Genomic DNA, 53,497 nt, shown 5'->3' with positions numbered 1-53,497 from the left:
ACCCCGATCCTTATCCGGCACCGGATACATCGGGTGGCATGGCGATGTCCGAGGCAATTACCTATATGTTTGTGGTCTGGACTTTGTTGATCCTGGCCAGCCTGGCCTTTGGAGGCGCGGTGCGCCGCTGGGCCGAAAACTGGAGCGACGGCACCGATCAACCGGGCGAGGAGGCTCCTTAATGGCCTCTCTGAATGTGCTTGTCGTCATCTGCATGGCCTATGTCGCACTGCTTTTTCTGGTGGCTTTTGTGGCGGACCGCAGTGCCAGCCGAGGCCACCGGGCAGGCTGGTTGCAATCGCCGCTGATCTATACGCTGTCCCTTTCAATCTATTGTACTGCTTGGACTTTTTACGGCGCGGTTGGTTATGCGGCGCGCTCCGGACTGGAGTTTATTACCATCTATCTGGGGCCGACATTGGTGATGATCGGATGGTGGTGGGGCTTGCGCAAACTGGTGCGGATTGGCCGCAGCCAGCGGGTTACCTCGATCGCGGATCTCATCTCGGCCCGATATGGCAAGTCCAACACGCTGGCGATCTGTGTGACCATTCTGGCGGTGATCGGGGTGACCCCCTATATTGCGCTGCAGCTGCAATCGATCACCCTGTCGTTCTCGACCTTTGCCGAGGCCGACCCGGCGCGCCAGTTGAACGAGACCTCGACGGTGTTTTGGGTGGCCGCCGGGCTGGCGGTGTTTGCCATCCTGTTCGGCACCCGCAATCTGAACGCCAATGAGCGCCACCACGGGGTGGTGACGGCGGTGGCGGTTGAGGCGGTGGTCAAGCTGCTGGCCCTGCTGGCGGTGGGTATTTTTGTGGTTTGGGGGCTGTCGGACGGGGTCAGTGAAACCATGGCCCGCATTGATGCCTCGCCGATTGGTCAATGGCGGGTGCAGGGGGATCGCTGGGCCACGATAACATTTCTGGCGGCGGCCGCCTTTGTCTGCCTGCCGCGCATGTTTCAGGTGATGGTGGTCGAAAACGAGGACGAAAGGCACCTGCGCACCGCGGCCTGGGCCTTTCCGCTGTATCTGCTGCTGATGAGCCTGTTTGTGGTGCCGATTGCGGCCATCGGGCTGGAACTGCTGCCGGTGGGATCAAATCCCGACCTGTTTGTGCTCACCCTGCCGCTGAGCCAGGGCCGCGACGGGCTGGCGGTGCTGGCCTTCCTGGGCGGTTTTTCCTCCGCCACCTCGATGGTGATTGTCGCCGCCATGGCGCTGTCGACGATGGTGTCGAACCATATCGTGATGCCTATCTGGCTGCGGATGCAGGGGGATGGGGCCTCGGTCTCGGGCGATGTCCGCAATGTGGTGCTGCTGTCGCGTCGGCTGTCGATCGCCGCCATCATGGCGCTGGGGTATTTCTATTTTCGGGTCTCTGGCCAGGGCGCGGCGCTGGCCTCAATTGGGTTGATTTCCTTTGCCGGCATTGCCCAAATCCTGCCCGCCCTAGTTGGCGGTCTGTTCTGGCGCGGCGCCACCCGTTCGGGGGCGCTGTCCGGGTTGACGGTGGGGTTTGTGCTGTGGTTGTTCACCATGCTTTTGCCCGCCCTCGGGGGGGGCTTGCTGCCGGACTCGGTTCTGAGTGACGGGTTGTTTGGTCTGTCCTGGCTGCGGCCGCAGGCGCTGTTTGGCATTGAGGGGCTGGACCCGATTGTCCATGCGGTGATGTGGTCAATGACGCTGAACACGGCAGCGTTTTGCTTTGTCTCACTGGCGACATTTCCCAGCCCGATGGAACGGCTGCAAGGCGCCCAGTTTGTCAATGTGTTCGAGCACTCGGTTGGCCCGCGTGGCTGGACCGGTCAGGTGGCCCAGAGCGAAGATCTGATGGTGATGTCGCAGCGGATTCTTGGGGCTGACGAGGCGCAGGCGTTCTTCCAAAAAGAAGCGCTGCGCCAGGGGGCACATAATGATTTCCCCGAGCCAACCCCGGCGTTTTTGGAACGGTTGGAGCGCGAGCTTAGCGGCTCGGTTGGAACCGCGGCGGCACATGCTATGGTTGGGCAAATCGCGGGCGGGTCGTCGGTGTCGGTCGAGGATCTATTGGCTGTGGCAGATGAAACGGCGCAAATGCTGGAGTATTCGAGTCAGCTGGAATCACAATCGGCGGAACTGGCGCGCACCGCCCGTAAGTTACGGGAAACCAATGAAAAACTTACTCAAATATCACAACAAAAAGATGCATTTTTGAGCCAGGTGAGCCATGAGTTGCGCACCCCTATGACCTCCATCCGGGCCTTTTCGGAAATTCTGCGCGACACGGGCGGGCGCAGCGAGACAGACAATATCCGCTACGCCAGTATCATTCACGATGAGGCCCTGCGGTTGACTAGATTGTTGAATGACCTGCTGGACCTCAGCGTGCTGGAAAGCGGTCAGGTGAGCCTGAACATGACGGTTGGCAATTTGGCAGAGGTTCTGGATCACGCGGTGTCGACCGCATTGGCCGGATCGGCGCAACCGCTGACGGTTGTTCGTCACGGGCCAAGCGAAACTGTGCGCATATCGTCAGATCTGGACCGGTTGGCACAGGTCTTTATCAATCTGATCGCCAATGCGCAAAAATACTGTGATGCAGAGGCCCCGGAGATTCGCATCGAGGTGTCCACCAAGCGGGGACGGTTGCGGATTGATTTTGTCGACAACGGCAGCGGGATTCCCACGGCCTCTCAACAATTGATTTTCGAGAAGTTCTCTAGGGTTAACCCGGAAAAAGCGGGCGGCGCGGGGCTTGGCTTGGCCATTTGCCGCGAGATCATGCAGCGCCTGGGGGGCGACGTGCGATACCTGCCCGGGCACCCAGGCGGCGCCTTTCGGGTTTCTTTGCCTTTGAGTTCGGAAATGGCTGCGTAAATGGGCGTTTATAAAGACTATGGTAACCAACTTCGGGCTAAAAGATATCTAAAGGGGAGCAGAAGGTGCAGGTTGGGAGCCTATGTCAGAGACAGTAACAGAAAATAAGGTGAATGGCGGTGCAGGCGCTCTTGCGCGTAAGCTTTCTGCCGCGCGCGAAGGCGCCGGTGGTATCGCCAATTCGGCCACTCTCAAGGTTCTGCGCCGTTCGCTGGCGCGGGCTGCTGCTGACCTGTGCGAGCTGCCACTTGCGGTGATCGCTGCCCGGCAGTTGAACTGTAGCCCCGAAGATCTGGGCCGCTACCTGTCGGACGACAAATTGCTGGTGGTGCTGGACGGCCCCAACGGCCGTATCGGTGCTGCAACCTTGGATGCGCCGACGGTTACCGCGCTGATCCAGCAGCAAACAATGGGGCAGGTGATGGGCAAGGCCCCCACCGAACGCCACTATACCTCGACCGATGCGGCGATGACGGCTGATTTTATCGACCGGGCCTTTGCCAAGGCGGTGTCGATGCTGGAGGGTCAGGCCGACCTGAAGCTGTTTGAAGGGTTCCAGTTCGGCGCCCGGATCGAGGATGTGCGCAGTCTGTTGCTGGGGCTGGAAGCCGATGATTATCGGGTCATTGAATTGACCCTGGACCTGTCCTGTGGCGCCATGCAGGGGACAATCACTCTGATCCTTCCCGAGCCCACAGCCGCTGAACTGGGTCAGGATGGCAGTGGCGGTCTGGAGTCCGGGCCCTCTCTGGGGAACAGCATGGGCGCGATGAGGGTCGAATTGACCGCCGTTCTGTGCCGGATGAAGGTGCCGGTCAGTACCTTTTCATCACTTCGGATAGGCGATGTTCTGCCGCTGGATCAGGCTTTTCTGTACGAAACCGACCTGGTCTCGATCAATGGGCAAAGCATCTCTGGTGGTCGTTTGGGGCAGATCAACGGTGCCCGCGCTGTTCGTCTTAGTGACGCAGGCTCTCATGCCACTGGCGGTGCCGCCGATAGCATGGCCTTTACCGCAGAAACTGGGGCGGAAACGGCGATTGAATACAGCCCTGAGCCACCGGGTATGGGCTTGGGGATCGCGGCACAAACGTTGCAGGACCCAATGGACGGGCTGCCGATGGCGGATATGGGCGAGTTGCCGATGGCTGGCCTGGGAGATCTGCCGATGGCAGGCCTGGGAGGTCTGCCGATGGCAGGCCTGGACGCGGGTCTTGGCGACCTGACCGATGATATGCCCGCCTTATTGGGCGCCGGCCCAATGGCGGACCTGGGCGATTTCGACCAAAATGATGCCCTAGCTGAAATTTCGGAACTGGCAGGACTGCCGAATATGGCCTGAGTTTTGCCTTTGACATGGAAGGCAGGGCAAAAACGCCCGCTTTGAGGGCGGGCGCGTTGTAATAGCTGCTGCGCGCAGTCAGCGTTTGCCGGTAAGCTGTTCCAGCGCCGGGCGGAGATTGTCCAGCTGATAGCCCGCAGCTGCCGTCTTGCTCAGGATAGAGTCAGCAGACATTTCATCCACCTGCCCCAGGGCCCAGATGACAGAACAACGGGTGCCTGATGCGCAATAGGCCAGCACCGGTCCGTCGCAGACCTCTGCCAGCGCACGTTGCCTGGCCACATTCTCGGCCGTCATGGTCTGATGTGTCAGCGGCAGTTCCTCGAACCGCAGTCCCGCAGCCTCGGCGGCGACACGAATGGCATTGGCCTGATGGCTTGGCGGCACTTCGGCGTCGGGGCGATTGCAGATCACCGCCTTGAAGCCAGCCTCGGCCAGAGCTTGCAGGTCCTCAGCCGCAATTTGCGGTGAGACGAAGTAGCGGGGGGTGATACAGCGTGGATCCATAACCGTCTCCTTACGCCTTTGTCATCAGTCGGTCCAGTTGTATGCCAAATTTAGGCGCCGCCGCCATGCCCGCGAGCATTGCCGCCAGGAACCAGACACCGCCCCAGCCGTTGTATGAGATCGAGGCGATCACCGGTCCCGGGCATAGCCCAACCAGCCCCCAGCCGATGCCAAACATTGCCGATCCGACAATAAGCCGCCGGTCCAGTTCTTGGTTTGATGGGGTCGGAAATTTGCCGCCTGCCAGCGGTTTGCGCCCCTCGGTCAGGCGCCAGGCAAAGAACATGGGAAGGATGGCACCCCCCATCACAAAGGCCAGGGTTGGATCCCAGTCACCAAATACATCCAGCCAGCCCTGCACCTTGGTGGTGTCGGTCATACCGGAGAGAAAAAGCCCGGTGCCAAAGAGGCCTCCAGCCAGAAAGGACAAAAATAGACGCATCAGATAAGCCCCAGTCCGTGACGGAAAATGGCCAGTGTCAGGCCGCCTGCAAGGATGTAGAAAACAGTGGCTATGAGGCCGCGCAGGGACAGCCTTGAGATGCCGCAGACCCCGTGACCTGAGGTGCAGCCATTGGCAATGCGGGTTCCTATACCGACCAACAGACCGGCCGATACGATGAGGATGACATTGTCGGTCATATGGGTGCTGGCCTGCGTCGAAGAGAAGCGTTGCAGCAGCAGAGGCAGCAGCACGACGCCCGCAAGGAACATTAGTCTTTCCAGAGCTATCTTGCGGTCACTGCCGTCGGCCAGCCCGTCGACCAAGCCGCCGACAATGCCGCTGGCGCCCATAATGCGGCCATTTCCCAGCAGATAGACGGCGCCGCCCAAGCCAATAATGCCGCCGCCGATGAGGCCCCAGAGCCAATCCGTTTCCATATTGAAATCCTTTGTTCAAAGCCCGCTGCAGGCGCTGCGGGTCACATCTGTTTGGTAAATGGCCGGGATCCGATTGCGGATCAGAGCTTGTTCAGCGGTATCTTCAGGAAAACGTCGCCCTGGTCGTCCGGCTCGGGCATTTGGCCGGCCCGCATGTTGACCTGCAGCGAGGGCAGGATAAGGCGGGGCACGCCCAAGGTCGCATCGCGGGCATCGCGCAAGCCAGTGAAATCTTCGATACTGCGGCCCTGACCAATGTGCACATTCAGCGCTTTTTGGTCACCGACAGTGGTTTCCCAGGCGTATTGATCGCGGCCCGGGGCCTTGTAGTCGTGGCCGACAAAAATCCGGGTTTCATCTGGCAGCGACAGAATTTTCTGAATTGACTCATATAGCATGTGGGAGGAGCCGCCGGGGAAGTCGCAGCGCGCGGTGCCAAAATCAGGCATGAACAGCGTGTCGCCGACAAAGGCCGCACCGCCCATCACATAGGTCATACAGGCCGGAGTGTGGCCCGGAGTATGCATCACATCAATGCGCATCTGGCCGATGTGAAAGGCATCGCCGTGGTTGAAGAGGGCGTCGAACTGGCTGCCGTCACGCTGAAACTCGGTGCCTTCGTTGAAGACCTTGCCAAAGGTATCCTGCACCACGGTGATATTGGCGCCGATGCCGATTTTTCCGCCCAACTCACCCTGCAGGTAGGGGGCTGCCGACAGGTGATCGGCATGGACGTGGCTTTCGAGTATCCAGTCTACGCTCAGCCCCTGATCCGTGATCCAGGTGATGATGCCGTCAGCCGATGTGGTGCTCGTCCTGCCCGAGGCCTGATCAAAGTCCAGCACCGAATCGATGATGGCGCAGGCTTTGCCCTGGGGTTCAGTTACAACGTAGGACACCGTATTGGTGGTCTCGTCAAAAAAGGCCTTTATGTTTGGCTGCATGGTTGGATCTCCAGTCATGTCTTTAATCATATGACGAAATATGAATGTGTATCAAGGGAAATGACCGCGGAGTGTCAGCCTTTGCGGTGTCATGAGGCGGTGGCCTTGCCACTCATGGTGCTCTCCCATGGTGATTGACGCAGCGGAGAGGCGCCGCCAGCGGCTCGGCGCAATGCCAGCGCAAATAAGCAACGCCATTGCGGAGCAAGGGCAGGTTTTCCATTTTCTGAAGCCCTGGGTCTGTCAGTCTGGAGCTGTCAGATAGGGGACTTCAAAATGAAAACCACTGAACTGTTACAGACAGCAAAGCGGCTGGAAGGAAAACTTGCAGGCGCCAACTATGCCGCCCGGCGGTCGCTGCAGCCTGAATTTAATCTCGTATTGAGCCGATTGCGGGCTCGCGGAGTCCCTGTGCCATCGCATCTGTTAAAGTTGGACCGGGCGCTTGGTGAGGAGGCGATCGAAGCCTATTTTGACAATTTTCCGGTCTGACAGGTTTATCCCAGAATAACCCCAACCACCACCAGCATCAGCCCCAGCATAGAGAGCAGCAAGGCGCCAAGATTATAGGGCAATACCGACTGCACCACAGCCCGCAAGGCTTCGTCATCCAATTGCTGTTTGCGGGCGCGCAGGACCCGGAAAATACACCAGATCAGCCCCCCCAGACCAGCGATGGACGTGATGGCTCCGATCCAGACAAGGATTTCAAACATGGCTGGGCTCCTGTGTGATTGCGGTGTCGCGCCTAATGGATCTGTGAGCTGCGCGCAAGGGCCAGCTCGGCAATCGCGGCTTGCGGTGGCGGGTGAGGGATTGTATCCCGAGCCCTAAATCCAACGCGACGGAGCCAAAAATGGACGTGACCGAACAAGAAAAAAGTGACAGCTACCGGGTGACCGCAGGGGAGCTGCGTCAGTTTATCGAACGGCTGGAACGCCTGGATACGGAAAAGAAAGATCTGGCTGACCAGATGAAGGAAGTCATGGCTGAGGCCAAGGGTCGTGGCTACGACACCAAGGTGATCCGCAAATTGGTCGCCCTGCGCAAGCGTGACAAGGACGACATCGCCGAGGAAGAAGCGGTGTTGGAAATGTACAAGGAAGCTTTGGGCATGTGACGCCTGGCCGGTGACTTGGGGCGCTGCCCCAAACCCCGGAGTATTTTTGAAAAGATGAAGCAGGGGCGGACCGTTGGGGGCGCCCCTGCTGCGTTGTGGCGGCCATTCGGGGAGGCCGGTTTAGATTTGAGAGACCTCGGGTTTGAGGGGCGGGTGCGGTGTTTCAGGCTTGTTGCCGATGCCCATTTTGGCGGGAAATCAACCAGATTTTGAGTGGGCTTGCCACATTCCGTCCATTGATCGGGGTGCAGAGCCTGATTGATATCGACGTAATTACAAAGTCTTAAGCCGGGAACTCGCCACGTTTTGCAAAGAAAACCATCTTTTCAAAATTTTACCAGTTGATAAAAAAATGAAATGTGGCACTCTGGATGTAACAAAAACACATCCAGGGAGACACCCAATGGCGAGTAGCCATCAGGCATCCGGCATTCAGGCAGGGCGATTGCCCAGCCAGGAGATCGCCGACAATTTTGGCGATCTGCATCCTGCATATGATGCGCATGAAGCGGCGGTGGCAGCGGATCGCTGTTATTTCTGTTATGATGCGCCCTGCATGACCGCATGCCCAACCAGCATCGATATCCCTCAGTTCATCCGGGAGATTCAGACCGGCAATCCGGAAGCCGCGGCGCGCAGTATTCTGAAGCAGAATATTCTGGGCGGTATGTGTGCCCGGGTCTGTCCGACTGAGACCCTGTGTGAAGAGGTCTGCGTTCGGGAAACCGCCGAGGGCAAGCCGGTGGAGATTGGCCGCCTGCAGCGTTATGCGACCGATGTGATGATGGCCAAGGGCAGCCACCCGTTCAGCCGTGCCGCGAGCACCGGCAAGCGGATTGCGGTTGTTGGCGCTGGCCCTGCCGGGCTGGCGGCGGCGCACCGGTTGGCCATGCTGGGTCACGAGGTGGTGATCCACGAGATGAAGGGTAAATCGGGTGGATTGAACGAATTTGGCATTGCCGCCTACAAGAGCCCCAATGATTTTGCCGCGCGTGAGGTCAATTGGCTGATGCAGATTGGTGGCATCAGCGTTGTCTATGGTCAGGGTCTGGGCGGTGGATTGTCGCTGGAGGCGCTGAGGGCTGACTTTGACGCGGTGTTCCTGTCGATTGGTCTGGCTGGGGTCAATGCCCTGCGGGCACCCGGCGAGAACAAGGATGGGACGCGCGACGCGGTTGAGTTTATCGCGGAGCTGCGCCAGGCGGATGATCTGTCGAAGCTGGCAGTGGGCCGCAATGTGGTGGTGATTGGCGGCGGTATGACCGCGGTGGATGCTGCGGTGCAGTCCAAGCTGCTGGGGGCTGAGAATGTCACCATTGCCTATCGGCGCGGCCAGGAGGCCATGGGGGCCAGCCGCTTTGAGCAGGATCTGGCGACCTCCAAAGGCGTCAAGCTGATGTTCAACGTGATGCCGGTTGCTGTGCATGGTAACGGCGCTGCCAGCGAGATCGAGCTGGAATACACCACCGTTGAAGAGGGCAAAGTGTCGGGTACCGGCGAGAGGTTCCGTCTGGCGGCAGAGCAGGTGTTCAAGGCCATTGGCCAAACCCTGGAAGGTCAACCCGAGGGGTTGGTGCTGGAAGGACGCAAGATCAAAGTTGATGACGCGGGCCGCACCTCGGTCAAAGGCGTCTGGGCTGGGGGCGACTGTGCCTCGGGCGGCGAAGATCTGACGGTGACAGCCGTGGCCGAAGGCCGTGATGGCGCGATTGACATTCATTCCAGCCTGATGGGCTGAGCCAATCTTGGGATCGCTACGGCGGTTCCAGGCTTGCACTTCAAGGAGCAGACAAATGGCTGATCTGACAACAGAATTTTTGGGGATTAAATCTCCTAACCCGTTTTGGCTGGCCTCGGCGCCGCCAACGGACAAGGAATATAACGTCCGCCGCGCCTTTGAGGCCGGATGGGGCGGCGTGGTGTGGAAAACTCTGGGCGAGGAAGGCCCGCCTGTGGTCAACGTCAATGGGCCGCGCTATGGCGCGATCTTTGGTGCCGACCGTCGCTTGCTGGGGTTGAACAATATTGAGCTGATCACCGATCGCCCCCTGGAGGTTAACCTAGAGGAGATCACCCGGGTCAAAAAGGATTACCCGGGTCACGCGATCATCGTGTCGCTGATGGTGCCCTGTGTGGAACAGGCTTGGAAGGACATCCTGCCCCGGGTTGAGGCGACTGGAGCGGATGGTATCGAGCTGAACTTTGGCTGCCCCCATGGCATGGCCGAACGGGGTATGGGCTCGGCTGTTGGGCAGGTGCCCGAGTATATTCAGATGGTTACCGAATGGTGCAAAAAATACTATTCCAAGCCGGTCATTGTCAAACTGACGCCGAATATTTCGGATATCCGTCTGCCAGCGCGGGCTGCCAAAAAGGGTGGCGCTGATGCGGTCAGCCTGATCAATACGATCAATTCGATCATCTCGGTGGATCTGGATATCATGGCGCCCAACCCCACCATTGGCGACAAGGGCACCCATGGTGGCTATTGTGGGCCGGCAGTCAAGCCGATTGCGCTGAACATGGTGGCGGAAATCGCCCGCGATCCTGAGACCCATGGATTGCCGATCTCGGCCATTGGCGGGATAACCACCTGGCGCGATGCGGCGGAGTTCATTTCGCTAGGCGCCGGCAATGTTCAGGTCTGCACCGCGGCGATGACCTATGGGTTCAAAGTGGTTGAAGAAATGATTTCCGGTCTGTCTCAATGGATGGACGAGAAGGGGCATGCCTCGATTGCGGATTTCATGGGGCAGGCGGTTCCGAATGTTACGGACTGGCAGTATCTGAACCTGAATTATGTCGCCAAGGCGGTGATCAATCAGGATGATTGCATCAAGTGTGGGCGCTGTTTCGCGGCCTGTGAAGATACCTCGCATCAGGCGATTGAAATGTCCGAGGACCGGGTGTTCACGGTGAAGAATGACGAATGTGTCGCCTGCAACCTTTGCGTCAATGTCTGCCCGGTTGAAAATTGCATCACTCTGGAGCAGGTAGCTCCGGGGCAATTGGATGAGCGGACTGGCGATCTGGTGTCAGAGGATTATGCCAACTGGACTACACATCCCAACAATCCGTCCGCTACGGCGGCTGAATAAAGGGGCGCCTGACGGCAGCTAACGAAAGAGGCACCTGACGGCGCCGGCCTCCGGCGGAGGTATTTTCGACAAGAAGAAAGAGGGCGGCTCGAAAGGGCCGCCTTTGTCGTGTTCGGGTCAGTCGCGGGGCGTCAACAGGCGACGATACAGGGTTTCCAAGTATTCGGGGGCCGCGTCATAAGGGGCTTCACTGCCCATCAGGGTGCGGACCTGCACGTCGAAATCGGCATAGTGCTGAGTGAGCGACCAGATTGAAAACAACAGGTGTTTGGGGTGGGTCCGGTTGATCTTGCCCGCCGCCATCCAAGTGTCCAGCAGAGCGGATTTTTCCTCGACCAGTGGTTTTAGATCGCTGGCAATCGTGTCCAGCAGACGCGGGGCGCCCTGGACGATTTCATTGGCGTAAAGACGGCTTTCACGGGGGAAATCACGGCTCATCTGCAGTTTGCGTTGGACGTAGGAGAGGATTTCCTGCAGCGGGTCGCCGTTGGGATCGAGAGACCGCAGAGGGTCCAGCCAGGTGTCCAGTAATCCGGCCATCAATTCATTGAAGATGGCCTCTTTCGAGGGGAAATAATACAGCAGATTGGGTTTGCTCAACCCCGCTTCGGTGGCGATTTGGTCGACCGTTGCGCCGCGAAATCCATGGGTGGAGAAGATCTCGAGGGCGGCGTCCAGAATGGCGGCGCGATTCTTTTTCTGAATACGGGTCGGATTGGGGGCTTTGCTCATTACTGTGTCTATGGTCCTGACTTGGGTCGTATTCCGTTGGTGCCTGAATGTTCAGTAAAATTCCATGTTTTTCAGGGTTTTTGAGCTTGTTGCTCCGCAATTTCTTGACTGGTGCCTGACCCGTGATAGCGTGAGTTTTACCAGTTGGTCAAATCAATGTCCTGCGGCAGGGTGCGACCAGCAAAACAATATCGCCTTAAGGCGGACAGACGGGGAAGGATCACACCATGGTTGCGCTTGGACAGAATCTGACAATCAATGGCGAAAGACTGTGGGACAGTCTGATGGATATGGCCAAGATTGGCCCCGGTGTGGCCGGTGGCAATAATCGCCAGACCCTGACAGATGAGGATGGCGAAGGCCGCGCCCTGTTCCAGAGTTGGTGCGAGGCGGCTGGCTGTAGCATGGGGTTGGATCAGATGGGCAATATGTTTGCCCGCCGCGAGGGCACCGATCCGGAGGCCTTGCCGGTCTATGTTGGCTCGCACCTGGATACCCAGCCGACCGGTGGCAAATATGATGGCGTGTTGGGGGTGCTTGGCGGGTTGGAAATCCTGCGCTCGCTCAACGATATGAATATCAAGACAAAACACCCCATCGTGGTGACCAATTTCACCAATGAAGAGGGCACGCGATATGCGCCGGCGATGCTGTCGTCGGGGGTGTTTGCCGGCATTCATACGCAGGATTGGGCCTATGGGCGTGAGGATGCCGAGGGCAAGACCTTTGGCGATGAGCTCTCCCGGATTGGCTGGCGTGGCGATGAAGAGGTCGGCGCCCGCAAGATGCATGCGTTCTTTGAATTGCATATTGAACAGGGGCCGATCCTGGAAGCTGATGCGAAGGACATTGGTATTGTGACCCATGGTCAGGGGCTGAGCTGGACCCAGGTGACCATCACCGGCAAGGATGCTCATACCGGATCGACTCCGATGCCGATGCGGCGCAACGCCGGGCTGGCAATGGCGCGGGTTCTGGAGGCGGTGGACGAGATTGCCTGGAGCCATGCACCCCATGCGGTGGGGGCGGCGGGGCATATCGATGTCTTTCCTAACTCGCGCAATGTGATCCCCGGAAAGGTGGTGCTCACCGTTGATTTCCGCTCGCCCGATCTGGAGGTGATCGAGGATATGGAGCTGCGTCTGCGCGAGGATGCTCAGGACATCGCTGAAGCCATGGGGGTGCAGATCGAGTTTGAAAAGGTCGGTGGATTTGATCCGGTGACCTTTGACGAGGGCTGTGTCGCGGCGGTGCGCAATGCGGCAGAACGGTTGGGGTATTCCCATATGGATCTGATCTCGGGTGCCGGGCATGACGCCTGCTGGATCAACCGTGTGGCTCCAACCGCGATGGTGATGTGCCCCTGTGTGGATGGGTTGAGCCACAATGAGGCCGAGGAGATCAGCCCGGAGTGGGCGGCTGCCGGGACAAATGTTCTGTTCCACGCAGTTGTTGAAACCGCCGTAATCGTGGAGTGATTTGGGGCGCTGCCCCCGCGGCCCCTTGGGGCCGCTCCCCCGGGATATTTATGGCCAGATGAAGGACGGATCGCCGATGGCGTCTGCAGGGAGTAATAATCATGAGTAAAGTCATCAAGAACGGGACCATTGTCACCGCTGACTTGACCTACAAGGCGGACGTCTTGATTGAGAATGGGGTTATCGCGCAGATCGGGCCCAATTTGAAGGGGGACGAGGAGCTGGACGCCACCGGCTGTTACGTGATGCCGGGTGGCATTGATCCGCATACCCATCTTGAGATGCCGTTCATGGGCACTTATAGCACCGATGATTTTGAATCGGGCACACGGGCTGGATTGGCCGGCGGGACAACGATGGTCGTGGATTTTGCGCTGCCAAGCCCGGGCGAAAGCCTGTTGGATGCGCTGAAGCGTTGGGACAATAAATCGACCCGCGCCAATTGTGATTATTCGTTCCATATGGCGGTGACCTGGTGGGGCGAGCAGGTGTTTGACGACATCAAGACCGTCATTCAGGAACGCGGTATCAACACGTTCAAGCATTTCATGGCCTATAAGGGCGCGTTGATGGTCAATGATGACGAGCTCTATTCGTCATTCCAGCGCCTGGCTGAGCTGGGCGGTATTGCCATGGTGCATGCCGAGAACGGCGATGTGGTGGCGGAACTGTCGGCCAAGCTGCTGGCGGCTGGCAACACTGGCCCCGAGGCGCATGCCTATTCACGGCCGCCGCAGGTCGAGGGTGAGGCCACCAACCGGGCGATCATGATTGCCGATATGGCGGGGGTGCCGCTCTATGTGGTGCATACCTCCTGCGAGGACAGTCACGAGGCCATTCGCCGCGCCCGGATGCAGGGCAAACGGGTCTGGGGTGAGCCGCTGATCCAGCATCTGACGCTGGACGAATCTGAGTACTTCAATCCCGATTGGGACCATGCGGCGCGGCGGGTTATGTCGCCTCCGTTCCGCAATAAAAAGCATCAGGACAGCCTCTGGGCTGGGCTGCAATCGGGATCACTGTCGGTTGTCGCTACCGATCACTGTGCCTTTACCACCGAGCAGAAACGCAACGGTATTGGCGATTTCACCCAAATCCCCAATGGCACTGGCGGCTTGGAAGACCGGATGCCGATGTTGTGGACGCATGGGGTGGCCACCGGCCGGTTGACGCCAAATGAATTTGTCGCGGTGACCTCGACCAATATTGCCAAGATCCTGAATTGCTATCCCAAGAAGGGCGCGGTTCTGGTTGGGGCGGATGCCGACCTGGTGGTCTGGGATCCTGAAAAAATCAAGACTATTCAGGCCTCTACCCAGCAAAGCTCAATTGATTACAACGTGTTTGAGGGACATGAGGTCAAGGGCCTGCCGCGCTTTACCCTGACCCGTGGGCATGTGGCGGTTCATGATGGCGAGATCCGCTGTCAGGAGGGGCACGGCGAGTTTGTGGCACGTGAGGCCAATACCCCGGTGAACACCGCGCTGAGCACCTGGAAAGAGCTGACTTCACCCAGACCGGTTGAGCGGTCGGGCATTCCGGTAACTGGCGTTTAACTCAGGCAGGGGTGCTGCAAGCGGCGCCCCAAAAACCTGTCTTATCAAGGCATTATGATGACTACTGAAACAACTACCCAGGCTGTCATAGAGGCCCGGAACTTGGATCTGGTATTCCAGACCAATGACGGTCCTGTACAGGCGCTCAGGGATGTGAACCTGACCATCAACAAGGGTGACTTTGTCAGCTTTATCGGCCCGTCGGGCTGTGGCAAGACGACGTTCCTGCGGGTGATGGCGGCGCTGGAGCAACCCACCGGCGGCGAGATCACCGTCAATGGTATGACCCCGGACGAGGCCCGCCGACAGCGCGCCTATGGCTATGTATTCCAGGCCTCGGGGCTGTACCCCTGGCGCAATATTGCGCGCAATATCAAGCTGCCGCTTGAGATCATGGGATATACCAAGGCCGAGCGGGAAAAGCGCCTTAACGAAGTGTTGGAACTTGTTGAATTGTCAGGGTTTGAGGGCAAATACCCCTGGCAGTTATCGGGCGGAATGCAGCAGCGGGCCTCAATTGCGCGGGCCTTGGCGTTTGATGCGGATATCCTGTTGATGGATGAGCCGTTTGGGGCGCTGGACGAGATCGTGCGCGACCATTTGAACGAGCAGCTGCTGAAGCTTTGGGCGCGCACCAACAAGACGATTGGTTTTGTCACCCACTCGATCCCGGAGGCGGTCTATCTGTCGACCAAGATCGTGGTGATGAGCCCGCGACCGGGACGGATCACCGATGTGATTGAGAGCCCACTGCCGAAAGAGCGGCCGCTGGATATTCGTGATAGTCCTGAATTTATCGAGATCGCGCACCGGGTGCGGGAAGGTCTGCGGGCGGGGCATGGCGATGACTAAGCTGCGCCGGGCAGAACTTCGGGACGTGCCCGGAATGGCTGATATCGTGAACGGCTGGATAGACGGCACCAAATGGATGCTGCGCGTTGTACCGGTAGAAGAGATTGCTGAAATGCTGACCGAGGGGCTTGATCACCGGGAGATCTGGGTGGCTGGCGATCCGGTGCAGGGGTATCTTTCGCTAGACAGCGAAGCCGCCCATATCTGGGGATTTTATTGTGCCCAACCTGGGAACGGAATTGGCAAACTGTTGTTGGACCGCGCCAAACAGGGGCGCAGTTTCCTGTCTTTGAATACCCATGTTCCAAATAAGGGCGCCCAACTGTTTTACCTGCGGGAGGGTTTTGCGCCTGTTGGGGAAATGGAAGAGGGGGTGCCTAGTACCTTAGGCGTGCATGAGAAGCGCAAAGCGACTGGAATTCGAGAACTTAGAATGGAGTGGCACGCATGAAGACGTTGATTGCTGTCCTAACCGTACTCGCGGTGATCATCGCCTTTTGGTATGCAGCCTGTCTGCCGATGAATATCAAGGGTGTTTTGACACAGGCGGAACGGGCCGGGGCCGAGGTTGTGCCCGTGGGCGCGAAAGAGCGACGGGATCTGGGTGAGATTGGCCTGGTGCTGGGCAATCAGTTCGCCATTGCAGCCACCTGGTCGCAGGACCGGCCACGGTTGCCGGCACCGCATCAGGTGGCGGTGGAGTTGTGGAAAACCACCGGCGCGATGGTGCTGAAGGGTAAACCAATGTCCAAGCGCAGCCTTATTTTTCACGGCTGGGTGACGCTGAGTGCGACGCTGTTGGGCTTTGCCATGGGCACCGGGCTGGGCATCCTGCTGGCGGTGGGCATTGTGCATTCCAAGGTGATGGATATGTCGGTGATGCCCTGGGCGATTGTCAGTCAGACCATTCCGATCATTGCCCTGGCGCCGATGATCATTGTGGTGCTGTATTCTGTTGGCGTGCAGGGGATCCTGCCCAAGGCCATTATCTCGGCCTATCTGAGCTTTTTCCCGGTTGTGGTGGGCATGGTCAAAGGTCTGCGCAGTCCCGACGCGATGCAACTGGATCTGTTGCGGACCTATAATGCCAGCGCCAATCAGGGGTTCTGGGCGCTGCGGCTGCCAGCCTCGATGCCCTATCTGTTCACCTCGTTGAAAATTGGTATTGCGGCATCATTGGTTGGCGCCATCGTTGGCGAGTTGCCAACCGGGGCAGTGGCTGGACTGGGGGCGCGCTTGCTGGGCGGCAGTTATTATGGCCAGACGGTGCAGATCTGGTCGGCGCTGTTTGCGGCGGCGATCCTTGCGGCCTGTCTGGTGGCCCTGTTGGGGGTGATCGAGCGGGTTGTTCTGAAACGAATGGGGATGAGTGCATGATGGGTTGTAGAACTGGGGGCTCTGCCCCCGCCGCTGCGCGGCTCCCCGGGGATATTTTTGGCCAGATGAACGAGGGGAGCGCATCATGATGTTGGTTATTCTTGCCGCGCTGGTCTGGTGTGGCGGTTGGTGGGTGAATGCCCGGTTGGCCAATGGGCCGCAGTCTGACAGCCGGGGGGTGCAGTTGCTGGTGCCGGTGATTTTTGGTGTCACCCTGTTGCTGGTTTGGCAATTGTTGGTGAAGGGGTTGCAGATCCCTATGGTGATCTTGCCCTCGCCTGTCGATATTGCGGTGGCTTTTGGCGCCAATCTGTCGAAGCTTTGGCAGGATTTCCTGCAGACCTTTGTCAAGGGGGCTTTGAGTGGCTATGTGATGGGCTGTTCGGCAGCGTTCCTGATGGCGATTGTGATGGATCGCAGTGATTTCCTGCGGCGGGGATTGCTGCCGGTGGGCAATTTTGTTGCCGCCCTGCCGATTGTCGGCACCGCGCCGATCCTGGTGATGTGGTTTGGCTTTGACTGGCACTCCAAGGCTGCGGTGGTGGTGGTAATGGTGTTCTTCCCGGTGCTGGTGAACACGGTTGCGGGCTTGCGCGAGACCAGCGCCATGCAGCGAGATCTGATGCAGACCTATGCTGCCAGCTATTGGCAGAGCTTTTTCAAGCTGCGCCTGCCGGCGGCCTTGCCCTTTGTATTCAACGGCTTGAAGATCTCCACCACCCTGGCGCTGGTGGGGGCTATTGTGGCCGAGTTCTTTGGCTCGCCCACCGTAGGTATGGGGTTTCGGATTTCCACCAGCGTCGGAAAATTGTCGCTCGATATGGTATGGGCCGAGATTGTTGTCGCGGCGCTGGCCGGGTCGATGTTTTATGGCGCAGTGGCGATGGTGGAGAAAATACTGACCTTCTGGCATCCATCGCAACGGGGGTGAGGTTTGAAATGCCGCGGCCTTGTGAGTTTGCACAGGGCTGCGCCAGCGGTTGGGCGCACCGGGGTCATATTTTCTGTGACCGAGAGGGCTCAAAACCTGTGCAGAGCCATTAACGCTTTGCCGCAGGGATAATAAAAACTTTGAACGGATGGTCAAATTCGCGCAAGCTTTGGCCATAACCACAGGGAGAAACGACCAATGAAACACATTTTGACAGCCGCCGCTCTGGCGCTGGGTGCTGCGGGCACCGCTCAGGCCGCCGACGAGGTTCGTCTGCAGTTGCAATGGGTGACACAGGCACAATTCGCTGGCTATTATGTCGCGCTGGACAAGGGATTTTATGGCGAAGAAGACCTGGATGTCTCCATCCTGCCGGGGGGGCCGGATATTGCGCCGCCACAGGTTCTGGCCGGCGGTGGCGCTGATGTGATGCTGAACTGGATGCCGTCGGCGCTGGCGGCCCGTGAAAAAGGTCTGCCCTTGGTCAATATCGCGCAGCCGTTCAAAAGCTCGGGGCTGATGCTGACCTGCTGGAAAGACACCGGCATCACCAGCCCGGCTGATTTCAAAGGCAAGACCATTGGTGTCTGGTTCTTTGGCAATGAATACCCGTTCCTGAGCTGGATGAGCAAAGAAGGCATCAGCACCGACGGCGGCCCTGATGGCGTCACTGTGTTGAAACAGGGTTTCAACGTCGACCCCCTGCTGCAGCGTCAGGCGGATTGTATTTCGACGATGACTTACAACGAATATGGTCAGGTGCTGGATTCCGGTGTGTCCGAGGACGAACTGGTGACCTTCAAGTATGAAGACATGGGTGTTGCGACGCTGGAAGACGGTATCTATGCGCTGGAAGACAAACTTGAAGATCCGAAATTCCAGGACAAAATGGTCCGCTTTGTTCGGGCCTCCATGAAGGGCTGGAAATACGCCGAGGCCAATCCAGGCGAGGCTGCTGATATCGTTCTGGAAAATGATGCCTCCGGGGCTCAGACCGAAGCGCACCAGCAGCGGATGATGGTTGAGATTGCCAAGCTGACCGCTGGCAGCAATGGCACACTAGACCCGGCCGATTTCGACCGCACAGTGGCGACATTGCTGGGTGGAGGTTCGGATCCGGTGATCACAAAGACCCCCGAAGGGGCCTGGACACACATCATCACCGATGCGGCGCTGAAGTAAGTTTTGGCTAATCTTATAGCTGAATAGAAAATACATGATTCGCTCGTAGTTGAAATTACTGCGGGCGAATTTTTTGAAAAACAAGGCAGGTTTACATTAGCTGAAATTGCCTTGAATTGACTCCAGCCGGTCCTAACTCCCGTATAAGTATTGCTGGCTTGTTCTTGAACATTGTTCGAAAATGTAGCCAGCCCGGAGGAGTGAGAATGTCCGATTGGCAGCGATCCGGTCTTTGTCTGTGCCGCAGTGACGAACTGGCTGGCGCGGGGTTTTGTCAGCGTAGCGAAGCCCGGCAGTGGAGCTGGGGTGTTGGGGCAAATCGCAGGGCGAGCGGTGGGGCTGATGTTCTTATCCTTGAGACCTGCCGGCAGGCATTGAAGCAGCGTTTAAAGGCGGCGCGGGCGCAGGTCTTGATACTATATGATGAATCGGGAGCCGGCGATGTCACCACGGCAGAAGCCTGCGCAGGAGAGATCTGGACGCAGGCGGTCGAGGTCTGTGCGCTGGAGCATATTGGTCACGTGGAGGTTCTGCTGGCGCTGGCGATGGGATTTGACCGTGTGTTGCTCCAGCAATCGTCGGCTTTGGACACTGCTGCTGTGCAAGCTCAGGAAATCGAGTTGGCGCGGGCGATGGGGGGCGGCAGTCGGCTGGATATCTTCGCTTCGGCCAAACAGCTTTGTAGTGGCTTGGCAGCGGCCTCCAAGATGGCTGGTCGCTGGAGAACGTCACCGCCTGCTATAGTGGCCAGCCGTCAGGGCACCGCGCGGGCCTGTGCCGCGGTTTTGATGACTGAGGGTTATGGGGCGACCCCATTGCCGGTGGATGCGCCCTATGGAACACTGCAGCTGGATGTTTCTGCCTGCACCAAGTGTCAGAGCTGCGTGTGGCTATGCCCCACCGATGCCCTGTCTCTCGGCGACCGCACCAGTGATCTGTTGTTTGTGGAAAGCCACTGCATCCAGTGTGGCATGTGCCGGTCCATTTGCCCCGAAAATGCGCTGCAGCTGGAACCCAGGATACTGTCGTCACCCGATGCGGATACGCGAAAATCCCTGCATCAGGCTGCGCCTTTATATTGCCTGTCTTGTGGCGATCCCGTTACTGGTTCGCGGGTGATGGATCGACTTCTGACGCGGTTTTTAGGGAGCGGGCTGAGGCCTGCTTCACCAGTTAGGCAGCGGTCGGCCCGGCTCTGTCGCACTTGCCGTGCCCGCGAGTCTCAGCAGGCTCGCAACCGACTGCTGGCCAAGGCTGAACTGATGCATTCAGAGCCAAGACGCGGCCGGTGACAATCGGGATGTTATTCAGGACTGTTCGAGAAATCCGCCATAAAGCCCGTGTTTGAAGATCAGCCCCTTGCCGGGACGGGTGGTGACGCGGTGAACGGCCCCAATCACGATCGAATGGTCGCCGCCGGGATGGCAGCCGAAATGGCGGCATTCAAAACGGGCGATGCAGCCGGAGAGGGTCGGGGTTCCCTCGTCATTGGGCTGCCAGTCCACGGTGTCAAAGTCTTCGCCGTTGAGGGCAAAATGCCGTGCCAGCTCCAATTGATCCTCGGCCACCACATGAACTGCGAAACGGTCTGCGCTGACAAAGGCGTCGTGGCGAAGCGAGCGTTTTGCGGGGCACCACAACAGCAGGGCGGGATCCATTGACACCGAGGTGAAGCTATTGACGGTAATCGCCAAGGGCCCACGGCTGGTCAGTGTGGTGACAATCGTCACCCCCGTACCAAAACACCCCAGCGCATTGCGAAAGGCCCGAGTTGTCTCTGGTCCGGGAGTAAAGCTGGTTTCGGACATCTGCTGTGACCCTTAGTGATCTCTGCTGCCGAACTGACATGGGGCAGGGGTATTGTCCACTGGAATGCGCAGATTGTTCATGGGCCCCAGAAAGACTGGGGCCGCATAAGATCAGCGCATAGCATCAGCAGCCAGCGCCGCCATTGCAGTGGCGATGGTGGGGATTTCCCCCATCGCATCGACAGATTTCAGCACGCCTTTGTCGCCGTAATAGGCAATCAGCGGTGCGGTCTGCGCGTGATAGGCCTCCAGGCGGGCGCCAACGGTCTCGGCATTATCATCGGCGCGGCGTTTCATATCTGTGGCGCCGCATTTGTCGCAGATCCCGTCCCGGGCCGGAGCCTTGAAGCTGTCATGATAGCCCTCACCGCAGCTGCCACAGGTAAAGCGGCCTGATATGCGCTGTACCATCGCGGCGTCATCGACGTTGAGGCTGATGGCTGTGTTGATCTGCTGTTTGGACTCGGCCAGCAGATCATCCAGCGCTTCGGCCTGGACCGTGGTCCGCGGGAAGCCATCCAGAATGACCCCATTGGCGCAATCAGGCGCGGCCAGACGATCCCTGAGGATGTCGATGACGATCTGGTCGCTGACCAATTCGCCGGCTTCCATCACCGCCTTTGCCGCTTTGCCTGCTTCGGTGCCGGCACCGACGGCGGCGCGCAGTAAGTCACCCGTTGACAGTTGCACCAGGCCGAACCGTTCTTCCAGCATACGGGCCTGGGTGCCCTTGCCGGCCCCGGGTGGTCCCAGCAATATCAGAACTGCCGGGGTGATAAGTGTGTCGGCTTCCATGCTCATCCCCTTATTTCCCGGTCCGGTTGGCGATCAGGTCGTCAACCACCGAAGGATCCGCCAGGGTTGAGATGTCGCCAAGGCTGCCAAAGTCGTTCTCGGCGATTTTGCGCAAAATACGGCGCATGATCTTGCCCGAGCGCGTTTTCGGCAGGCCGGGGGCCCATTGGATCACATCGGGGCTGGCGATTGGGCCAATCTCGGTGCGCACCCAGGTCCGCAGTTCTTTGAGCAGAGCGTCGCTGGGCTCGGCGTCGTTCATCAGGGTGACATAGCAGTAGATGCCCTGACCCTTGATCGGATGCGGATAGCCAACCACCGCCGCCTCGGCGACAGCAACATGGGCGACCAGCGCGCTTTCGACTTCTGCGGTGCCCATACGGTGGCCAGAGACGTTGATCACATCATCGACGCGACCGGTGATCCAATAGTCGCCATCGCCGTCGCGTTTGCAGCCATCCCCGGTAAAGTAGTAGCCTTTGTAATCCGAGAAATAGGTCTTTTGGAACCGCTCGTGATCGCCCCAGATGGTGCGCATCTGACCCGGCCAGCTGTCTTTGATGCACAGAACACCATCAACATCATTGCCGTTGATTTCAACGCCGGACGTCGGATCCAGCACCACCGGCTGAATGCCAAAGAACGGCTTCATCGCCGATCCGGGTTTCATCGCGTGGGCGCCGGGCAGCGGGGTCATCAGGTGGCCGCCGGTCTCGGTCTGCCACCAGGTGTCGACAATCGGGCATCTGCCCTGGCCGATCACATCATTGTACCAGTTCCAGGCCTCGGGGTTGATTGGCTCCCCCACGGTGCCCAGAATGCGCAGGCTGGAGAGGTCGCATTTCTCGACCCATTCGTTGCCCTGTCCCATCAGAGCGCGCAGGGCGGTGGGGGCGGTGTAGAACTGGTTGACCTTGTGCTTTTCGCAGACCTGCCAGAACCGGCTGGCATCGGGGTATGTGGGCACCCCTTCGAACATCAGCGTGGTGGCGCCATTGGCCAGCGGGCCGTAGACGATATAGCTGTGTCCGGTGACCCAGCCAACGTCGGCCGTACACCAAAAGATATCGCCATCATGGTAGTCAAAGGTGATCTCATGGGTCATCGCGGCGTAGACCAGATAGCCACCGGTGGTGTGAACCACACCTTTGGGCTGACCGGTTGAGCCCGAGGTATAGAGAATGAACAGTGGATCTTCGGCGTTCATCTCGGCTGGGACACAGGTGGCTGAGGCCTCGGCCGCCAGGGCGTTGTAATCATAGTCGCGGCCGTCGATCCAGGTGGTCTGGCCACCAGTGTGCTTGACCACCAAGCATTTCACATCCTCCTTGCAATGCAACAGGGCGGCATCGGCGTTGGATTTGAGCGGTGTCTTGCGACCCCCGCGTGGCGCGTGGTCAGCGGTAATGACAACCTTGGCGCCGCAGCCATTGACCCGTGCGGCCAATGCATCGGGGCTGAAACCGGCGAATACGATCGAGTGGATGGCACCAATGCGGGCACAGGCCAGCATGGCATAAGCCGCCTCGGGGATCATCGGCATATAGATGATCACCCGGTCGCCCTTGGCAACACCCATCGAGGCCAGAACATTGGCCATTTTACAAACCGAGCTGTGCAGTTCGTTGTAAGTGATGTTGCGGGCCGGCTCATCCGGGTTGTCGGCCTCAAAAATGATCGCGGTCTGATCGCCGCGGGTGGCTAGGTGGCGGTCGATGCAATTGGCGCTGACGTTCAATGTGCCATCAGCGTACCAGTTGATCGAAACCTCGCCCAAATTGAAATTGACGTCCTTTACCTGGGTAAAGGGTTTGATCCAATCAACGCGTTTGCCCTGCGCGCCCCAGAAGGCATCCGGATCGGCCAAAGACGCAGTGTACATCTGATCGTATTCGGCGGCATTCACATGCGCATGGGCAATGGTTTCGGCCGACGGCGGATACACGGGGCTCTCGTTCTGCGTGGTCATCCTGGGTCCCTCCCTCTTAATGTTCTCAGCTTGGCACAGCACAGCCCTAGGGCAGTTCTGTCAAACCGGTTTATTCCTCGTCGATGATCATAGAGCAGGTTGAAAATATGTGAATAAGCGACGGGAAAATAACGATTTGCTTGTAAACGATTTTCCGATGACCCCAGCAATCAGTAAACTTGATACAGTAAGGGGCTGGGATATCATTGAATTGAAAGGATTTTGTTGTCACTGATGCCTGTGGTTGAAGCCAATCTGCCATTTTGCCAAGGGCTGCGAAAGTCAATTTTGATGCAGAGTATAGATGTGACATTTAGTGGCAACCTGGAGGATTAGGCGACTCCGGCCGCTTTCTTGCAGTGTCGGCAAGCGGAATTTCAAACCTTTTCCCCGCCTGATAATAGCGGCGTGATCTTGTGGCGCGCAGGGCTTGGCAGCGGCAGGTCTTATCGCTAGTTTGGCCGATAAGTGCCTCGTATCAAGGGTGCAAATAGGGAGAGAAATTATGACCAAGATGTTGACCGCGGCCCTGATGGCCACAGCGGGATTTGCCATTGTCTCGGAAGCTGCCGCCACGGAGTGGAATGTCTCTGTCTGGGGTAAGCGCCGCGCCTTTACCGAACATGTTGAACGTCTGGCTGAACTGGTCAGCGAAAAGACCAATGGCGATTTCACGCTGAATATCTCCTACGGTGGGCTGTCCAAGAACAAAGAAAACCTGGACGGAATTTCCATTGGTGCCTTTGAGATGGCACAGTTCTGTGCGGGCTATCACCGCGACAAGAACCCAACCATCACCGTGCTGGAACTGCCATTCCTGGGGGTGAATACGCTGGAAGAAGAAGTCGCCGTTGCCAATGCGGTCTATGCGCATCCGGCCGTTCAGGCTGATCTGGCCCGCTGGAACGCCAAGCTGCTGATGACCTCGCCCATGCCGCAGTACAATCTGGTTGGCACAGGTGATCCGCGCGCGACACTGGACTCGTTCAAGGATATGCGGGTTCGGGCCACCGGTGGTATCGGCAAGGCCTTTGCCGCTGTTGGTGCGGTGCCAACATCCGTGACCGCAACCGAAGCCTATAACGCGATGGAATCCGGTGTTGTTGATACTGTGGCCTTTGCTCAGCATGCGCATTTGTCCTATGGCACCATCAACCGCGCCGATTGGTGGACTGCAAACCTGAACCCGGGCACCGTGAACTGCCCGGTGGTGGTCAATACTGATGCCTATGATGCGCTCAGCGATGGTGAGCGTGAGGCGCTGGACAGCTCGGTCGATGAGGCGATTTCGCACTACCTCGCCAACTATGGCGAGCTCTTGGCCAAGTGGGATGAAGTGCTGGACGAAAAGGGTGTGCATAAGGTTGAGTTTTCCGAAGCACAGCTGGCCGAGTTCCGCACCGTGGCAGCCGATCCAATTCGCGAACAGTGGATTTCGGACATGACGGCGCAGGGTATTCCCGCACAAGAGCTGTATGACCTGCTGATGGACACTCTGGCTGACACCCGCAAGTAAGCCGGCGATATGTGATTGGGGCCGGGCAGCATTGCCCGGCCCATTTTGATTTCAATATATAGACGAGGATCTGTTCCATGGCGACAAGCGCTGCGGTTTTAGAAGATGGCAGTCTGATCAGCCGGTTGGATGGTCAGTTGCTGAAGTTAGAGCAGCTGCTGGCGCTGGTCAGCGGCTTGGCAGTGTTTTCATTGATGGTGCTGGCGGTGGTTTCGGTGGGCGGGCGCAATGCGTTTAACGCGCCTTTGCCGGGCTATGTTGACTGGATTGAACAAGCGATGCCGCTGATTGCTTTTATGGGGATTTCCTATGTGCAGCGCGACGGTGGCCATATCCGCATGGATATTCTGGTCGCAGCCCTGAAGGGGCGCGCCCTGTGGCTGTTCGAGCTGATCTCGGTGCTGCTGATCCTGCTGCTGATGCTGGCGCTGGTCTGGGGCAGCTACTCGCATTTCAGCCGCTCGTTTGATTTCGCCGCACCGCTGTGGAGCCGGGACAGCTCGATCGATATCAGCCTGCCGATCTGGCCTGCCAAACTGCTGGTGCCGGTGGCATTTTCGGTGCTGTGCCTGCGACTGGTGTTGCAGGCCTGGGGCTATGGGCGCGCACTGGTTCTGGGGCTGAGACACCCGGTGGCGGTGCCACTGGTGCAAAGCGCGGCGGCGCAGGCGGCAGCAGAAGCAGACCAGCTGAGCGGGGCCGACACCGGCGCCGTCAACAGCGGCACAGAAGACTAAGGGGCAGGAACATGGAACCAATCGAAATTGGCCTTTGGGTCACCGGCTTTATGCTGGTTATGGTGGTGGCTGGAATGCGGGTGGCCTTTGCCGCTGCAATGGCCGGCCTTGTTGGACTGGTGTGGATTTTCTGGGCCAAGTTTGGCTATGCACCGGATAAATTCCTCAAAGCCCTGACCGTTTCGGTCAAGGTGGCAGGGCAGGTGCCGCACTCAAAGGTCTCAAGCCAGGCGTTGAGCCTGATCCCGACCTTTATCCTGATCGGTTATCTGGCCTATTATGCCGGCCTGACCAAGGCGCTGTTTGAGGCCGCCAAGCGTTGGATCGCCTGGTTGCCCGGCGGGCTGGCGGTGGCGACGGTGTTTGCCACGGCGGGCTTTGCCGCGGTCTCTGGCGCCTCGGTGGCCACCTCGGCTGTCTTTGCCCGCATTGCCATCCCGGAAATGCTGGCGCTTGGTTACAACAAGCAGTTCGCCGCCGGTGTTGTCGCTGCGGCTGGCACCCTGGCCTCGCTGATCCCGCCTTCGGCGATTCTGGTGATCTATGCGATCATCGTGGAACAGGACGTGGGCAAGCTGCTGCTGGCCGGGTTCATTCCCGGTGCTTTTAGTGCTGTGGTCTATGTGATGCTGATCGTTGGCATCGCGGTGGTGTTCAAAAATGTCGGTCCGCCAGTGACCGGCTATACTTGGCGCCAGCGGTTTGAATCTCTGCCTGCCGCCATGCCAATCATCTTTGTCGTCGTGATCATCATTTGCTTTGTCTACAATCCTTTCGGAGACCAGGCTTGGGGCACCCCGACCGAAGGCGGCGCACTGGGGGCATTTGTTGTGTTCTGCATGGCGATCTACAACGGCATGAAATGGGAGCAGTTGAAATCTGCACTGCTGGAAACCGCCAAGCTGACGGTGATGATTTTCACTATCATCTGGGGCGTGCTTATCTATGTGCGCTTCCTGGGCTTTGCTGATCTGCCTGGGGCGTTCTCGGACTGGATCACCAGCCTGGATATGGCGCCGATGGTGATCCTGATCTGCATTTTGCTGGCCTATGCAGTGTTGGGCATGTTCATGGATGCCATTGGCATGCTGTTGCTGACGCTGCCTGTTGTCTACCCGGCGGTGATGGCGCTGAATGGTGGCGAGAGCGTTGCCGCTGCTGACAGTGCCTTTGGCATGAGTGGCACCATGTGCGCGATCTGGTTTGGCATCCTGGTGGTGAAAATGGCCGAGTTCTGCCTGATCACCCCGCCAATCGGGTTGAACTGCTTTGTGGTGGCAGGGGTGCGCGATGATCTGACGGTACAGGACGTGTTCCGCGGCGTGATGCCGTTTTTCATTGCCGACGGGGTGACCATCGCCCTGCTAGTGGCTTTTCCGGGTATCGTTTTGTACCTGCCGTCACTGGTTGGCTAAACTGGTCGGCTAAGATCCATAGGCCAAGGGGAGGACCGCAATGTGGTTTTCCCCAGGCTGCGACTGTGCTATAGACGCACTGCTCACACGGTGTGAGCGCCGGTCGCAGCCAACCCGGCTTATAAAACATGGATCTGAAAATGAAGACACTCGTTATCTGCTCAGGCGGACTCGATTCGGTTTCGCTTGCCCATAAGGTGGCCGCGGAACAGGAATTGGTCGGCCTGATTTCTTTCGACTATGGACAGCGTCACAAAAAGGAGCTCAGATTTGCCGAACGGGCAGCTGATCGGCTGGAGGTGCCGTTTGAGCTGATTGACATGCGCCACATTGGCCAGTTTCTCAGCGGCTCTGCGCTGACCGATGATGTGGATGTGCCAGACGGCCACTACGCCGAAGACAGCATGAAGGTGACGGTGGTGCCCAATCGAAATGCGATCATGCTGGCCATTGCCTTTGGCGTTGCCGCCGCCAAGCAGGCCGATGCCGTTGCCGCAGCGGTGCATGGCGGCGATCACTTTATCTACCCGGACTGCCGCCCCGATTTTATCGACGCATTTCAGGTGATGCAGGACCGGGCGCTGGATGGCTATGCCTCGGTCAAGCTGTATACGCCTTTTGTGCATGTGCCAAAATCCGCGATTGTGACCGAGGGCGCCAGACACCACACCCCGTTCGCCGATACCTGGTCCTGTTACAAAGGCGGTGACTTGCATTGTGGCCGCTGTGGCACCTGTGTGGAACGCCGCGAGGCCTTTGATCTGGCGGGGATCAGCGATCCAACTGATTATGCCGATCGCGACTATTGGAAATCTGTAGTGGAGGCGTCCTGATGTTCCGCATCACCAAAGAGTTCCATTTTTCCGCCAGTCACCAGCTGTGCAACTTGCCGGATGACCACCCCTGCGCGCGGCTGCATGGGCATAATTATATCGTCGAGGTCGAGCTGAGTGCTGCGACATTGGACCGCAACGGTTTTGTGTTGGATTACCGCGAGTTAAAGCCGCTAAAGACCTGGATCGACGACGGATTGGACCATCGCCATCTCAATGTTGTGTTTGGCCATGACGGGATCACCTCGGAATTCCTGGCCAGGGAAATCTTTGATTTCTGCAAGAAACACTGGCCACAGACCAGCGCCGTGCGAATCAGCGAGACCCCCAAGACCTGGGCCGAGTACAGACCATGAGTGCGCTGCGTATCGCGGAAATATTTGGCCCAACCATTCAGGGCGAGGGCGCGGTGATCGGGGTTCCGACCGTCTTTGTGCGGGCCGGGGGCTGTGACTACCGGTGCAGCTGGTGTGACAGCCTGCATGCGGTGGACAGTGCCTATCGTCATGACTGGTCACGGATGACTGCGGCGGCCATCCTGACGCGGGTCGAGGAGCTCTCAGGCGGGGTACCGTTGACGGTGTCGCTGTCCGGCGGCAACCCGGCGATCCAGAACTTTGCGCCGCTGATCTCCCTGGGCAAGGCGCGGGGATATGGTTTTGCCATGGAGACCCAGGGCTCGGTTGCGCAGGACTGGTTCAGCGCGCTGTCGATGCTGATCCTCAGCCCCAAGCCGCCATCCTCGGGGGAAACGGTGGACTGGGCCAGGTTTGAGGATTGTCTGGCGCGGGCCGGGCAGGTGCAGACGGTGATGAAAATCGTGGTCTTTGACGATGTGGATTATGCCTGGGCGCGAGCGGTCGCGCGGCGCTACCCGGATCTGCCGCTCTATCTGCAACCGGGCAATCATACCCCACCACCGCCAGACGCCGACGACGCCGAGATCGACCTGGACGGCATCATGAGCCGTTATCAATGGCTGATCGACAAAGCCCTGGGCGATCGCTGGTACGACCCCACCATTCTGCCGCAGCTGCATGTGCTTGTTTGGGGCAACAAACGCGGCGTGTGACAAAAAGGCGGGCCGCCTGGTAGGGATGACTGACCGGGAATAGGGCGCGCCGTGACCAAAGGATATGACAAATGGCAAACGAAGACATCTATGCAAACCTGACCCAACTTGGCGGCGCGACCAAGCTGCCGAACTCGCCCGAAGAGGCGGTGCTGGAACGGGTGCCGAACCCTCAGGCTGGCACTAACTATGCGGTCCGCTTTACCGCCCCCGAGTTCACGTCGCTGTGCCCAATGACCGGGCAACCGGATTTTGCGCATATCGTGCTGGATTACGTGCCTGGTGACTGGCTGGTCGAAAGCAAATCGCTGAAACTTTTCCTTGGGTCGTTCCGCAATCACGGTGCCTTTCACGAGGATTGCACGGTTACCATCGGCAAGCGACTGGTGGAGGTGCTGCAGCCGCAATGGCTGAGGGTCGGCGGCTATTGGTATCCGCGCGGCGGAATTCCGATTGATATCTTTTATCAAACCGGAGAGCAGCCTGTGGGGGTGTGGATTCCTGATCAGGGTGTTCCGACCTATCGTGGCCGGGGGTAATGAAATGCTGGCTGATCCTGTGATCGCCGACCCAGCGATCTCTGAGGGGCGCGTGTTCTACACGCGCCTCATTTGCTGAGAGGGGGATTTAGCTGATGCCGCTGTTCTGGCAGCAATCGGCCGAAAGCTAAAGCTTATGTTGGGTTCACCGCGATTAATCTTTCCTCGCGCGGCAGTAGGCAGCGCAGCGCCTTGAGGCAGCGATAGTGGTTGTTCTGGATCACCGCCTCCGTCGCCTCGGCCAGTGAGGTGCGGCTGTCGGGGTCGGTGAAGACCTGGCTCAGGTCTTCGATGCGGCGCAGCATCGGCAACCGATCCTCCTGCGGATCGATGTCGCCGGTCAGGACCAGCTGGGCGGCGTAACAGACCCGACGCACCGGAGTGTTGGCGTCCTCGGGGTGGATTGCATCGCGCAGGCGCAGGATATTGGCGTCCGGCGTTACGATCGACAACCGGCTGCGCCGGTCGCCGTTTTCAATCACCGCGCCATTGACCAGAACGCGTTCTTTGGGGGCAAGTTTAAGGACAAGTCCGCTCATTTCATGGGGCTCCGCTTCGTAGGCCACGCATAATGGCCGTGTTGATTTCAACCAGAGGTGTGACGCCGGCTTTGCGGGCCAGCACTTTACTGGTGTGTTGTCGCGTGAACTCGGTCAGATAGGTGAGATGGTCCTTCAGCTCCAACGGCAGCTGGTTGTTGGGGCTGGCAATATCGGCCATGAAAATGGACCACAGCTTGCGATTGTCGGTGAGGGCAGCTGCCAGAGTGTTGAACCCGTCGGGGCCCTTGTTTGCGGCTGCAACCAGCCGGTGAGTCACCCGCGCAATGGCGTCGTACTCAAGGTTTTTAAGGGTGCGGGTCGGGGCTTTTGCCGCCGAATAGGCTTGCTTCGCATGTCTGAGCGCGTTCACGTCAATTCCTTACGTAGTATCTTCAGATTCTCTGAGATGGGAAGCCGGGGCGCGGTGACGCCCCGGCTCAGAGTTCTTAGCGGAACAGTGTCATCAGTGTTTCTGGCGCGCTATTGGCAATCGACAGCGATTGCACCGCCAGTTGCTGCTGGGTTTGCAGGGCTTTCAATCGCGCCGAGGCCTCTTCCATGTCGGTATCGGTCATCGCGCTGACACCCATTTTCATGGAATCGGTCAGCTTGGAGACAAATTCGCCCTGGTCCTTCAGGCGGGCGCTGTCGGACCCCAGTTGCGCCGCGCCGGTAATGGCCTTTTCCAGGAAGAGCTCGATGTCAATCATGGCTTGGGCCGCTTCAGTGGAATCGGAAATTGTCTGCATGCCGGTAAGATCAATGTCGGCTTCAAAATCAACCGTATCAATGAGAATTTTAGTGCCTGTGGGCGTACCGGTTGCGCCGATACGGTCAAGCGAGGCCAGAACACCCAGTTGAGTGGTGGAATTGCCGTCGATGTCAGATGCTAGCAGGTTGGCGCCGTTGAACTGGGCCGCAGAAATAATCGCAGCAACCTGAGCGGACTTCTTGTCAATGTCGAGCTGAATTTTGTCGTGATCGACGTTCTCGGACTGAGCGGAAACAATCAGCTCTTTGATTTCGATCAGTTTATCCACGATCTGTTCGGCGCCGGCAGAGGCCACGGCGACAGTCGCTTCGCCAATGGCCAGGCTTTCCGAGATCGCGTTGAAGCCTGCAATGTCAGATTCCATGGTTTTGGAAATGGCCCAGACGGCGGCGTTGTCTTTGGCGGCCCCAACCTGTTTCCCGGTCGAAATCTCGTTTTGCGCATCGGTCAGGTTGTTGTTCACGGATTGCAGAGTTTGCAGGGCAACCATTGCGCCACTGTTGGTCAAAATGCTGGTCATATTCTGTTCCTTGATCTGCCAGGATTTTACCCAGCGTATTCGGCCCTGACGGGCATGGCTTCTCATGTCGTTTCTGACAGTTGTGGTCGGCCGGAGGCAGTCGTGCTGCCCGGTCCGATATGCAAGCAGACATTGGCGCAACAGGTGCTAAAGGAGTGCTAATGGCAGGAATTGCATAGATAGAATTTTCCCTAAAATGGAGATATCTGCCGGACCTGGGCAATCAGCCCGCCCGGCTCGCTGCAGGCCTGGTTAAGGCAGGGTGCAGGGTCCTCTTGGGGCGCGTGGTGACTGAAAATCCATGCAATGGATAAGCGACCCCATTGAATCAACGCCGACGGCGGCAGAATCAATGCCTGACGGCGCCAGACCTGGCGCTGTTTCAGAGAACCTGGGGCGCCTGCAGGGACCTGCAGATGCCATTCGGGTCGCTTCTGCACGGCACGCCGGTATACCCGGAAGAATTGGTGGCTTTTGGAGATCATCCCCGGCGAGAGTAAGTGCTTATTTACAGCGACTTGTCCGGGGAAGTGCATTTTTTTTCCGGAAAGCTGCGAAAAAGCCGAAACACCGCTTGACGATGCCCGAGCGCTGGGAATATTACAGCCCAACATTCAGCAGCGATGTTGGATGGATAGCAAGCGGTTGTAGCTCAGTTGGTTAGAGTGCCGGCCTGTCACGCCGGAGGTCGCGGGTTCGAGCCCCGTCAACCGCGCCACTGCTGTCTTACCCGCCTTGGGGAAATCAAGGTCCGCCCCGGAGGGGACTGGGTCGCAAGATCCGGTGAGAAGAAAATGCGCGGTTGTAGCTCAGCTGGTTAGAGTGCCGGCCTGTCACGCCGGAGGTCGCGGGTTCGAGCCCCGTCAACCGCGCCACTACTTTTCATCCTATCCTGAGGATATCAGGATCCGCCCCGGAGGGGACGTGACCGTAAGGTCATTGCGCGGTTGTAGCTCAGCTGGTTAGAGTGCCGGCCTGTCACGCCGGAGGTCGCGGGTTCGAGCCCCGTCAACCGCGCCACTTTCCCCAAATCCATTTCAGTGTGACTCGCCTTGATGTCTCCGGGATATCTCCGGGCTCTGGCGCCACATTGACACCACAGTGACGTCTGCCCAAGCGACGTCAGCCACAAGTGACTTCGATTGAAGGCGGGATACAGCCGCAGCGGGCCGCAGGCACGCTGCCAAGCCCAACGGGGCCGATCCTCAAGGATTGAGGCCCGGGCGGGAGCCCATCGTCCTTGGAAGCCTGTCGCGGTCAGGCTGTGGGGGTGTCTTGGCTGAAGCTGTTCAACCAGCCATCTGCGCGACGCTGCCACAGGGATGTGATATACATCACCTCTTGGTGTGGGCGCCCGGTTCGCTGATACTGCGCCCGGTAACTCAACAGGACGGCGTCCGGAGAAATCACCCGCAGTTGTGTGTGATCAAGCAAAAATACCTGCATCACCGGGCCGTCGGTCAATTGACCACAATGCTCGGCCTTGGTGGCAAATCCTGACGGGTATACACCGAGGAAATCAGCCGAAAGCAGGCTTGCGTCAGCCTCGGGATCACCCGCCACCAGCGCCCGCCAGACCTGTGTTTCCAGCGCCAGAATTTCGTCGAGTAACATGCTGCCTGAGTGTGATTCTTCTGTCATGAAGATTGGTTAGCCCCGAGTTTCCTAGCTGCCTTGCAGCTTCCGTGCCTGCTGTCTTTCCAAGGCTACTGGCGACAGCATCCCGTTGCTAGCGTGTTTGCGCCTCGAATTATAGAACATCTCGATGTCGCCGAAGATATCGTGCCTTGCGGGTTCTCTGGTTTTGCATGTCCTGCTCTGCATTAACCCCGTTACCGTCTGATGATGCATGCATCACCGAGAGCGGGCCGATGCTGCGGCGGGAAAAGAGGTCGACCACGGCCTTGTTGCACAAATCGATTGAGGGGATTCATCTCGTGAATCCAGCGTGATATCTGGCGGTCATGAGCAGCTGGACACCGACGACTTATAAGACCAAGAACTGGTCGACCTATATCCTTTCCCTGAAGCGGCGCGGGTCTTTATCAATCTGGTTTGACACAGAGATGGCGTGGGAGGCGAAGCCGTCAGGCCAACGTGGACGTCAGCAGGTTTATGGCGATGCGGCGATACAAGCCTGCCTGACCATCAAAGTGCTGTTCGGCTTGCCTTTGAGGCAGGCGACCGGGTTTGTGGAAAGCCTACTGGAACTGGTCGGGCTTGACTGGGCGGTGCCCGATTTCAGCACCTTGTGTCGCCCACTGCCTGGCAGTGCATGTTTACATGCACGAGAGGGACAGAAGACGTTGTCGGTTGCCATTCCATACCGGAGTTCACCGGGACCATTGCACCTTCTGATCCCCTCTCATCGCTGCAAGCAACGACTGCCAGGCAGTGGATAGCACTGGCATCAAAGCCGAGGGGGAGGGCGAGTGGAACGCACGCAAGCATGGCGGTCCCGCCACGCAAGAACGCCAAGTTATGGGAGCCCGCCTCTCGTGCATGCAGACATGCACTGCCGTGCAATGGACACGCCCGGGGCCAGGGCGCGAAACGGACGCGGTCCGTTCCTCAAAGTATCTGGGCCGCGCATTGTGGCGACAACTGACCGGATACCACCGCCAAAGCTGCGTGGAGATAAAAAAGCACTGTGTGAAACTGCTGGGTCAGCGCCCCTCTGCGCGAGACTTTGATAGGCAGGTTGCGGAGATCCAAATTCGTGCTGCGATCCTAAACGGATTCACAGCACTTGGCATACCCGAAACTGTTACCGTAGGATAAATCCGTCAGGGGTAAGGAGAAGTCCAGACGCAATCCGATTTGTGCAACAAAGCCAACGTCATATTCCCCTTGCAAGATCAGATGGCTCACTCGATCGGGCTTTTGTGCGGCATAGCTGATTGCAACAGGCGCGCCCTGTGACGGTCAGCGGCAACCGTTCGAGCCCGGTTGCCGCCACAACAGCTTCCAGTTCCTCTGTAAACCGAGCCAATGACAACTCTGTTACATCCCGCGCCGATAGGCCTGACCCACGCTGATCATACCGGTGCAGGCTAAAACTTTGACCCAAAGCCTCCTGAAACGGGCGCCATATGGGGCTACGCCAGTCATATTCCAAATGGGTCAGCCAATGCCCGACCCGAACCATCGGATAGCCGCGACCCGTGCGCGAATATGCAATGTCTGTGCCGTCGCGCGACTGACAATAATAGACTTTCTGACTGTCGGAAAGGGTCTGCCTGACCTCTATCTGTGGCTTCTCAACGGGATCATCGAAATGGACCGATGCAATAAATCTGCACCCTTTGCGTGGCCCGGTTTTGATGCAGTGTTGCGCCCGCCCACTGCCGCCTATCGCAGCAAGCGCCGCACTGATCCGCGAGCCGATAGCCGTTTCTGAGACGATCCTGCCATTCCAAACCTTTTCGATCATTTCGTCCCGGCTTATGATGCGATTGGGGCGACAGCTATTCGGCAATGGTCACGCTCGTTGTCGGCGCTCTGATCGGGAAATTAGCTGGCATTATTGCCCAGATCCCGGCCTGCGGAAATACCCAGCCCGACGCCGTTCCTGGCCTTGAGGCATTCACTCTTCTGGGAAATGTTTTTGAGTCTGGAGACGTCAGTGGCACACCTGAGAATACGATTGGGCCAATCCCCGTCGTATCAAGCGATCAGGCGAATGCGCCCTCATTGCTCAAGTCGATACAGGCCTACCGCTGGTTCATTGAGCATGGCGGACGACATGGCAGTGGCTGGCAAAATCTGGAGACTCGAGCCAGCCCTGAAACGGGGGGGGGCCGTTTCCACCAGCTCTGGCGGCTCAATAAATATTTGCGCAGAAGTTGATGATCATTGGCAAGAACGATGAGATGGAACATTGTGCGCCAGACATACAACATGCGGTTTTTGAATTAATCCCGGCAAATAAGCGACTGTGCCAAATTGACAAAGGGCATTTCGGGCTTCTTGATCCGCTCAGTTCTGAATTTGAAAAATCTGCAACAGTTCAGGTGAACGTCCTGCGTGAAATATTGGCGTGCAATCAACACCATGCCTCGTCCACCATCCAGAAGCTTTGCTGCCCGCATAGTGAGACCTTCGGCGAGCGGTTGATGCGGGGCTCGATTTCAGTAATGGCTCAGCCGCCCGTGCCCTATGACGCCTATGAGAAGGCCGACATGGTGTTCGCTCCGATGCGCCACCTGCCATTATTGGCGCAGAAAGTAGGCGCGGTGGACCAGGCTGTGCCGCTCAAAGGCTGGGACTTGCCAGATGAGTTCGCGACCCGACATTGCCAGCCAGCGGGTAAGCGCGATTACGTTCAGATCCTGCACCTTGGTTTTCTTCCCATCTGGGTTGCGATGATAGGGAAGTTGGTTCGAAACCACGAAAAATAGTTCGAAATTTGATTGCCGGTTTTCGAGAGAGAATTTGCTCTTGGGAAGAGGGGGGGCTACGGCATCGCAGTCGCGCCCTGAGAGGACGCTGTTTGCGCCGTTCGGATGTGCTACACGGTGGCACGCTCGAATCGAAAATCCCCTGAAACCCCCTGAAATACGGGCAAATACGGGGGAATCCTGCGACATGGGTGACCGGCTGATGTGGAGCTAATAGTTTGAAAAGTAACATAAAAAATGCGGCACGTTTAAGTGTGGCGCCGATGATGGACTGGAGCGACCGCCATTGTCGCTACATGCACCGTCTGCTCAGCCGTGAGGTGCTGCTGTATACTGAAATGGTGACCGCTCCGGCTTTGGTGCGCGGCGGGGCTCTGCACCTTTTGGCCTACAGTCCGCAGGAACATCCACTGGCTTTGCAACTTGGCGGGTCTGACCCGGTCGAGCTGGCCGCAGCCGCCAGGCTAGGGGCCGAGGCAGGCTATGATGAGATCAACCTCAATTGCGGCTGCCCGTCCGACCGGGTGCAGTCCGGTGCCTTTGGTGCAGTGTTGATGCAGCGTTCCGAATTGGTGGCAGACTGTGTCACCGCCATCCGCGAAGCGGTTGATGTCGAGGTGACCGTCAAGTGCCGCATCGGCGTCGATGAGCAGGAACCCCGGCAGATCCTGCCCGACTTCCTGCAAAAGATCCGCGCTGCTGGCTGCACCCGGGTGACGATCCATGCCCGCAAGGCTTGGCTGCAGGGCCTCAGCCCCAAGGAAAATCGGGATATTCCGCCGCTGGACTACGAGATCGTGCACCAGATGAAAGCCGATTTTCCGGATCTGCATATCTCGATCAATGGCGGCATCACCACCCTGGAAGAGGCCAAGGCGCAGCTCGACCGTGGCCTAGATGGGGTGATGGTCGGTCGGGCGGCCTATCACCAGCCCGGCGATGTCCTGCGCGCTGCGGATCAACAGATCTATGGCACTGGCGCGGTCAGTGACCCGGTTGAGGTCGCCCGGCAGATGTTGCCCTACATTGAGCGGCATCTCAGCGGCGGCGGTCGCTTGCATCAGGTGACCCGTCACATGCTGGGATTGTTCGCGGGGCGTCCCGGCGCCAGACAATGGCGGCGGACCCTGTCCGAGGGTGCCCATCGCGACAGTGCCGGACCGGCGCTGGTCGAAACCGCGCTGACGGCAATCACCGGCTGAGCCCAACCCCAGCCCCAGCCCTTTTGCAACTGGACTCTTGCCCCCGGACACCGTTTTGTCCGGGGAACGCGATACCTGAAGGAGAGCCCGATGCCCGATGCAATGCTACTAACCCAAATGCTGCTGATGCTTGCGGTGATCGGCGCTGTCGCCGGAGTGTTGGCGGGGTTGCTGGGGGTTGGCGGCGGAATCGTCTTGGTGCCAGCCTTTTTCTACGCGTTTCAGACGCTGGGCTATGGCGGTGATCAGCTGATGCAGCTCTGTCTGGCCACCTCGCTGGCGACCATCATCGTGACCTCGCTGCGATCAGTGATGAGCCATCACAAGAAAGGTGCCGTTGACTGGCAGATCCTACGGAGCTGGGCGCCGGGGATTGTTGTCGGCGCCATCGCCGGGGTGCTGGCGGCCTCGGCGCTGCGATCCACCACGCTGCAGGGGCTGTTTGGGGTTCTGGCGCTGGTGATCGGGCTGTATCTGGGCTTGGGGCGCAGTGAGTGGCGATTGGGCGAGGCAATGCCCAAAGGCGCGCGCCGTCTGGTCTTGTCCCCTTTGGTTGGCTTTCTGTCGGTGCTGATGGGCATTGGCGGCGGCAGTTTCGGCGTGCCACTGATGAGCCTGTATAACACGCCGATCCACCGGGCTGTGGCCACCGCCGCCGGGTTTGGCGTCATCATCGCAGTGCCCTCGGTGATTGGCTTCCTGTTGCTGCCGATTGACCCGGCAGTGCGGCCACCCCTGACCATTGGCGCGGTCAATCTGGTGGCCTTTGGTGTCGTGATCGCAATGACGCTGGTCACCGCGCCCTGGGGGGTGCGGCTGGCTCATGCGATGGACCCAAAGCCGCTAAAGCGGATCTTTGCGGTGTTCCTGATCGCGGTCGCCCTGAATATGCTGCGCAAGGCTCTGGGCTATTGATCCGGGTGCCCAGTTGGACCTGATGACAGCCGCCGCCGGCTGAAAAGGATACGGGCGCCCACTTCTTCTTGTTAAAAATACCTCCGCCGGAGGCGTCGCGCCGCCAGGCGCGCAATAACGTCGCGCCGTCAGGCACCGGTCACGGTTGAACCCGATCCGCCCGGCCAGCCCGACCGCCGCGGCGTTTTTTTGGCACCGCATTTCGGTTGGGCAGGTCTGCGACAATTGCATGACGCTCAGTCACTGACATCAGGGACCAGCGGCTGATTTCATCCAGCGACCGGGCACAGCCGGCACAGAGTTGGGTCTCGGGGTGCACGACGCAGACCTGGGTGCAGGGAGAGTCGACCTCGTCACGGGTCCAGACGTCGCGATTCATGTCTCTATCCATTCCTCAAATGCGCCATGCGATCCAGCGCACCTTGTAGAATATAAGCAGCCGCCACGTGATCAATGACTTCGGAACGACGCTTTCGGGAGGTATCCGCCTCCAGCAGGGCCCTTTCAGCGGCCACGGTGCTGAGCCGTTCATCCCAAAACCCGATTGGCAACTCGGTCAGCCGGCTCAGGTTGCGGGCAAAGGCGCGGGTTTTCTGGCAGCGTGACCCTTCCGAGCCATCCATATTGCGCGGCAGTCCCAGCACAATGCCAGCGATGTCGCGGCCCTTGATAATATCCAGCAGCTGGGCGGCATCCAGAGTGAATTTTTTCCGCCGCACCGTCAACAGCGGCGTTGCCACCGTCCCCATCAGGTCCGAAACCGCCACTCCGACGGTCTTATCCCCCAGATCCAGACCAATCAGGGCGCGATGCCTGGGCAGGCAGGCTGCAAATTCTTCGAACGGGTCCCGGATCATTGCAATAGTCCTGCCTGCTGGGCCGCACCGGTAATCAAGGCCACGGCCTCCGCATCCTCGGCAAAATTCTGCAAGGCCTCGCGGTGAATGGTGCGGGCGCGATCGCCCTCGTTCAGCACGCTCAAGGCGACAATCAACCGGGCCCATTCCTGCGCCGAGCCGCCTTCGCTGGCCAGCCGTTCTGCAAGGTTCGAAACCATGCCCCGGATCATCTGCTGGCGGTCTTCACTGCTCATATCTTGTGCGCCGGCCATCTCCTCGGCGGTGGGCCCGGACAGAGCGCCGCCAGCTTCGGGCTGCGGGGTGATCGGGCTGTGGTCAACCCCGGCGCGATAGGCCATCTCGGCGATCTGCGCCTGTATTCCCGGGATCCAGGCAGCCGTTGCCGGCCCCGCCTGCAAGGTCTCCGACCAGATCTGATAGGCCCTGTCCGGACGGCCAATTTGCCCCAGCATCAGCCCCCAATAATATCGCGCCGGGCCATTGCCCTTGTCCAGCTCCAGGGCGCGGCGCAATTCATCCTCAGCTTCCAGAGAGACATAACCACCGGCGGCCATGATCATCAGTTCGGCGGTCTCGGCATGATCCTTGGCCACACCGTCACCCGACAGGATGCGGATGTAGTTCTGCTTGGCCTGATAGGCGGCGACAAAATTACCCAGATTGGCCTCATGTTGCACCAGCAACGCCTGACCCTGGGCATCATTGCTGCGTTCGCCAGCGGTCTGGCGCAACTGCTCCACCAATTGCAAATAGCTGTCCTCGACCTGCTGCTGCGGTTGCGGCGGTGCGCCTGCTTCGGCCTGCGCCTGCGAGGGTCGGTCGGTGGCCCGTTCTTGCGCCTGTTCTATGCGATCGGCCAGTGGCATGTCGCCATAGCCATGCACCCCCAGCCGGTAATACAGCCCCATTGATCCGCCAAGGACCAGCACCGCAACCAGCACCGCCATTCCCACGGTCACGCGCCGGGGCTGCGCTAGATTGGCGGGATGGTTTTGAAGCTGCTCATCCGCGGCCAGAATGCGGCGCGAGATTTCGGTCTGGGTGCGTTCGGCATCCCCTTGGTTGATGACCCCACGGGCCAGATCCTTGTCCAATTCGCGCAATTGCTGGCGATAGACTTTCAGATCATATGCAGCTGCCGGCGCGCCCTGTTTTCGGGCGCGCAAAAGAACCATGGCAATCAGCAGACAAACGGCCAGCGCCATAAACGAGGTAACAATCCAGAAGGTCATAGCGTTTCCCTATTTTGCCCTCGTCTATAGGGCCAGGACTGGGGAAAAAAGAGTAAACTTGCCATACCGCCTGCGGTCTCACGCCACAGTGATGTCGCAATCCCACGCAATTACGACGATTAACGGCGCGGTCTCCAGCTGCGGCTGAGGCATACCTTTTGATATCTCGACCCAATTGGATTCGCCATGAAACGCTACTCGGTATTTGCTGTCGCGCGCGAGGCCCTGCGCTACCACTCCGGATGGGAGCGCGCCTGGCGCTCGCCCACCCCCAAACGTCACTATGACGTCATCATTGTAGGCGCTGGCGGCCATGGATTGGCCACCGCTTACTATCTTGGCAAGAACTACGGCATCACCAATGTCGCAGTGATTGAAAAGGGCTGGCTGGGCGGCGGCAACACCGGCCGCAATACCACCATCATCCGCTCCAACTACCTGCAGGACCCCTCGGCGGCGATCTACGAAAAGGCGCGGGGATTATACGAAAACCTGAGCCAGGATCTGAACTATAACGTCATGTTCAGCCCCCGTGGCGTGTTGATGCTGGCGCAGACCCAGCATGAAATCCGCGGCTACCAGCGCACCGCCCATGCCAATGCCCTGCAGGGCGTCAAAACCGAATTTGTCTCGCCGCAGCGGGTCAAGGAAATCGTGCCGATCATCAATCTGGACGGGCCGCGCTATCCGGTGCTGGGCGCCCTGTGGCAGGAACGCGGCGGCACCGCCCGTCACGATGCGGTGGCCTGGGGCTATGCCCGCGCCTGCTCTGACATGGGCATGGATATCATCCAGCAATGCGAAGTCACCGGCGTACGGGTCGAAGGCGGCCGGGTGGCCGGTGTCGATACCTCCAAAGGCCCGATTGACTGCGACAAACTGGGTATGCTGGTGGCGGGCAATGCCTCGGTGCTGTCTGAGATGGCCGGCTTCCGGCTGCCAATGGAGAGCGTGGCGCTGCAGGCGCTGGTGTCTGAGCCGATCAAGCCCTGCATGGATGTGGTGGTGATGGCCAATACTGTGCACGGCTACATGAGCCAGTCCGACAAGGGTGAAATGGTCATCGGCGGCGGCACCGACGGTTTCAACAACTACACCCAGCGCGGCTCGTTCCATCACATCGAAGAGACCGTGCGCGCTCTGGTTGAGACCTTCCCAATGGTCAGCCGCCTTAAGATGCTGCGCCAGTGGGGCGGCATTGTCGATGTCACAGGCGACCGCTCGCCAATCATCTCCAAAACCCCGGTGGGCAATGTCTTTGTCAACTGCGGTTGGGGCACCGGCGGCTTCAAATCGATCCCCGGATCCGGCTGGGGCATGGCCGAGCTGATGGCCACCGGCCACTCATCCCTGACCGAGGCCTTCACCATCGACCGTTTCAAAGAAGGCCAGTTCATCGACGAAAGCGTCGCCGCCGGGGTGGCGCACTGATGACCTGTAATACTTCCGTGCAGGCTGCCCTGCCGCTCAAAGGACAATGACATGCTGATCCTTGAATGCCCATATTGCGGCGTCAAAGCCGAAGAAAGTGAATTGCACGCCGGCGGCGAAGCACATCTGACCCGCTTTGGTCCCGGCTCCTCCGACGCTGAGTTCCACGACTACCTGTTCATGCGCGAAAACCCGCGCGGGGTGCATTTTGAACGCTGGCGTCACATCAATGGCTGCGGCAAGTGGTTCCACGCCGCCCGCTGCACCACAACGCTCGAGGTGTTTGGCACCTATTCGGCGCAAACACTGGAACCGCCACAGGCCATCCGCGATGCGGTCAGCGCCAAACGCCCCGGTTGGCGCTGGAGAGACCTCTAATGAGCCTTCTTTTTGCTGAAAATACTCAAATCCCGACCGCCCCTCTGCGCGAAAGGTCCGCCACATGAGCACGCGTCTTGCCAAACAGGGCCGGTTGATCGACCGCTCCCAACCCATCGAATTCACCTTTAACGGCTCCCGTATGAGCGGCTACGCCGGCGATACCCTGGCCTCGGCCCTGCTGGCCAATGATCAGATGATGATGGGCCGCTCCTTCAAATATCACCGCCCCCGCGGCGTGGTTGCCTCCGGCGCCGAAGAACCCAACGCCCTGGTGGGCCTGGGCAATGGCGACCGGTTTGAGCCAAACCAGCGGGTCACCACGACTGAACTGTTCGCCGGTCTGTCGGCGCAGTCGCAGAACCACTGGCCCAGCCTGGACTTCGACGTGGGTGCCATCAATACGCATCTGTCTCGGTTCCTGCCGGCCGGGTTCTATTACAAGATGTTCATGTATCCTCGCTCGTTCTGGAAGCATGTCTACGAGCCGATTATCCGCAAGTCTGCCGGTCTGGGCAAAGCGCCAGACAAAGACCTGATTGACGCTGATCACTACGAACATTTCTACTTCTTCGCGGATGTTCTGGTGGTCGGCGGCGGCATTGCAGGCCTGCAGGCGGCCAAAGCAGCAGCGCTCAGCGGTGCCAAGGTGCTGCTGATGGAGCAGACCGCCCATTGGGGCGGACGGGCGCCGGTGGATGGCGGCACCATTGACGGAACCGACCCCGAGGCCTGGATCGAGCAGACCCTGGCTGAACTGACCGCGATGGACAATGTCACCCTGCGCACCCGCTGCATGGGGGCAGGTGTCTATGACCATGGCTATGCTCTGGGTTATGAGCGTCTGACTGATCACACCCCCGGAGAGCCAGGCCCGCGCCATCGTCTGTGGCGCATCCGGGCCAGCCAGATTGTCACCGCTACCGGTGCAATCGAGCGGCCGCTGTCCTTTGCGGGCAACGACGTTCCGGGTGTTATGCTGGCCGGTGCCATGCGCGACTATGTGGTGAACTGGGGGGTAACTCCGGGTCAGCGGGTGGTGGTTGTCACCAACAATGACGATGCCTATCGCACCGCCATTACCCTGCATAAGGCCGGAGTCGAGGTGGTCCGTATTCTGGATGCACGACCCGCTGGTGGCGGCTCTCTGATGGAAGAGGCTCGCCAGTTGGGTATTCGGGTCGAGCCCGGTCGCGCCATCGCCAAGGTCACCGGCGGCAAGCGGGTCACCAAGGTTTCGATCTGCGCCCAGGACGGCGAAGGCGGTGCCCAGGAAGACATCGCAGCAGATGCGGTGGCGATGTCCGGCGGCTGGTCTCCGGTTGTGCACCTGTGGTCCCATTGTGGCGGCAAACTGATCTGGGATGACGCCCAGGCGCATTTCCGCCCCGATGCCACCCGGCCGCCACTGGGCGACGATGGTGCTGGTTTTGTGATCGCGGCGGGCTCTGCCAATGGCGCGATGGATCTAAGCGGCGTACTGGTGGATGCTACGGCTGCGGGATCTGCCGCGGCTGCGGCGGCAGGGTTTGCCGCCGGGGATGCGTCCGCTCCGGTTGCCTCGCAGAGCGAGGAAGCCCCGATGCTGCCGGTCTGGCTGATGCCCGCCAAGGCAGACATCAAACTGCGGATGAAAACCTGGCTGGACTATCAAAACGACGTCAAGGTTTCCGATGTGCAGCTGGCGGCGCGTGAAGGCTATGAAAGCGTCGAGCATACCAAGCGTTATACCACGCTGGGCATGGCAACTGATCAGGGGAAACTTTCCAACATCAACGGCTTGGCAGTGCTTGCTGATACGTTAGGCGCGAAAATTCCACAAGTCGGAACCACCACGTTCCGGCCACCGTACACGCCGATTTCAATGGGTGCGATTGGTGGCGAGGCACGCGGCGAGATTTTCCAGCCGATCCGCAAAACCCCGATGCACGACTGGCATCAGGCCAGTGGCGCTGATTGGGAGCCGGTGGGGCAGTGGCGCCGGGCCTATGCCTTTGTTGGATCCAACGAAACTGTTGAGCAGGCGGTGGCGCGTGAGGTGACCAACACCCGCGAGAACCTCGGGCTGCTGGATGCCTCAACCCTGGGCAAATTGATCGTCAAAGGCGCTGATGCTGGTCGCTTCATGGACATGATGTATACCAACATGATGTCCAACCTGAAGATCGGCAAATGCCGCTATGGGTTGATGTGTTCGGAAAACGGTTTCCTGATCGACGACGGCGTTGTTGCCCGCATCGATGAAGACACCTGGCTGTGTCACACCACCACTGGCGGTGCCGAACGTATCCATGGCCACATGGAAGAATGGCTGCAGACCGAATGGTGGGACTGGAATGTCTATGTCGCCAATATCACCGAGCAGCTGGCGCAGGTCGCCGTGGTTGGTCCCAATGCCCGCAAGGTGCTGGAGAAACTGGGCGGCATGGATGTCAGTAAAGAGGCGCTGCCGTTCATGGAATGGCGGGATGGTCAGATCGGTGGCTTTGACTGCCGCGCCTACCGGATCTCGTTCTCGGGTGAACTCTCCTATGAGATCGCCGTTCCTGCCAGCCAGGGTCAGGCGTTCTGGACGGCGCTGATGGAGGCGGGCAAAGAGTTCGGGGTGATGCCTTATGGCACCGAATGTCTGCACATCCTGCGGGCCGAGAAGGGCTTTATCATGATCGGAGATGAATCCGACGGCACCGTGATCCCACAGGATCTGGGGCTGAGCTGGGCGATCTCCAAGAAAAAGGACGATTTCCTTGGCAAACGGGCGCAGCTGCGCTCGCATATGGCGGACCCGGATCGCTGGCAGCTGGTGGGTCTCGAGACCGTCGACGGATCGGTGCTGCCGGATGGCGCCTATGCCACCGGCAATGGTGTCAATGCCAATGGCCAGCGCAATGTGATTGGCCGGGTGACCTCGACCTATCACTCGCCGACCATGAACAAGGGCATCGCCATGGGGCTGGTGCACAACGGCCGCAAGCGCATGGACGAGGTGATCGAGTTCCCGGGCACCGATGGTAAGATCTACAAAGCCAAGATCGTTGATCAGGTGTTTTATGACAAGGAAGGGGAGAAGCAGAATGTCTGATCCTGTAAGCGCACTGAACGGCGCTGCGTTCAGCGGTATCGCCACTGTTGAAGAAGCTGGCCTGGCGGGGATGATTACCCTCCGCGGAGATCTGGGCTCTAAAACACTGGGCGCTGCGATCAAGGCCGTCACCGGCGTTGATGTCCCTGCTGCCAACAGGGTTGCCCTGTCCGATGAGGGCGGTGCGGCCTGGATGTCGCCGGATGAACTGCTGCTGATGGTGCCCTACACCGAAGTGGAAGGGAAACTGGCGGCGCTGACCGAGGCGTTGACGGGCGAACATGCTCTGGCGGTCAACGTCTCTGACGCTCGCGCCGTGTTCCGCCTGTCCGGTGAGGGCGCGCGGGAGACACTGGCTAAGGTTTGCCCGGTGGATCTGTCAGCCGAGGCTTTTGTGGCGGGTCAGTTCCGTCGCACCCGGATGGCCCAGGTCGCCGCTGCATTCTGGCTGGATGAGGGCGGCGTGTTCACTATCGTGTGCTTCCGCTCTGTGGGGGATTATGTGTTCAAACTGTTGAGCAACGCCGCGCATCCTCACTCAAAAGTCGGTGTTTACTAACCGATTTTGACACCCCACACCGCCCGGTTTCGGCGCGGTGTGGGGTGTATTGATGAAAATTCAATTACATCATCCATCACCCATAGGTGGAATGGATTCTGGCAAAGCCCATGTCAGTGATTCTCTGTTGGCCTATGATAATGACAGTCTTGCCTCGGGAACCTGTCACAAGATCTGACCGAATATTTGCCAGTGGATCTCGCAGTGGATCTGAAGCGCTCGGGGTCGGGGGGGCTGAAGCCGCGCAGCCTGTCGGCTTTGGCTTGATCTGTACCGCACATTGGCACATAAGATATTTTTAGAACACAACAATTCTAGAAGGGTGCCACCATGGCTTTTGAACTTCCCGATCTTCCCTATGCTCATGATGCGCTGGCTGCCAAAGGCATGTCGGCTGAAACCATGGAGTATCACCATGATCTGCACCACAATGCCTATGTCACCAATGGCAACAAACTGATCGAGGGGACCGACTGGGCCGGCAAATCTCTCGAAGAGATCATCGTGGGCACCTATGACGCATCCAGCGTTGCCCAAAACGGTATCTTCAACAATATCTCACAACTGTGGAACCACAATGAATTCTGGACCATGATGGGTCCAAAGGGTGACGTGATGCCGTCAGAGCTGGAGAAGGCTCTGGTTGAGAATTTTGGCTCGGTTGACGATTTCAAATCACAGTTCTCGGCTGCTGGCGCTGGTCAGTTTGGCGCAGGCTGGGCTTGGCTGGTTAAGAATGCAGACGGATCGCTGGCAGTGACCAAGACCGAAAACGGCGTCAACCCGCTGTGCTTTGGTCAGACCGCGCTGTTGGGCTGTGATGTCTGGGAGCATTCCTACTACATCGATTTCCGCAACAAACGGCCTGCCTATCTGTCGAACTTCCTCGACACTCTGGTTGACTGGGAAAATGTTGCGTCCCGTCTGGGATAATCCCTGGACTGCCTGGATGGTATTGATTTGAAAACGCCCGGCCAAAGTGCCGGGCGTTTTTGTTTTTGGGCCTCCGGCGGAGGTATTTTTGACAAGAAGAATGGCAACAGGGCGGCGCAGGCGGAGTGGCAGATCTGAGCTGGAGTCAGGATTTGAAATGTTTTGACAGCTTGAGCCCCTGGCCCTGATAATTGGAGGCGATGCCGGAGCCATAGAGTTGCTCTGGCACCTGCGCCATTTTTTCATAGACCAGGCGGCCGACGATCTGGCCATGTTCCAGCACAAAGGGCGCCTCGTGGCAGCGCACTTCGAGAACCCCGCGGGAGCCCGCGCCGCCCGCCGCGTCATGGCCGAAGCCGGGATCAAAGAAGCCGGCGTAATGGACCCGGAATTCGCCGACCATGGCCAGATAAGGCGCCATTTCAGCGGCGTATTCAGGCGGGATGTGGACGGCTTCGCGGCTGACCAGGATGTAGAAGGCGCCGGGGTCCAGAATGATGCGTCCCTCGCTGCTGCGGACCTCTTCCCAATAGTCGCGCGGATCATAGGCGCCGATCCGGTCCAGATCGATCACACCTGTATGGGGTTTGGCGCGATAGCCGACCAGGTCGCTGCCGGGCAGTTGCAGGTCCACCGAGAAGCCCAGACCGTCCTGAATGAGCGCCGGGCCGTCCACCAGGGGGGAGTGTTGGTGCAGCGCGCTCAATTGGGCGTCCGTCAGCACCGCCTGGCCGCTGCGGAAGCGAATTTGGTTCAGGCGCATTCCCGGTCGCACCAGCACGGAAAACGATCGCGGGCAGATTTCAGCGTAGAGCGGCCCGCAGTAGCCCGGTTTGATCCGGTCAAATTCGGCGCTGCCATCGGTGATGGTACGGGTCAGCAGGTCCAGACGTCCGGTTGAGCTTTTGGCGTTTGCCACTGCGGCGATATGCTCGGGCAGGGACAGGTGCTCCATCAGCGGCACCACGTAGACGCAGCCTTTTTCCAGCACTGCCCCTTGGCTCAGATCTATGCGGTGCATTTCAAATTCACGGAGCCGGTCGGCCACGCTCTGACCTTCACCGGCCAGAAACGAGGCCCGGACGCGGTAAGCAACATGGCCCAGCCGCAGGTCCAGACTGGCCGGCTGAATTTGCCCGTCCACGGTGGGTTCACTGACGGTGATCTCACCGTGTTCAAGCATTTTTTCAATGGCTTGGCTGGGCAATACACCGGTCATGACTGGTTCCTTTAAATGCAGCTCCAAGACGGAACGCCCGGTGATGCTGGCCTATTTTTGGGCGCTATGCAATTGATCCCGCATGCGGTTGGGGGCTGTTGATATACAAAACGCCCGGGTGATCACTCACCCGGGCGTTTTTGTATGGTCGGGCTAGCAGGACTCGAACCTGCGACCTTCCGTCCCCCAGACGGACGCGCTACCAGACTGCGCCATAGCCCGTTATTGAGAGCGTTTTACTGTATCTGAGGGCAGGGGCAAGAGGCAAAATCAGTCTTTTTTCAATTGGCTGTCGGATTGTTCTGAGGACTGGCCAGGGAGCGCAGCTGATCGGCGCAAATCAGCGCCTCGGCCTGTGAAGACCGGGGCAGCGAGGTGATGCCGGCAAATTGCGCAAGAACCCCTGTATGGCTGACGCTCAGTGCGTCATCGGCGGTGTCGTCTATCTCAATGATTCGAGGACGCCCTGTCGCTGCGGCCGTTTCGGAGCCAGTCTCAGCCATCACCTCAGCCGGGGAATCTGGGCTGCCACCGGGGTTGTCGGGCGTTTCACTGGGGTCTTGCGTTTCACTGGCGCCTTGCGATGTTTCAGCCGGGGCACCCGCATCCGAGTCGCCCTGCGGCTCCGATTCAGAGCCCGGTACATAAGCTGGTACAGAGTCCGGTACTGGCTCGGGCTGAACATTGGTTTCGGGCAACGGGTCGACCACCGGCTCCGATTGAATGTCCGCGGCCTCTGCGCCCCATTCGGGCCGGGAACTGGGCTGCTGCGATTCGAGGTTCATCGGCATTTTCTCTTGCACCGAAACCAACTGCGGCTGTCTGGAGAAATCGCCAACACTGGCCTCCACTTCGATCACCGGCATCGGATCCGTCGTCTGCTCCAGCGAGGCCGACCTGTCAGAGATATGGGCAATGCCATGATCGCGCAGCAGAGCCTGAACTTCCTTGATGGTCTTGCCGTCGTCGTGCAGCAGGTGTTTGATGCCGCCCACCAGCATCATGTCGGCGGGGCGATAATAGCGTCGCCCACCCGCTCGCTTGACCGGCTTGATCTGGGTGAATTTGCTTTCCCAAAAGCGCAGCACATGCGCCGGAATCCCCAACCATTCCGCAACTTCGCTGATGGTGCGAAAGGCGTCTGGTGATTTTGACATGTGATCTGGTCCCGTTATGACCGGTTGCCGTCAGCGACACGGTTCTTCATCAGATGCGAAGGCCGAAAGGTTAAAACTCGGCGTGGTTGAATGGGAACTTCTTCGCCAGTCTTTGGATTGCGGCCGATGCGTGCCGATTTGTCTCGCACGCTAAAGGTGCCAAAAGACGAGATTTTCACCTGTTCACCGCGGACTAATGCGTCAGACATATGGCCAAGCATGCTTTCAACCAGTTGCGCACTTTCGTTGCGCGACAGGCCAACTTCGCGGAAAACCGCTTCGCTTAAATCCATACGAGTCAAAGTCGTGTCACTCATAACCAAATCCCCTTGTTTTACAAATAATAGGGCGTAGAGATTTTCCCTGTCAATATCAATGATTTGCAGAGGCCCAATTCGCGCAATCGCTTACCAGCGCAGAACCACTGCTCCCCAGGCCAGGCCACCACCAATTGCTTCGGCGACAATCAGGTCCCCTTGTTTGATTTGGCCACGCTGTTTTCCCACCGACAGTGCCAGTGGGATGGAGGCGGCAGAGGTATTGCCGTGGTCCTGAACCGTCACCACAACCTTGTCCATGCTCAGGCCCATTTTCTTGGCGGTGCCCTGAATAATGCGGATATTGGCCTGATGGGGCACGATCCAGTCGACGTCGGCGGCGGTCAGATTGGCCCTGCCCAGGGCGGTATTAGCGGTCGAGGCCAGCTTTTCCACCGCGTGGCGGAACACCTGGTTGCCCTGCATCCGCAGGAACCCAGTGTTCTGAGTGGAGACACCTCCGTCGACGTAAAGCAGATCTTTATAGCGCCCGTCCGAGTTCAGGTCGGTGGACAAAATCCCGCGGTCCTCGGTACTGCCTGCGCCGTCTTGGGCCTCTAGCACCAGCGCGCCGGCGCCATCGCCAAACAACACGCAGGTTGAGCGGTCGGTCCAATCCATGATGCGGCTAAAGGTTTCGGCGCCGATCACCAGCACCCGGTTGGCCTGACCCGATAGAATCAGCGCATTGGCATTGCTCAGGGCATAGACAAATCCGGCACAGACGGCCTGCACATCAAAGGCAAAGCCCCGGGTCATCCCCAGCGCCGCCTGCACCATGGTTGCGGCAGATGGAAAGGTCAGGTCGGAGGTTGATGTGGCCAGCACGATGGCATCGATGTCGTCGGCCTTGATGCCCGCATCAGCCAATGCGGCCTTGGCGGCATTGGTGGCCAGAACCGAGGTGGTTTCACCTTCGGCCGCAAAATGGCGGCGCTCAATGCCGGAGCGGGATCGGATCCATTCGTCGGTGGTTTCCAGCGAGGCTTCGAACTCCGCGTTTTCGACCACACGCTCGGGAAGATAATGCCCTACACCGGTAATCACAGCACGTCGCGTCATTCTATAGTTGCCTTCAGTCTTAGTGTTTAGGTGACTTCTGTGGGTACACAGTCAAGTTCACTTTGAGTAAGCGGGGCGGAGGATGCAACCCGTGCCGCCAGTTTTTCTGCAAAGCCCTGTTGGGCAAGAAGGAATGCCAGCTTAACCGCGGCTGACACCCCGGTGGCGTCTGCACCGCCATGGGATTTTACAATTGTTCCGTTCAGGCCAAGAAAAACGCCGCCGTTGACACGTCGCGGGTCAATCTTTTTGGACAGCCGATTGAGCGACGGCAGGGCAAAGATCGCGGCCAAACGGGACAGGATCGAATATGTGAAGGCCTCGCGCAGGGTGATGCGAATGAGGCTGGCAGTGCCTTCGCCGGTTTTGATGGCGACATTGCCAGTAAAACCGTCGGTGACGATCACATCGGCGGTATCACCGGGAATATCGCTGCCTTCGACAAAGCCGACAAAGTCAAAATTGCCGCGTTCCGCATGATCGGAGATCAGCGAATAGGCCTCTTTCAGCTCGGCGTGACCTTTGTGTTCTTCGGTTCCGACATTCAGCAGTCCAACCCGGGGGCGGGCGATATCCATTGAATTGCGGGTGTAGGAGGTGCCCATCAGGGCATATTGCAGAAGGTCCTGGGCGTCGGCACGTACATCAGCCCCGACATCCAGCATCACGTTGAACCCTTGCGGGTTTCGCGATGGCCAAAGAATGGCAATCGCCGGTCGGTTGACGCCGGGCAGCTTGCGCAGTCGGATCATGCTGATCGCCATCAATGCGCCGGTGTTGCCACAAGAGACGGCGCCATCGGCCTCGCCTTTTTTTACCGATTCAACCGCAGACCACATGGAGGTCTTCTTGCCGTGGCGCATAACCTGACTGGGCTTGTCTTCCATCGAGACAACCTCGCGCGCATCGCGGATTTCTACCCGGTCAGTCAGGCCGCGCATTTTGGCGACCAGAGGTTTCAGCTGTTCCACAGGGCCGTGCAGGATAAACCCGATATCGGGGTTTTTCTCAGCAGACAAAGCAATGCCGGCCACCACAGCTGCGGGACCGGCATCTCCGCCCATGGCGTCGACCGAAATTGTTATTCGGCTGGCCGTTACTTTAGATGGATCGATTTGGTCCGTCATGGGTAACCTGCCTGCAAAATGAGCGTGGGACGTGACTTACGCCGCGTCTTCGTCAATTTCGTCGACCATAGCGACGATTTCTTTTTCACCGTAGTTGCCGCAGGAGGGGCAAACATGGTGCGGACGCTTCAGCTCGCCACAGCTCGAACATTCGTTCGGGTTTGCAGCAACCAGAGAATCGTGCGCACGACGATTGTTGCGACGCGATTTGGATACTTTGTTCTGTTGGACAGCCATGGTCTCAACCTTTGTCTATTAGCGCCATAGGGCAGATCCCAAGGCTGATTTCGTTGTCCGTTTCAAACGGTGTGACGTGCGTTTAGGCTGCCGCCCGTCCGATGTCCAACCATAATTCCGGTGAGCGCGCGAAAATACTGCGAATCCGACACGATGCAAGAGTTTTTAGGCGAGCGGCGCGGCGAGGGCCAGAGCTGATCCGGCCCAGAGAGAGAAAAAACCGGTTATTGATTCGGTTTCAGTTTGCTTTGCAGGTCCGCCAAGCCGGCAAAGGGCCGGGTATCCTCGTCCCGCATGGGGGCCTGGCCCGGTTCCGTATAGACAGACTCGCCCAGTTCGGCGCTTTCTTTTCGCGGGTATTGGGGCAGCGCCAGCGCCAGCGCCTCGATCAGGATGGCGTAGGGGTCGATGTGGCTCTGTAGCTGCTCGACATTGTCATCCTCGGGCATTTCCACCTCTGGTTCGTCGCTGGTCTCTGCTCGGGCCAGAAAATATCGCTTTACCGGTATATCTATACGCGCGGTGACCGGATCCAGCGAAATCACGCAGTTTTGCAGGGCTGTCGCTCCCAGAGTGGCGGTCAGCAACCAGTCATGGCGATCCTGGGCTTCTATCTTGCCGGCGAATTTTACCTTGCGCAAACCGCGCAGCCCCAGTTCCTTGGCCAGGGCTGTCAACATGGCGATATCCGGTCGGATATCAAAGGTGGTGGGGCGATTTTGCGGCAGATCGGCAACGCGTAGGGCGAGGCTGTCAGTCATTGGGTGAACTTTCGTTTCTTGAACCGGAGGCCGGGTTTAGGTAATCGGGATCAAAGGCGTTATCAAGCCGCGACGGGAGAACAGCATGTTGGCAAGGGCAGATTGGTTTAAATCGGCAATCAGAATTGTGGTTTTGGTTGGGGCAGGTGTGGCCGTTGCGGGCTGCACGGCACAATACCGCAACCACGGCTATGTGCCGACTGAGGAGGATCTCGCCGAGGTTGTCGTTGGTGTTGATACGCGTGATTCGGTTGCTGAAACCATTGGCGCACCGTCATCGTCGGGGGTTCTGGACGAAAGCGGCTATTACTATATCGCCACCCGATTGCGGCATTATGGCCCCAGTCAACCAAAACCGGTGTCGCGGGAACTGGTGGCCATCAGTTTTGATCGCTCCGGGGTGGTCAGCGGTGTTGAACGCTTTGGTCTTGAATATGGCCAGGTGATACCCTTGGAGCGCCGGGTGACCAGTTCTGGCATTCAGGATAGCACATTCCTGCGGCAGTTGCTGGGCAGCATTGGCAATATTTCACCCGGTGGCCTGGTTGATTAATCGGGAGCAGCAGCCTGTTGCCAGCAGGCGGCAGGTCGCAGCGGTTTATCGGGGTTCGCCATGTCAAAGCGCCCGGAGATTCTGAGCAGGGGTCGCTATCGGGCCCGGTTTTCTGCCGGGCAAAAGGATCTGGCCGCCGCCCAGGCGTTGCGAAGCCTGTGTTTTGGCAGCGGCCACAGCGATCTGGACCGGTTTGATGCCCTGTGTTGCCATATCCTGATCGAGGAGATCTCATCAGCGGATCTGGTTTGCTGCTTTCGGGTTCTGCAACTGGCGGATGGCCGGGAGATCCCGCACAGCTATTCGGCGCAGTTCTATGGGCTGTCCCGGCTGGCGGATTACCCGCATCCGATGATTGAAGTTGGACGGTTTTGCAGTGACCCAAGCCGCAGCGACCCGGATGTACTGCGCCTGGCCTGGGCGGCACTGACCCGCATCGTTGACGGCCACGGCGCGCAAATGCTGTTTGGCTGCTCGTCTTTTGAAGGCACAGAGGTTGGTCGTCATTTGAATGCCTTTGCGGTTTTGCAACAGCGACATCTTGCACCAGAGCGCTGGCGACCCCAGGCCAAGGCGGCAAATCTGGTGCGGTTTGGGCAACTGCAACAGCCCGTTCTAAAGGCGCCACAGGTCTTTCTTGAGGTGCCGCCCCTGTTGCGCAGTTATTTGATGATGGGCGGCTGGGTCAGCGAT

Annotated in this window: 56 protein-coding genes, 4 tRNA genes and 2 pseudogenes (2 of these 62 only partly in view); 37 read left to right on the top strand and 25 right to left on the bottom strand. The window is 58.8% G+C overall.

The features are described from left to right. The 3 genes from QPJ95_RS22850 to QPJ95_RS22840 all read left to right on the top strand — a co-directional run. Window positions 1-182, top strand: the 3' portion of a protein-coding gene (locus tag QPJ95_RS22850; protein WP_270919618.1) for a hypothetical protein. The gene continues 154 nt to the left of window position 1, outside the view; only the last 182 of its 336 coding nucleotides appear in the window; its start codon lies beyond the left edge, outside the window; it ends in the stop codon at window positions 180-182. Further along, window positions 182-2,860, top strand: a complete 2,679-nt coding sequence (locus QPJ95_RS22845) for a sensor histidine kinase (RefSeq protein WP_270919617.1) — start codon at window positions 182-184, stop codon at window positions 2,858-2,860. Before QPJ95_RS22850 ends, QPJ95_RS22845 begins: the two co-directional genes overlap by 1 nt. Window positions 2,861-2,942: 82 nt before the next feature. Beyond that, window positions 2,943-4,202, top strand: coding sequence for a FliM/FliN family flagellar motor switch protein (locus QPJ95_RS22840; RefSeq protein WP_270919616.1), 1,260 nt, complete (start codon window positions 2,943-2,945; stop codon window positions 4,200-4,202). Window positions 4,203-4,280: 78 nt separating this feature from the next. On the opposite strand, the gene QPJ95_RS22835 is transcribed toward QPJ95_RS22840, so the two are convergent. The 4 genes from QPJ95_RS22835 to QPJ95_RS22820 all read right to left on the bottom strand — a co-directional run bounded on the left by QPJ95_RS22835 (window position 4,281) and on the right by QPJ95_RS22820 (window position 6,535). Beyond that, on the bottom strand, window positions 4,281-4,709 hold the full coding sequence (locus tag QPJ95_RS22835) for a TIGR01244 family sulfur transferase (protein WP_270919615.1): 429 nt from the start codon (window positions 4,707-4,709) through the stop codon (window positions 4,281-4,283). A gap of 10 nt (window positions 4,710-4,719) precedes the next feature. Continuing rightward, window positions 4,720-5,151 carry a DUF6691 family protein gene (locus QPJ95_RS22830; RefSeq protein ID WP_270919614.1) on the bottom strand — a complete coding sequence of 144 codons (432 nt, stop codon included), beginning with the start codon at window positions 5,149-5,151 and terminating at the stop codon, window positions 4,720-4,722. Beyond that, window positions 5,151-5,591, bottom strand: a complete 441-nt coding sequence (locus QPJ95_RS22825) for a YeeE/YedE family protein (protein WP_270919613.1) — start codon at window positions 5,589-5,591, stop codon at window positions 5,151-5,153. Before QPJ95_RS22825 ends, QPJ95_RS22830 begins: the two co-directional genes overlap by 1 nt. Before the next feature lie 80 nt (window positions 5,592-5,671). Further along, entirely contained in the window at window positions 5,672-6,535 is an 864-nt protein-coding gene (locus QPJ95_RS22820) for an MBL fold metallo-hydrolase (protein ID WP_270919687.1), read from the bottom strand. A 276-nt stretch (window positions 6,536-6,811) separates the two neighbouring features. On the opposite strand from QPJ95_RS22820, the gene QPJ95_RS22815 reads away from it, so the two are divergent. Next, window positions 6,812-7,027 (top strand): hypothetical protein, encoded by a 216-nt coding sequence (locus QPJ95_RS22815; RefSeq protein WP_270919612.1) that lies wholly within the window; start codon window positions 6,812-6,814, stop codon window positions 7,025-7,027. A 5-nt stretch (window positions 7,028-7,032) separates the two neighbouring features. On the opposite strand, the gene QPJ95_RS22810 is transcribed toward QPJ95_RS22815, so the two are convergent. Beyond that, window positions 7,033-7,251, bottom strand: a complete 219-nt coding sequence (locus tag QPJ95_RS22810; RefSeq protein ID WP_270919611.1) for a hypothetical protein — start codon at window positions 7,249-7,251, stop codon at window positions 7,033-7,035. Between the two features lie 140 nt (window positions 7,252-7,391). Between QPJ95_RS22810 and QPJ95_RS22805 the strand changes: the two genes are divergently transcribed. The 3 genes from QPJ95_RS22805 (at window position 7,392) to preA (ending at window position 10,753) form a co-directional block, all read left to right on the top strand. Further along, window positions 7,392-7,655, top strand: a complete 264-nt coding sequence (locus QPJ95_RS22805) for a DUF2312 domain-containing protein (protein ID WP_270919610.1) — start codon at window positions 7,392-7,394, stop codon at window positions 7,653-7,655. A gap of 403 nt (window positions 7,656-8,058) precedes the next feature. Beyond that, the gene (locus QPJ95_RS22800; RefSeq protein WP_270919609.1) at window positions 8,059-9,393 is read left to right on the top strand and encodes an NAD(P)-dependent oxidoreductase; all 1,335 of its coding nucleotides are present in this window, start codon (window positions 8,059-8,061) and stop codon (window positions 9,391-9,393) included. 55 nt (window positions 9,394-9,448) lie between these two features. Next, the gene (gene preA / locus QPJ95_RS22795) at window positions 9,449-10,753 is read left to right on the top strand and encodes an NAD-dependent dihydropyrimidine dehydrogenase subunit PreA (protein ID WP_270919608.1); all 1,305 of its coding nucleotides are present in this window, start codon (window positions 9,449-9,451) and stop codon (window positions 10,751-10,753) included. Window positions 10,754-10,870: 117 nt separating this feature from the next. Here the strand turns inward: preA and QPJ95_RS22790 are convergent, their stop codons facing one another. Continuing rightward, window positions 10,871-11,485 (bottom strand): TetR family transcriptional regulator C-terminal domain-containing protein, encoded by a 615-nt coding sequence (locus QPJ95_RS22790; protein WP_270919607.1) that lies wholly within the window; start codon window positions 11,483-11,485, stop codon window positions 10,871-10,873. Between the two features lie 227 nt (window positions 11,486-11,712). On the opposite strand from QPJ95_RS22790, the gene QPJ95_RS22785 reads away from it, so the two are divergent. From QPJ95_RS22785 to QPJ95_RS22750, 8 genes are all read left to right on the top strand, one after another. After that, entirely contained in the window at window positions 11,713-12,963 is a 1,251-nt protein-coding gene (locus QPJ95_RS22785; RefSeq protein WP_270919606.1) for a Zn-dependent hydrolase, read from the top strand. A gap of 101 nt (window positions 12,964-13,064) precedes the next feature. Further along, window positions 13,065-14,519, top strand: a complete 1,455-nt coding sequence (gene hydA / locus QPJ95_RS22780) for a dihydropyrimidinase (RefSeq protein ID WP_270919605.1) — start codon at window positions 13,065-13,067, stop codon at window positions 14,517-14,519. Between the two features lie 57 nt (window positions 14,520-14,576). Next, a complete protein-coding gene (locus tag QPJ95_RS22775) occupies window positions 14,577-15,371 on the top strand; it encodes an ABC transporter ATP-binding protein (RefSeq protein ID WP_270919604.1) in 795 nt (264 codons plus the stop codon). Further along, a complete protein-coding gene (locus QPJ95_RS22770; protein WP_270919603.1) occupies window positions 15,364-15,822 on the top strand; it encodes a GNAT family N-acetyltransferase in 459 nt (152 codons plus the stop codon). Before QPJ95_RS22775 ends, QPJ95_RS22770 begins: the two co-directional genes overlap by 8 nt. Beyond that, on the top strand, window positions 15,819-16,748 hold the full coding sequence (locus QPJ95_RS22765) for an ABC transporter permease (RefSeq protein ID WP_270919602.1): 930 nt from the start codon (window positions 15,819-15,821) through the stop codon (window positions 16,746-16,748). The genes QPJ95_RS22770 and QPJ95_RS22765 overlap by 4 nt, the downstream gene beginning before the upstream one ends. Window positions 16,749-16,833: 85 nt before the next feature. Next, the gene (locus tag QPJ95_RS22760) at window positions 16,834-17,679 is read left to right on the top strand and encodes an ABC transporter permease (RefSeq protein ID WP_270919601.1); all 846 of its coding nucleotides are present in this window, start codon (window positions 16,834-16,836) and stop codon (window positions 17,677-17,679) included. Between the two features lie 198 nt (window positions 17,680-17,877). After that, a complete protein-coding gene (locus tag QPJ95_RS22755; RefSeq protein WP_270919600.1) occupies window positions 17,878-18,861 on the top strand; it encodes an ABC transporter substrate-binding protein in 984 nt (327 codons plus the stop codon). A 206-nt stretch (window positions 18,862-19,067) separates the two neighbouring features. After that, window positions 19,068-20,153 (top strand): 4Fe-4S dicluster domain-containing protein, encoded by a 1,086-nt coding sequence (locus tag QPJ95_RS22750; protein WP_270919599.1) that lies wholly within the window; start codon window positions 19,068-19,070, stop codon window positions 20,151-20,153. Between the two features lie 15 nt (window positions 20,154-20,168). On the opposite strand, the gene QPJ95_RS22745 is transcribed toward QPJ95_RS22750, so the two are convergent. The 3 genes from QPJ95_RS22745 to acs form a co-directional block, all read right to left on the bottom strand. Further along, the gene (locus tag QPJ95_RS22745) at window positions 20,169-20,669 is read right to left on the bottom strand and encodes a flavin reductase family protein (protein WP_270919598.1); all 501 of its coding nucleotides are present in this window, start codon (window positions 20,667-20,669) and stop codon (window positions 20,169-20,171) included. A gap of 111 nt (window positions 20,670-20,780) precedes the next feature. Then, window positions 20,781-21,464, bottom strand: coding sequence for an adenylate kinase (locus QPJ95_RS22740; protein ID WP_270919597.1), 684 nt, complete (start codon window positions 21,462-21,464; stop codon window positions 20,781-20,783). Window positions 21,465-21,474: 10 nt separating this feature from the next. Then, window positions 21,475-23,433 (bottom strand): acetate--CoA ligase, encoded by a 1,959-nt coding sequence (gene acs, locus QPJ95_RS22735; protein WP_270919596.1) that lies wholly within the window; start codon window positions 23,431-23,433, stop codon window positions 21,475-21,477. Window positions 23,434-23,938: 505 nt separating this feature from the next. On the opposite strand from acs, the gene QPJ95_RS22730 reads away from it, so the two are divergent. From QPJ95_RS22730 to queF, 7 genes are all read left to right on the top strand, one after another. Next, a complete protein-coding gene (locus QPJ95_RS22730) occupies window positions 23,939-24,949 on the top strand; it encodes a C4-dicarboxylate TRAP transporter substrate-binding protein (RefSeq protein ID WP_270919595.1) in 1,011 nt (336 codons plus the stop codon). 77 nt (window positions 24,950-25,026) lie between these two features. Next, on the top strand, window positions 25,027-25,686 hold the full coding sequence (locus QPJ95_RS22725) for a TRAP transporter small permease subunit (protein WP_270919594.1): 660 nt from the start codon (window positions 25,027-25,029) through the stop codon (window positions 25,684-25,686). 11 nt (window positions 25,687-25,697) lie between these two features. After that, window positions 25,698-27,101 carry a TRAP transporter large permease gene (locus tag QPJ95_RS22720; protein WP_270919593.1) on the top strand — a complete coding sequence of 468 codons (1,404 nt, stop codon included), beginning with the start codon at window positions 25,698-25,700 and terminating at the stop codon, window positions 27,099-27,101. 140 nt (window positions 27,102-27,241) lie between these two features. Continuing rightward, a complete protein-coding gene (gene queC, locus QPJ95_RS22715) occupies window positions 27,242-27,934 on the top strand; it encodes a 7-cyano-7-deazaguanine synthase QueC (RefSeq protein WP_270919592.1) in 693 nt (230 codons plus the stop codon). Beyond that, window positions 27,934-28,290: a 6-pyruvoyl trahydropterin synthase family protein gene (locus QPJ95_RS22710; protein ID WP_270919591.1), complete on the top strand. Its 357-nt coding sequence runs from the start codon at window positions 27,934-27,936 to the stop codon at window positions 28,288-28,290. The genes queC and QPJ95_RS22710 overlap by 1 nt, the downstream gene beginning before the upstream one ends. Continuing rightward, window positions 28,287-29,006, top strand: a complete 720-nt coding sequence (gene queE / locus QPJ95_RS22705; RefSeq protein ID WP_270919590.1) for a 7-carboxy-7-deazaguanine synthase QueE — start codon at window positions 28,287-28,289, stop codon at window positions 29,004-29,006. Before QPJ95_RS22710 ends, queE begins: the two co-directional genes overlap by 4 nt. Window positions 29,007-29,077: 71 nt before the next feature. Continuing rightward, a complete protein-coding gene (queF, locus tag QPJ95_RS22700; RefSeq protein ID WP_270919589.1) occupies window positions 29,078-29,545 on the top strand; it encodes a preQ(1) synthase in 468 nt (155 codons plus the stop codon). A gap of 134 nt (window positions 29,546-29,679) precedes the next feature. Here the strand turns inward: queF and flbT are convergent, their stop codons facing one another. The 3 genes from flbT to QPJ95_RS22685 all read right to left on the bottom strand — a co-directional run bounded on the left by flbT (window position 29,680) and on the right by QPJ95_RS22685 (window position 31,379). Beyond that, window positions 29,680-30,084, bottom strand: a complete 405-nt coding sequence (flbT, locus tag QPJ95_RS22695) for a flagellar biosynthesis repressor FlbT (protein WP_286018224.1) — start codon at window positions 30,082-30,084, stop codon at window positions 29,680-29,682. 1 nt (window position 30,085) lies between these two features. Then, window positions 30,086-30,457 (bottom strand): flagellar biosynthesis regulator FlaF, encoded by a 372-nt coding sequence (flaF, locus tag QPJ95_RS22690; protein WP_286018223.1) that lies wholly within the window; start codon window positions 30,455-30,457, stop codon window positions 30,086-30,088. 76 nt (window positions 30,458-30,533) lie between these two features. Further along, complete coding sequence (locus QPJ95_RS22685) at window positions 30,534-31,379, bottom strand: flagellin N-terminal helical domain-containing protein (RefSeq protein ID WP_286018222.1); 846 nt, start codon at window positions 31,377-31,379, stop codon at window positions 30,534-30,536. A 641-nt stretch (window positions 31,380-32,020) separates the two neighbouring features. On the opposite strand from QPJ95_RS22685, the gene QPJ95_RS22680 reads away from it, so the two are divergent. The 3 genes from QPJ95_RS22680 (at window position 32,021) to QPJ95_RS22670 (ending at window position 32,399) form a co-directional block, all read left to right on the top strand. Beyond that, a tRNA-Asp gene (locus QPJ95_RS22680) sits at window positions 32,021-32,097 on the top strand. Between the two features lie 80 nt (window positions 32,098-32,177). Beyond that, window positions 32,178-32,254: transfer RNA gene (locus QPJ95_RS22675), tRNA-Asp, on the top strand. A 68-nt stretch (window positions 32,255-32,322) separates the two neighbouring features. Next, window positions 32,323-32,399 (top strand) — tRNA-Asp (locus QPJ95_RS22670). Between the two features lie 237 nt (window positions 32,400-32,636). Here the strand turns inward: QPJ95_RS22670 and QPJ95_RS22665 are convergent. Further along, entirely contained in the window at window positions 32,637-33,020 is a 384-nt protein-coding gene (locus tag QPJ95_RS22665) for a nuclear transport factor 2 family protein (RefSeq protein ID WP_270920295.1), read from the bottom strand. 24 nt (window positions 33,021-33,044) lie between these two features. Beyond that, window positions 33,045-33,203: pseudogene (locus QPJ95_RS22660) on the bottom strand (IS3 family transposase); the annotation flags it as partial. Window positions 33,204-33,343: 140 nt separating this feature from the next. On the opposite strand from QPJ95_RS22660, the pseudogene QPJ95_RS22655 reads away from it, so the two are divergent. The 5 genes and pseudogenes from QPJ95_RS22655 to QPJ95_RS22635 all read left to right on the top strand — a co-directional run bounded on the left by QPJ95_RS22655 (window position 33,344) and on the right by QPJ95_RS22635 (window position 37,896). Next, window positions 33,344-34,160, top strand: a pseudogene (locus QPJ95_RS22655) (transposase). A gap of 696 nt (window positions 34,161-34,856) precedes the next feature. Continuing rightward, entirely contained in the window at window positions 34,857-35,228 is a 372-nt protein-coding gene (locus QPJ95_RS22650) for a hypothetical protein (RefSeq protein ID WP_270920294.1), read from the top strand. Continuing rightward, entirely contained in the window at window positions 35,228-35,779 is a 552-nt protein-coding gene (locus QPJ95_RS22645) for a hypothetical protein (RefSeq protein WP_270920293.1), read from the top strand. Before QPJ95_RS22650 ends, QPJ95_RS22645 begins: the two co-directional genes overlap by 1 nt. Before the next feature lie 263 nt (window positions 35,780-36,042). Then, entirely contained in the window at window positions 36,043-36,981 is a 939-nt protein-coding gene (gene dusA / locus QPJ95_RS22640; protein ID WP_286018292.1) for a tRNA dihydrouridine(20/20a) synthase DusA, read from the top strand. Between the two features lie 90 nt (window positions 36,982-37,071). Next, entirely contained in the window at window positions 37,072-37,896 is an 825-nt protein-coding gene (locus QPJ95_RS22635) for a sulfite exporter TauE/SafE family protein (RefSeq protein ID WP_270920291.1), read from the top strand. Between the two features lie 139 nt (window positions 37,897-38,035). On the opposite strand, the gene QPJ95_RS22630 is transcribed toward QPJ95_RS22635, so the two are convergent. From QPJ95_RS22630 to ccmI, 3 genes are read right to left on the bottom strand one after another with little or no spacing between them, the layout of a single operon-like run. Next, window positions 38,036-38,275, bottom strand: a complete 240-nt coding sequence (locus tag QPJ95_RS22630) for a DUF1289 domain-containing protein (RefSeq protein ID WP_270920290.1) — start codon at window positions 38,273-38,275, stop codon at window positions 38,036-38,038. A gap of 4 nt (window positions 38,276-38,279) precedes the next feature. Continuing rightward, the gene (gene ruvX / locus QPJ95_RS22625; RefSeq protein WP_270920289.1) at window positions 38,280-38,753 is read right to left on the bottom strand and encodes a Holliday junction resolvase RuvX; all 474 of its coding nucleotides are present in this window, start codon (window positions 38,751-38,753) and stop codon (window positions 38,280-38,282) included. After that, window positions 38,750-39,988 (bottom strand): c-type cytochrome biogenesis protein CcmI, encoded by a 1,239-nt coding sequence (ccmI, locus tag QPJ95_RS22620; RefSeq protein ID WP_270920288.1) that lies wholly within the window; start codon window positions 39,986-39,988, stop codon window positions 38,750-38,752. The genes ruvX and ccmI overlap by 4 nt, the downstream gene beginning before the upstream one ends. A gap of 186 nt (window positions 39,989-40,174) precedes the next feature. On the opposite strand from ccmI, the gene QPJ95_RS22615 reads away from it, so the two are divergent. The 5 genes from QPJ95_RS22615 (at window position 40,175) to QPJ95_RS22595 (ending at window position 46,371) form a co-directional block, all read left to right on the top strand. Beyond that, entirely contained in the window at window positions 40,175-41,419 is a 1,245-nt protein-coding gene (locus QPJ95_RS22615; RefSeq protein ID WP_270920287.1) for a sarcosine oxidase subunit beta family protein, read from the top strand. 51 nt (window positions 41,420-41,470) lie between these two features. Further along, a complete protein-coding gene (locus QPJ95_RS22610; RefSeq protein WP_270920286.1) occupies window positions 41,471-41,797 on the top strand; it encodes a sarcosine oxidase subunit delta in 327 nt (108 codons plus the stop codon). Between the two features lie 64 nt (window positions 41,798-41,861). After that, entirely contained in the window at window positions 41,862-44,879 is a 3,018-nt protein-coding gene (locus QPJ95_RS22605; RefSeq protein ID WP_270920285.1) for a sarcosine oxidase subunit alpha family protein, read from the top strand. Continuing rightward, window positions 44,872-45,438, top strand: coding sequence for a sarcosine oxidase subunit gamma (locus tag QPJ95_RS22600; RefSeq protein WP_270920284.1), 567 nt, complete (start codon window positions 44,872-44,874; stop codon window positions 45,436-45,438). The genes QPJ95_RS22605 and QPJ95_RS22600 overlap by 8 nt, the downstream gene beginning before the upstream one ends. Window positions 45,439-45,768: 330 nt before the next feature. Further along, window positions 45,769-46,371, top strand: coding sequence for a superoxide dismutase (locus tag QPJ95_RS22595; protein WP_270920283.1), 603 nt, complete (start codon window positions 45,769-45,771; stop codon window positions 46,369-46,371). A gap of 145 nt (window positions 46,372-46,516) precedes the next feature. Here the strand turns inward: QPJ95_RS22595 and QPJ95_RS22590 are convergent, their stop codons facing one another. The 8 genes from QPJ95_RS22590 to QPJ95_RS22555 form a co-directional block, all read right to left on the bottom strand. Then, window positions 46,517-47,590 carry a 2'-deoxycytidine 5'-triphosphate deaminase gene (locus QPJ95_RS22590; protein ID WP_270920282.1) on the bottom strand — a complete coding sequence of 358 codons (1,074 nt, stop codon included), beginning with the start codon at window positions 47,588-47,590 and terminating at the stop codon, window positions 46,517-46,519. Window positions 47,591-47,735: 145 nt separating this feature from the next. After that, window positions 47,736-47,812 (bottom strand) — tRNA-Pro (locus QPJ95_RS22585). 59 nt (window positions 47,813-47,871) lie between these two features. After that, a complete protein-coding gene (locus tag QPJ95_RS22580; protein ID WP_270920281.1) occupies window positions 47,872-48,747 on the bottom strand; it encodes a MerR family transcriptional regulator in 876 nt (291 codons plus the stop codon). 14 nt (window positions 48,748-48,761) lie between these two features. Beyond that, window positions 48,762-49,064, bottom strand: a complete 303-nt coding sequence (gene ihfA, locus QPJ95_RS22575; protein WP_167683286.1) for an integration host factor subunit alpha — start codon at window positions 49,062-49,064, stop codon at window positions 48,762-48,764. A 90-nt stretch (window positions 49,065-49,154) separates the two neighbouring features. Beyond that, window positions 49,155-50,126, bottom strand: a complete 972-nt coding sequence (locus QPJ95_RS22570) for a beta-ketoacyl-ACP synthase III (protein ID WP_270920280.1) — start codon at window positions 50,124-50,126, stop codon at window positions 49,155-49,157. A 26-nt stretch (window positions 50,127-50,152) separates the two neighbouring features. Then, window positions 50,153-51,253 carry a phosphate acyltransferase PlsX gene (gene plsX / locus QPJ95_RS22565; protein ID WP_270920279.1) on the bottom strand — a complete coding sequence of 367 codons (1,101 nt, stop codon included), beginning with the start codon at window positions 51,251-51,253 and terminating at the stop codon, window positions 50,153-50,155. Between the two features lie 36 nt (window positions 51,254-51,289). Further along, on the bottom strand, window positions 51,290-51,490 hold the full coding sequence (rpmF, locus tag QPJ95_RS22560; protein ID WP_167683289.1) for a 50S ribosomal protein L32: 201 nt from the start codon (window positions 51,488-51,490) through the stop codon (window positions 51,290-51,292). Between the two features lie 224 nt (window positions 51,491-51,714). Continuing rightward, window positions 51,715-52,251 (bottom strand): YceD family protein, encoded by a 537-nt coding sequence (locus QPJ95_RS22555; protein WP_270920278.1) that lies wholly within the window; start codon window positions 52,249-52,251, stop codon window positions 51,715-51,717. Window positions 52,252-52,336: 85 nt separating this feature from the next. Here QPJ95_RS22555 and QPJ95_RS22550 point away from each other — a divergent pair, with 85 nt between their 5' ends. Further along, window positions 52,337-52,804, top strand: coding sequence for an outer membrane protein assembly factor BamE (locus tag QPJ95_RS22550; RefSeq protein ID WP_270920277.1), 468 nt, complete (start codon window positions 52,337-52,339; stop codon window positions 52,802-52,804). Between the two features lie 60 nt (window positions 52,805-52,864). Next, window positions 52,865-53,497, top strand: partial view of a GNAT family N-acetyltransferase gene (locus QPJ95_RS22545; RefSeq protein ID WP_270920276.1) — the 5' portion only. Its footprint extends 114 nt past the window's final position; 633 of the gene's 747 nt are visible here — the first part of the coding sequence; its start codon is at window positions 52,865-52,867; its stop codon lies off the right edge, out of view.

The sequence above is a fragment of the Parasedimentitalea psychrophila genome, from assembly GCF_030285785.1.
Taxonomy (GTDB): domain Bacteria; phylum Pseudomonadota; class Alphaproteobacteria; order Rhodobacterales; family Rhodobacteraceae; genus Parasedimentitalea; species Parasedimentitalea psychrophila.
This window is presented reverse-complemented; position numbering and strand designations above follow the sequence as displayed.

What these genes read in the sequence shown, in the direction of transcription:
- QPJ95_RS22845 (WP_270919617.1), top strand. Translation starts at nt 182, where the DNA reads ATGGCCTCTCTGAATGTGCTTGTCGTCATCTGCATGGCCTATGTCGCA.
- QPJ95_RS22840 (WP_270919616.1), top strand. Translation starts at nt 2,943, where the DNA reads ATGTCAGAGACAGTAACAGAAAATAAGGTGAATGGCGGTGCAGGCGCT.
- QPJ95_RS22835 (WP_270919615.1), bottom strand. Translation starts at nt 4,709, where the DNA reads ATGGATCCACGCTGTATCACCCCCCGCTACTTCGTCTCACCGCAAATT.
- QPJ95_RS22830 (WP_270919614.1), bottom strand. Translation starts at nt 5,151, where the DNA reads ATGCGTCTATTTTTGTCCTTTCTGGCTGGAGGCCTCTTTGGCACCGGG.
- QPJ95_RS22825 (WP_270919613.1), bottom strand. Translation starts at nt 5,591, where the DNA reads ATGGAAACGGATTGGCTCTGGGGCCTCATCGGCGGCGGCATTATTGGC.
- QPJ95_RS22820 (WP_270919687.1), bottom strand. Translation starts at nt 6,535, where the DNA reads ATGCAGCCAAACATAAAGGCCTTTTTTGACGAGACCACCAATACGGTG.
- QPJ95_RS22815 (WP_270919612.1), top strand. Translation starts at nt 6,812, where the DNA reads ATGAAAACCACTGAACTGTTACAGACAGCAAAGCGGCTGGAAGGAAAA.
- QPJ95_RS22810 (WP_270919611.1), bottom strand. Translation starts at nt 7,251, where the DNA reads ATGTTTGAAATCCTTGTCTGGATCGGAGCCATCACGTCCATCGCTGGT.
- QPJ95_RS22805 (WP_270919610.1), top strand. Translation starts at nt 7,392, where the DNA reads ATGGACGTGACCGAACAAGAAAAAAGTGACAGCTACCGGGTGACCGCA.
- QPJ95_RS22800 (WP_270919609.1), top strand. Translation starts at nt 8,059, where the DNA reads ATGGCGAGTAGCCATCAGGCATCCGGCATTCAGGCAGGGCGATTGCCC.
- preA (WP_270919608.1), top strand. Translation starts at nt 9,449, where the DNA reads ATGGCTGATCTGACAACAGAATTTTTGGGGATTAAATCTCCTAACCCG.
- QPJ95_RS22790 (WP_270919607.1), bottom strand. Translation starts at nt 11,485, where the DNA reads ATGAGCAAAGCCCCCAATCCGACCCGTATTCAGAAAAAGAATCGCGCC.
- QPJ95_RS22785 (WP_270919606.1), top strand. Translation starts at nt 11,713, where the DNA reads ATGGTTGCGCTTGGACAGAATCTGACAATCAATGGCGAAAGACTGTGG.
- hydA (WP_270919605.1), top strand. Translation starts at nt 13,065, where the DNA reads ATGAGTAAAGTCATCAAGAACGGGACCATTGTCACCGCTGACTTGACC.
- QPJ95_RS22775 (WP_270919604.1), top strand. Translation starts at nt 14,577, where the DNA reads ATGACTACTGAAACAACTACCCAGGCTGTCATAGAGGCCCGGAACTTG.
- QPJ95_RS22770 (WP_270919603.1), top strand. Translation starts at nt 15,364, where the DNA reads ATGACTAAGCTGCGCCGGGCAGAACTTCGGGACGTGCCCGGAATGGCT.
- QPJ95_RS22765 (WP_270919602.1), top strand. Translation starts at nt 15,819, where the DNA reads ATGAAGACGTTGATTGCTGTCCTAACCGTACTCGCGGTGATCATCGCC.
- QPJ95_RS22760 (WP_270919601.1), top strand. Translation starts at nt 16,834, where the DNA reads ATGATGTTGGTTATTCTTGCCGCGCTGGTCTGGTGTGGCGGTTGGTGG.
- QPJ95_RS22755 (WP_270919600.1), top strand. Translation starts at nt 17,878, where the DNA reads ATGAAACACATTTTGACAGCCGCCGCTCTGGCGCTGGGTGCTGCGGGC.
- QPJ95_RS22750 (WP_270919599.1), top strand. Translation starts at nt 19,068, where the DNA reads ATGTCCGATTGGCAGCGATCCGGTCTTTGTCTGTGCCGCAGTGACGAA.
- QPJ95_RS22745 (WP_270919598.1), bottom strand. Translation starts at nt 20,669, where the DNA reads ATGTCCGAAACCAGCTTTACTCCCGGACCAGAGACAACTCGGGCCTTT.
- QPJ95_RS22740 (WP_270919597.1), bottom strand. Translation starts at nt 21,464, where the DNA reads ATGGAAGCCGACACACTTATCACCCCGGCAGTTCTGATATTGCTGGGA.
- acs (WP_270919596.1), bottom strand. Translation starts at nt 23,433, where the DNA reads ATGACCACGCAGAACGAGAGCCCCGTGTATCCGCCGTCGGCCGAAACC.
- QPJ95_RS22730 (WP_270919595.1), top strand. Translation starts at nt 23,939, where the DNA reads ATGACCAAGATGTTGACCGCGGCCCTGATGGCCACAGCGGGATTTGCC.
- QPJ95_RS22725 (WP_270919594.1), top strand. Translation starts at nt 25,027, where the DNA reads ATGGCGACAAGCGCTGCGGTTTTAGAAGATGGCAGTCTGATCAGCCGG.
- QPJ95_RS22720 (WP_270919593.1), top strand. Translation starts at nt 25,698, where the DNA reads ATGGAACCAATCGAAATTGGCCTTTGGGTCACCGGCTTTATGCTGGTT.
- queC (WP_270919592.1), top strand. Translation starts at nt 27,242, where the DNA reads ATGAAGACACTCGTTATCTGCTCAGGCGGACTCGATTCGGTTTCGCTT.
- QPJ95_RS22710 (WP_270919591.1), top strand. Translation starts at nt 27,934, where the DNA reads ATGTTCCGCATCACCAAAGAGTTCCATTTTTCCGCCAGTCACCAGCTG.
- queE (WP_270919590.1), top strand. Translation starts at nt 28,287, where the DNA reads ATGAGTGCGCTGCGTATCGCGGAAATATTTGGCCCAACCATTCAGGGC.
- queF (WP_270919589.1), top strand. Translation starts at nt 29,078, where the DNA reads ATGGCAAACGAAGACATCTATGCAAACCTGACCCAACTTGGCGGCGCG.
- flbT (WP_286018224.1), bottom strand. Translation starts at nt 30,084, where the DNA reads ATGAGCGGACTTGTCCTTAAACTTGCCCCCAAAGAACGCGTTCTGGTC.
- QPJ95_RS22685 (WP_286018222.1), bottom strand. Translation starts at nt 31,379, where the DNA reads ATGACCAGCATTTTGACCAACAGTGGCGCAATGGTTGCCCTGCAAACT.
- QPJ95_RS22665 (WP_270920295.1), bottom strand. Translation starts at nt 33,020, where the DNA reads ATGACAGAAGAATCACACTCAGGCAGCATGTTACTCGACGAAATTCTG.
- QPJ95_RS22650 (WP_270920294.1), top strand. Translation starts at nt 34,857, where the DNA reads ATGGTCACGCTCGTTGTCGGCGCTCTGATCGGGAAATTAGCTGGCATT.
- QPJ95_RS22645 (WP_270920293.1), top strand. Translation starts at nt 35,228, where the DNA reads ATGATCATTGGCAAGAACGATGAGATGGAACATTGTGCGCCAGACATA.
- dusA (WP_286018292.1), top strand. Translation starts at nt 36,043, where the DNA reads ATGATGGACTGGAGCGACCGCCATTGTCGCTACATGCACCGTCTGCTC.
- QPJ95_RS22635 (WP_270920291.1), top strand. Translation starts at nt 37,072, where the DNA reads ATGCCCGATGCAATGCTACTAACCCAAATGCTGCTGATGCTTGCGGTG.
- QPJ95_RS22630 (WP_270920290.1), bottom strand. Translation starts at nt 38,275, where the DNA reads ATGAATCGCGACGTCTGGACCCGTGACGAGGTCGACTCTCCCTGCACC.
- ruvX (WP_270920289.1), bottom strand. Translation starts at nt 38,753, where the DNA reads ATGATCCGGGACCCGTTCGAAGAATTTGCAGCCTGCCTGCCCAGGCAT.
- ccmI (WP_270920288.1), bottom strand. Translation starts at nt 39,988, where the DNA reads ATGACCTTCTGGATTGTTACCTCGTTTATGGCGCTGGCCGTTTGTCTG.
- QPJ95_RS22615 (WP_270920287.1), top strand. Translation starts at nt 40,175, where the DNA reads ATGAAACGCTACTCGGTATTTGCTGTCGCGCGCGAGGCCCTGCGCTAC.
- QPJ95_RS22610 (WP_270920286.1), top strand. Translation starts at nt 41,471, where the DNA reads ATGCTGATCCTTGAATGCCCATATTGCGGCGTCAAAGCCGAAGAAAGT.
- QPJ95_RS22605 (WP_270920285.1), top strand. Translation starts at nt 41,862, where the DNA reads ATGAGCACGCGTCTTGCCAAACAGGGCCGGTTGATCGACCGCTCCCAA.
- QPJ95_RS22600 (WP_270920284.1), top strand. Translation starts at nt 44,872, where the DNA reads ATGTCTGATCCTGTAAGCGCACTGAACGGCGCTGCGTTCAGCGGTATC.
- QPJ95_RS22595 (WP_270920283.1), top strand. Translation starts at nt 45,769, where the DNA reads ATGGCTTTTGAACTTCCCGATCTTCCCTATGCTCATGATGCGCTGGCT.
- QPJ95_RS22590 (WP_270920282.1), bottom strand. Translation starts at nt 47,590, where the DNA reads ATGACCGGTGTATTGCCCAGCCAAGCCATTGAAAAAATGCTTGAACAC.
- QPJ95_RS22580 (WP_270920281.1), bottom strand. Translation starts at nt 48,747, where the DNA reads ATGTCAAAATCACCAGACGCCTTTCGCACCATCAGCGAAGTTGCGGAA.
- ihfA (WP_167683286.1), bottom strand. Translation starts at nt 49,064, where the DNA reads ATGAGTGACACGACTTTGACTCGTATGGATTTAAGCGAAGCGGTTTTC.
- QPJ95_RS22570 (WP_270920280.1), bottom strand. Translation starts at nt 50,126, where the DNA reads ATGACGCGACGTGCTGTGATTACCGGTGTAGGGCATTATCTTCCCGAG.
- plsX (WP_270920279.1), bottom strand. Translation starts at nt 51,253, where the DNA reads ATGACGGACCAAATCGATCCATCTAAAGTAACGGCCAGCCGAATAACA.
- rpmF (WP_167683289.1), bottom strand. Translation starts at nt 51,490, where the DNA reads ATGGCTGTCCAACAGAACAAAGTATCCAAATCGCGTCGCAACAATCGT.
- QPJ95_RS22555 (WP_270920278.1), bottom strand. Translation starts at nt 52,251, where the DNA reads ATGACTGACAGCCTCGCCCTACGCGTTGCCGATCTGCCGCAAAATCGC.
- QPJ95_RS22550 (WP_270920277.1), top strand. Translation starts at nt 52,337, where the DNA reads ATGTTGGCAAGGGCAGATTGGTTTAAATCGGCAATCAGAATTGTGGTT.